Annotated in this window: 58 protein-coding genes, 1 tRNA gene and 1 other RNA gene (1 of these 60 only partly in view); 25 read left to right on the forward strand and 35 right to left on the reverse strand. The window is 62.5% G+C overall.

The window, feature by feature from the left end; genetic code table 11:
- Positions 1-131 precede the first annotated feature (131 nt).
- A complete protein-coding gene (murA, locus tag NIM87_RS16995; RefSeq protein WP_254675905.1) occupies positions 132-1,421 on the reverse strand; it encodes a UDP-N-acetylglucosamine 1-carboxyvinyltransferase in 1,290 nt (429 codons plus the stop codon).
- Positions 1,422-1,591: 170 nt separating this feature from the next.
- Complete coding sequence (locus tag NIM87_RS18635; protein WP_269468094.1) at positions 1,592-1,720, reverse strand: hypothetical protein; 129 nt, start codon at positions 1,718-1,720, stop codon at positions 1,592-1,594.
- A 220-nt stretch (positions 1,721-1,940) separates the two neighbouring features.
- On the opposite strand from NIM87_RS18635, the gene NIM87_RS17000 reads away from it, so the two are divergent.
- Positions 1,941-2,015: transfer RNA gene (locus tag NIM87_RS17000), tRNA-Thr, on the forward strand.
- Positions 2,016-2,118: 103 nt separating this feature from the next.
- Entirely contained in the window at positions 2,119-3,039 is a 921-nt protein-coding gene (locus tag NIM87_RS17005) for an SMP-30/gluconolactonase/LRE family protein (RefSeq protein ID WP_254675906.1), read from the forward strand.
- Here the strand turns inward: NIM87_RS17005 and NIM87_RS17010 are convergent.
- The 6 genes from NIM87_RS17010 to NIM87_RS17035 all read right to left on the reverse strand — a co-directional run bounded on the left by NIM87_RS17010 (position 3,011) and on the right by NIM87_RS17035 (position 7,747).
- Positions 3,011-3,514, reverse strand: a complete 504-nt coding sequence (locus NIM87_RS17010; protein WP_254675907.1) for a DoxX family protein — start codon at positions 3,512-3,514, stop codon at positions 3,011-3,013. The genes NIM87_RS17005 and NIM87_RS17010 overlap by 29 nt on opposite strands.
- A complete protein-coding gene (locus tag NIM87_RS17015; protein WP_254675908.1) occupies positions 3,511-4,272 on the reverse strand; it encodes an HvfC/BufC N-terminal domain-containing protein in 762 nt (253 codons plus the stop codon). Before NIM87_RS17015 ends, NIM87_RS17010 begins: the two co-directional genes overlap by 4 nt.
- Positions 4,269-5,126 carry an MNIO family bufferin maturase gene (gene bufB, locus NIM87_RS17020; RefSeq protein ID WP_254675909.1) on the reverse strand — a complete coding sequence of 286 codons (858 nt, stop codon included), beginning with the start codon at positions 5,124-5,126 and terminating at the stop codon, positions 4,269-4,271. Before bufB ends, NIM87_RS17015 begins: the two co-directional genes overlap by 4 nt.
- Before the next feature lie 54 nt (positions 5,127-5,180).
- Positions 5,181-5,489 (reverse strand): BufA1 family periplasmic bufferin-type metallophore, encoded by a 309-nt coding sequence (locus NIM87_RS17025; protein ID WP_254675910.1) that lies wholly within the window; start codon positions 5,487-5,489, stop codon positions 5,181-5,183.
- A gap of 179 nt (positions 5,490-5,668) precedes the next feature.
- Positions 5,669-6,058: a PRC-barrel domain-containing protein gene (locus NIM87_RS17030; protein WP_254675911.1), complete on the reverse strand. Its 390-nt coding sequence runs from the start codon at positions 6,056-6,058 to the stop codon at positions 5,669-5,671.
- 75 nt (positions 6,059-6,133) lie between these two features.
- Positions 6,134-7,747 carry an EAL domain-containing protein gene (locus NIM87_RS17035; RefSeq protein ID WP_254675912.1) on the reverse strand — a complete coding sequence of 538 codons (1,614 nt, stop codon included), beginning with the start codon at positions 7,745-7,747 and terminating at the stop codon, positions 6,134-6,136.
- Between the two features lie 159 nt (positions 7,748-7,906).
- On the opposite strand from NIM87_RS17035, the gene NIM87_RS17040 reads away from it, so the two are divergent.
- Positions 7,907-8,164, forward strand: coding sequence for a hypothetical protein (locus tag NIM87_RS17040; RefSeq protein WP_254675913.1), 258 nt, complete (start codon positions 7,907-7,909; stop codon positions 8,162-8,164).
- Positions 8,164-8,457 (forward strand): hypothetical protein, encoded by a 294-nt coding sequence (locus NIM87_RS17045; protein WP_254675914.1) that lies wholly within the window; start codon positions 8,164-8,166, stop codon positions 8,455-8,457. Before NIM87_RS17040 ends, NIM87_RS17045 begins: the two co-directional genes overlap by 1 nt.
- 48 nt (positions 8,458-8,505) lie before the next feature.
- Here NIM87_RS17045 and NIM87_RS17050 read toward each other — a convergent pair whose 3' ends face one another.
- From NIM87_RS17050 to NIM87_RS17060, 3 genes are all read right to left on the reverse strand, one after another.
- Positions 8,506-9,171 carry an OmpA family protein gene (locus NIM87_RS17050; RefSeq protein ID WP_254675915.1) on the reverse strand — a complete coding sequence of 222 codons (666 nt, stop codon included), beginning with the start codon at positions 9,169-9,171 and terminating at the stop codon, positions 8,506-8,508.
- 100 nt (positions 9,172-9,271) lie between these two features.
- Complete coding sequence (locus tag NIM87_RS17055) at positions 9,272-10,042, reverse strand: SDR family NAD(P)-dependent oxidoreductase (protein ID WP_254675916.1); 771 nt, start codon at positions 10,040-10,042, stop codon at positions 9,272-9,274.
- 152 nt (positions 10,043-10,194) lie between these two features.
- Positions 10,195-11,520, reverse strand: a complete 1,326-nt coding sequence (locus tag NIM87_RS17060) for a hypothetical protein (protein WP_254675917.1) — start codon at positions 11,518-11,520, stop codon at positions 10,195-10,197.
- Positions 11,521-11,908: 388 nt separating this feature from the next.
- On the opposite strand from NIM87_RS17060, the gene hemA reads away from it, so the two are divergent.
- The 3 genes from hemA (at position 11,909) to NIM87_RS17075 (ending at position 15,341) form a co-directional block, all read left to right on the forward strand.
- Positions 11,909-13,189 (forward strand): 5-aminolevulinate synthase, encoded by a 1,281-nt coding sequence (gene hemA / locus NIM87_RS17065; RefSeq protein WP_254675918.1) that lies wholly within the window; start codon positions 11,909-11,911, stop codon positions 13,187-13,189.
- Positions 13,190-13,376: 187 nt separating this feature from the next.
- Positions 13,377-13,856 carry a flavodoxin family protein gene (locus NIM87_RS17070; RefSeq protein ID WP_254675919.1) on the forward strand — a complete coding sequence of 160 codons (480 nt, stop codon included), beginning with the start codon at positions 13,377-13,379 and terminating at the stop codon, positions 13,854-13,856.
- 69 nt (positions 13,857-13,925) lie between these two features.
- The gene (locus NIM87_RS17075; protein ID WP_254675920.1) at positions 13,926-15,341 is read left to right on the forward strand and encodes a hypothetical protein; all 1,416 of its coding nucleotides are present in this window, start codon (positions 13,926-13,928) and stop codon (positions 15,339-15,341) included.
- Between the two features lie 563 nt (positions 15,342-15,904).
- Here NIM87_RS17075 and NIM87_RS17080 read toward each other — a convergent pair.
- Together NIM87_RS17080 and mscL are read right to left on the reverse strand one after the other, a co-directional pair.
- Positions 15,905-16,540 carry a response regulator transcription factor gene (locus tag NIM87_RS17080; RefSeq protein ID WP_254675921.1) on the reverse strand — a complete coding sequence of 212 codons (636 nt, stop codon included), beginning with the start codon at positions 16,538-16,540 and terminating at the stop codon, positions 15,905-15,907.
- Between the two features lie 282 nt (positions 16,541-16,822).
- The gene (mscL, locus tag NIM87_RS17085; protein WP_254675922.1) at positions 16,823-17,263 is read right to left on the reverse strand and encodes a large conductance mechanosensitive channel protein MscL; all 441 of its coding nucleotides are present in this window, start codon (positions 17,261-17,263) and stop codon (positions 16,823-16,825) included.
- A gap of 173 nt (positions 17,264-17,436) precedes the next feature.
- On the opposite strand from mscL, the gene NIM87_RS17090 reads away from it, so the two are divergent.
- Positions 17,437-19,056 carry an ATP-binding response regulator gene (locus tag NIM87_RS17090; protein WP_254675923.1) on the forward strand — a complete coding sequence of 540 codons (1,620 nt, stop codon included), beginning with the start codon at positions 17,437-17,439 and terminating at the stop codon, positions 19,054-19,056.
- Positions 19,057-19,060: 4 nt separating this feature from the next.
- Here the strand turns inward: NIM87_RS17090 and sthA are convergent, their stop codons facing one another.
- Both sthA and NIM87_RS17100 read right to left on the reverse strand, forming a co-directional pair.
- The gene (gene sthA / locus NIM87_RS17095) at positions 19,061-20,530 is read right to left on the reverse strand and encodes a Si-specific NAD(P)(+) transhydrogenase (protein ID WP_254675924.1); all 1,470 of its coding nucleotides are present in this window, start codon (positions 20,528-20,530) and stop codon (positions 19,061-19,063) included.
- 98 nt (positions 20,531-20,628) lie between these two features.
- Entirely contained in the window at positions 20,629-21,495 is an 867-nt protein-coding gene (locus NIM87_RS17100) for an LOG family protein (RefSeq protein ID WP_254675925.1), read from the reverse strand.
- A 141-nt stretch (positions 21,496-21,636) separates the two neighbouring features.
- Between NIM87_RS17100 and NIM87_RS17105 the strand changes: the two genes are divergently transcribed.
- From NIM87_RS17105 to recR, 6 genes are all read left to right on the forward strand, one after another.
- Positions 21,637-22,494, forward strand: a complete 858-nt coding sequence (locus NIM87_RS17105) for a DUF817 domain-containing protein (RefSeq protein WP_254675926.1) — start codon at positions 21,637-21,639, stop codon at positions 22,492-22,494.
- Between the two features lie 62 nt (positions 22,495-22,556).
- Entirely contained in the window at positions 22,557-22,868 is a 312-nt protein-coding gene (locus tag NIM87_RS17110) for a hypothetical protein (RefSeq protein ID WP_254675927.1), read from the forward strand.
- A 46-nt stretch (positions 22,869-22,914) separates the two neighbouring features.
- Positions 22,915-23,010: signal recognition particle sRNA small type (gene ffs / locus NIM87_RS17115), an RNA gene on the forward strand.
- A 129-nt stretch (positions 23,011-23,139) separates the two neighbouring features.
- Entirely contained in the window at positions 23,140-24,894 is a 1,755-nt protein-coding gene (locus tag NIM87_RS17120) for a DNA polymerase III subunit gamma/tau (protein WP_254675928.1), read from the forward strand.
- Positions 24,891-25,214, forward strand: coding sequence for a YbaB/EbfC family nucleoid-associated protein (locus NIM87_RS17125; RefSeq protein ID WP_254675929.1), 324 nt, complete (start codon positions 24,891-24,893; stop codon positions 25,212-25,214). Before NIM87_RS17120 ends, NIM87_RS17125 begins: the two co-directional genes overlap by 4 nt.
- Before the next feature lie 12 nt (positions 25,215-25,226).
- Positions 25,227-25,823 (forward strand): recombination mediator RecR, encoded by a 597-nt coding sequence (recR, locus tag NIM87_RS17130; RefSeq protein ID WP_254675930.1) that lies wholly within the window; start codon positions 25,227-25,229, stop codon positions 25,821-25,823.
- Between the two features lie 128 nt (positions 25,824-25,951).
- Here the strand turns inward: recR and NIM87_RS17135 are convergent, their stop codons facing one another.
- The gene (locus NIM87_RS17135; protein WP_254675931.1) at positions 25,952-26,428 is read right to left on the reverse strand and encodes a hypothetical protein; all 477 of its coding nucleotides are present in this window, start codon (positions 26,426-26,428) and stop codon (positions 25,952-25,954) included.
- A gap of 89 nt (positions 26,429-26,517) precedes the next feature.
- Positions 26,518-27,942, reverse strand: coding sequence for a DNA recombination protein RmuC (locus tag NIM87_RS17140; protein ID WP_254675932.1), 1,425 nt, complete (start codon positions 27,940-27,942; stop codon positions 26,518-26,520).
- Positions 27,943-28,075: 133 nt separating this feature from the next.
- On the opposite strand from NIM87_RS17140, the gene def reads away from it, so the two are divergent.
- From def to truA, 3 genes are all read left to right on the forward strand, one after another.
- Complete coding sequence (def, locus tag NIM87_RS17145; protein ID WP_254675933.1) at positions 28,076-28,591, forward strand: peptide deformylase; 516 nt, start codon at positions 28,076-28,078, stop codon at positions 28,589-28,591.
- Between the two features lie 178 nt (positions 28,592-28,769).
- The gene (fmt, locus tag NIM87_RS17150) at positions 28,770-29,693 is read left to right on the forward strand and encodes a methionyl-tRNA formyltransferase (protein ID WP_254675934.1); all 924 of its coding nucleotides are present in this window, start codon (positions 28,770-28,772) and stop codon (positions 29,691-29,693) included.
- Positions 29,693-30,433, forward strand: coding sequence for a tRNA pseudouridine(38-40) synthase TruA (gene truA / locus NIM87_RS17155; protein WP_254675935.1), 741 nt, complete (start codon positions 29,693-29,695; stop codon positions 30,431-30,433). Before fmt ends, truA begins: the two co-directional genes overlap by 1 nt.
- 17 nt (positions 30,434-30,450) lie before the next feature.
- Here the strand turns inward: truA and NIM87_RS17160 are convergent, their stop codons facing one another.
- The 5 genes from NIM87_RS17160 to NIM87_RS17180 all read right to left on the reverse strand — a co-directional run bounded on the left by NIM87_RS17160 (position 30,451) and on the right by NIM87_RS17180 (position 35,002).
- On the reverse strand, positions 30,451-31,011 hold the full coding sequence (locus tag NIM87_RS17160) for a hypothetical protein (RefSeq protein WP_254675936.1): 561 nt from the start codon (positions 31,009-31,011) through the stop codon (positions 30,451-30,453).
- Positions 31,012-31,025: 14 nt separating this feature from the next.
- Positions 31,026-31,565 carry a hypothetical protein gene (locus NIM87_RS17165; RefSeq protein WP_254675937.1) on the reverse strand — a complete coding sequence of 180 codons (540 nt, stop codon included), beginning with the start codon at positions 31,563-31,565 and terminating at the stop codon, positions 31,026-31,028.
- A complete protein-coding gene (gene dapE, locus NIM87_RS17170) occupies positions 31,562-32,716 on the reverse strand; it encodes a succinyl-diaminopimelate desuccinylase (RefSeq protein WP_254675938.1) in 1,155 nt (384 codons plus the stop codon). The genes NIM87_RS17165 and dapE overlap by 4 nt, the downstream gene beginning before the upstream one ends.
- Before the next feature lie 9 nt (positions 32,717-32,725).
- A complete protein-coding gene (gene dapD, locus NIM87_RS17175) occupies positions 32,726-33,568 on the reverse strand; it encodes a 2,3,4,5-tetrahydropyridine-2,6-dicarboxylate N-succinyltransferase (RefSeq protein WP_254675939.1) in 843 nt (280 codons plus the stop codon).
- 612 nt (positions 33,569-34,180) lie between these two features.
- Positions 34,181-35,002 carry a prephenate dehydratase gene (locus tag NIM87_RS17180; protein ID WP_254675940.1) on the reverse strand — a complete coding sequence of 274 codons (822 nt, stop codon included), beginning with the start codon at positions 35,000-35,002 and terminating at the stop codon, positions 34,181-34,183.
- A 285-nt stretch (positions 35,003-35,287) separates the two neighbouring features.
- Here NIM87_RS17180 and NIM87_RS17185 point away from each other — a divergent pair, with 285 nt between their 5' ends.
- The 3 genes from NIM87_RS17185 (at position 35,288) to NIM87_RS17195 (ending at position 37,867) form a co-directional block, all read left to right on the forward strand.
- Positions 35,288-36,058, forward strand: a complete 771-nt coding sequence (locus NIM87_RS17185; RefSeq protein WP_254675941.1) for a c-type cytochrome — start codon at positions 35,288-35,290, stop codon at positions 36,056-36,058.
- Between the two features lie 74 nt (positions 36,059-36,132).
- Entirely contained in the window at positions 36,133-37,071 is a 939-nt protein-coding gene (locus NIM87_RS17190) for a 2-hydroxyacid dehydrogenase (RefSeq protein WP_254675942.1), read from the forward strand.
- Positions 37,072-37,153: 82 nt separating this feature from the next.
- Positions 37,154-37,867: a YqaA family protein gene (locus tag NIM87_RS17195; RefSeq protein ID WP_254675943.1), complete on the forward strand. Its 714-nt coding sequence runs from the start codon at positions 37,154-37,156 to the stop codon at positions 37,865-37,867.
- Here the strand turns inward: NIM87_RS17195 and NIM87_RS17200 are convergent.
- A complete protein-coding gene (locus tag NIM87_RS17200; RefSeq protein WP_254675944.1) occupies positions 37,855-39,204 on the reverse strand; it encodes a leucyl aminopeptidase family protein in 1,350 nt (449 codons plus the stop codon). The two genes, NIM87_RS17195 and NIM87_RS17200, sit on opposite strands and share 13 nt — an antisense overlap.
- Positions 39,205-39,352: 148 nt before the next feature.
- Between NIM87_RS17200 and NIM87_RS17205 the strand changes: the two genes are divergently transcribed.
- Positions 39,353-40,123 (forward strand): tetratricopeptide repeat protein, encoded by a 771-nt coding sequence (locus NIM87_RS17205; protein WP_254675945.1) that lies wholly within the window; start codon positions 39,353-39,355, stop codon positions 40,121-40,123.
- Positions 40,124-40,319: 196 nt separating this feature from the next.
- On the opposite strand, the gene NIM87_RS17210 is transcribed toward NIM87_RS17205, so the two are convergent.
- The 8 genes from NIM87_RS17210 to NIM87_RS17245 all read right to left on the reverse strand — a co-directional run bounded on the left by NIM87_RS17210 (position 40,320) and on the right by NIM87_RS17245 (position 48,629).
- On the reverse strand, positions 40,320-41,333 hold the full coding sequence (locus tag NIM87_RS17210) for a type II secretion system F family protein (protein ID WP_254675946.1): 1,014 nt from the start codon (positions 41,331-41,333) through the stop codon (positions 40,320-40,322).
- A gap of 12 nt (positions 41,334-41,345) precedes the next feature.
- Positions 41,346-42,320: a type II secretion system F family protein gene (locus NIM87_RS17215; protein WP_254675947.1), complete on the reverse strand. Its 975-nt coding sequence runs from the start codon at positions 42,318-42,320 to the stop codon at positions 41,346-41,348.
- A gap of 2 nt (positions 42,321-42,322) precedes the next feature.
- Entirely contained in the window at positions 42,323-43,810 is a 1,488-nt protein-coding gene (locus NIM87_RS17220; RefSeq protein ID WP_254675948.1) for a CpaF family protein, read from the reverse strand.
- 38 nt (positions 43,811-43,848) lie between these two features.
- A complete protein-coding gene (locus NIM87_RS17225) occupies positions 43,849-45,123 on the reverse strand; it encodes an AAA family ATPase (RefSeq protein ID WP_254675949.1) in 1,275 nt (424 codons plus the stop codon).
- 25 nt (positions 45,124-45,148) lie between these two features.
- The gene (locus tag NIM87_RS17230) at positions 45,149-46,567 is read right to left on the reverse strand and encodes a type II and III secretion system protein family protein (protein WP_254675950.1); all 1,419 of its coding nucleotides are present in this window, start codon (positions 46,565-46,567) and stop codon (positions 45,149-45,151) included.
- A gap of 10 nt (positions 46,568-46,577) precedes the next feature.
- On the reverse strand, positions 46,578-47,495 hold the full coding sequence (cpaB, locus tag NIM87_RS17235) for a Flp pilus assembly protein CpaB (RefSeq protein ID WP_254675951.1): 918 nt from the start codon (positions 47,493-47,495) through the stop codon (positions 46,578-46,580).
- A gap of 311 nt (positions 47,496-47,806) precedes the next feature.
- Positions 47,807-48,307: an A24 family peptidase gene (locus NIM87_RS17240; protein ID WP_254675952.1), complete on the reverse strand. Its 501-nt coding sequence runs from the start codon at positions 48,305-48,307 to the stop codon at positions 47,807-47,809.
- A gap of 148 nt (positions 48,308-48,455) precedes the next feature.
- The gene (locus NIM87_RS17245) at positions 48,456-48,629 is read right to left on the reverse strand and encodes a Flp family type IVb pilin (RefSeq protein WP_254675953.1); all 174 of its coding nucleotides are present in this window, start codon (positions 48,627-48,629) and stop codon (positions 48,456-48,458) included.
- 381 nt (positions 48,630-49,010) lie between these two features.
- Between NIM87_RS17245 and NIM87_RS17250 the strand changes: the two genes are divergently transcribed.
- The 4 genes from NIM87_RS17250 to NIM87_RS17265 all read left to right on the forward strand — a co-directional run bounded on the left by NIM87_RS17250 (position 49,011) and on the right by NIM87_RS17265 (position 51,529).
- The gene (locus tag NIM87_RS17250; RefSeq protein ID WP_254675954.1) at positions 49,011-49,457 is read left to right on the forward strand and encodes a pilus assembly protein N-terminal domain-containing protein; all 447 of its coding nucleotides are present in this window, start codon (positions 49,011-49,013) and stop codon (positions 49,455-49,457) included.
- Positions 49,458-49,581: 124 nt separating this feature from the next.
- Positions 49,582-50,136 (forward strand): TadE/TadG family type IV pilus assembly protein, encoded by a 555-nt coding sequence (locus tag NIM87_RS17255; protein WP_254675955.1) that lies wholly within the window; start codon positions 49,582-49,584, stop codon positions 50,134-50,136.
- Positions 50,133-50,708: a TadE/TadG family type IV pilus assembly protein gene (locus NIM87_RS17260; protein WP_254675956.1), complete on the forward strand. Its 576-nt coding sequence runs from the start codon at positions 50,133-50,135 to the stop codon at positions 50,706-50,708. The genes NIM87_RS17255 and NIM87_RS17260 overlap by 4 nt, the downstream gene beginning before the upstream one ends.
- Before the next feature lie 194 nt (positions 50,709-50,902).
- Positions 50,903-51,529: an HAD family hydrolase gene (locus NIM87_RS17265; protein WP_254675957.1), complete on the forward strand. Its 627-nt coding sequence runs from the start codon at positions 50,903-50,905 to the stop codon at positions 51,527-51,529.
- A 172-nt stretch (positions 51,530-51,701) separates the two neighbouring features.
- On the opposite strand, the gene upp is transcribed toward NIM87_RS17265, so the two are convergent.
- From upp to NIM87_RS17285, 4 genes are all read right to left on the reverse strand, one after another.
- Entirely contained in the window at positions 51,702-52,343 is a 642-nt protein-coding gene (gene upp / locus NIM87_RS17270; RefSeq protein ID WP_254675958.1) for a uracil phosphoribosyltransferase, read from the reverse strand.
- A 78-nt stretch (positions 52,344-52,421) separates the two neighbouring features.
- Positions 52,422-53,639, reverse strand: a complete 1,218-nt coding sequence (locus tag NIM87_RS17275; protein WP_254675959.1) for a phosphopentomutase — start codon at positions 53,637-53,639, stop codon at positions 52,422-52,424.
- A gap of 4 nt (positions 53,640-53,643) precedes the next feature.
- Positions 53,644-54,966, reverse strand: coding sequence for a thymidine phosphorylase (gene deoA, locus NIM87_RS17280; RefSeq protein WP_254675960.1), 1,323 nt, complete (start codon positions 54,964-54,966; stop codon positions 53,644-53,646).
- Positions 54,967-54,972: 6 nt separating this feature from the next.
- Positions 54,973-54,984: the end of a DUF6958 family protein gene (locus NIM87_RS17285; protein WP_254675962.1), read on the reverse strand. 279 nt of this gene lie beyond the right edge of the window; only the last 12 of its 291 coding nucleotides appear in the window; its start codon lies beyond the right edge, outside the window; it ends in the stop codon at positions 54,973-54,975.

The raw sequence follows: 54,984 nt of genomic DNA on the forward strand, positions 1-54,984 counted from the left end.
GCCTAGCACGCTAAAATCGCCCCACCGGGGCGATTTTGCCGAAGGGACGGAACCCCGCCATGCGAGCGTAGCTCTCATGGCCTAGCACGCTAAAATCGCCCCACCGGGGCGATTTTGCCGAAGGCCGCGTGCTAGCCCGCAACTCTTTCAATTTCGGCGCCGCAGCGGGAGAGTTTGTCTTCCAGCCGCTCGAAGCCGCGATCAAGGTGATAGATGCGATTGACCACCGTCTCGCCCTTGGCGGCGAGGCCGGCGATGACCAGCGACACCGAGGCACGCAGATCGGTCGCCATGACCTGGGCACCCTTGAGCTGGGACTTGCCGGTGATGGTGGCCAATTGGCCGTTGACCGCAATATCGGCGCCGAAGCGAACCAGTTCGGCCACATGCATGTAGCGGTTTTCGAAAATGGTCTCGCGGATATGGCTGACGCCGTCGCTCATGGTCATCAGGGCCATGAACTGAGCCTGCAGATCGGTGGGGAAGCCAGGGAAGGGATCGGTATCGACATCGACGGGGCGAATACCATTGCCATTGCGGCGCACCCGGATGCCTTCGGCTTCCTCGGTCAGTTCCACGCCGGTCTGGGCGAGAATATCAAGGGCAGACTGCAAATGCCCGGGGCGCGCGCCCTTGAGCAGCACATCGCCGCCAGTCATGGCCGCTGCCATGGCGAAAGTGCCGGTTTCAATGCGATCAGGGATCACTTCCACAGTGGCGCCGTGGAGCTTTTCCACACCCTCAATTGTGAGGGTCCGTGTGCCAATGCCCGAAATCTTCGCGCCCATGGCGACGAGGCATTCGGCAACATTGGTGATCTCGGGTTCCTGGGCCGCATTCTCGATAATCGTGGTGCCACGGGCGAGCGTGGCGGCCATCAGAATGGTGTGGGTGGCGCCGACCGAGACTTTGGGGAAGCTGATGGTGGCGCCCACAAGGCCACCCTTGGGCGCCTTGGCAACCACATAGCCTTCGTCGATGTCGATCTCGGCGCCCAGCGCCTTGAGGCCGTAAAGGAAGAGGTCTACCGGCCTTGTGCCGATAGCGCAGCCGCCGGGCAAGGAGACGCGGGCCTCGTGGCAGCGGGCCAGCAGCGGGCCAATGACCCAGAAGCTGGCGCGCATCTTGGAAACAAGATCATAGGGCGCGGTGGTGTCGACGATGTCGGCGGCATGGAAGGTCATGCGCTGGCCAACGTCTTCCTCGCCGCGGCGCCGGCCATGCACGGCGATATCGACGCCATGATTTTCCATGATGCGCTCGAGCTGCTTGACGTCAGCCAGGCGCGGCACATTGTGCAGCACCAGCGGCTCGTCGGTGAGCAGCGAGGCAATCATCAGCGGCAAAGCGGCGTTCTTGGCGCCCGAAATCGGGATTTCGCCCCGAAGTTCATTACCGCCAACCAAACGAATACGATCCATTAGAAGTCCTCAGAATTGGCCCGATGGGCCTACGACCTGGTGGGGAGGCAGGACGAGGTCTTCTTTGCCACTTGAGCCAGACCAGCCGTTCTCTATGAAAAATGTCGGGACCGGCGGTCACGACACATGCGCAGCTTGCGCCGCTAGAATCGCCTGAAAATGGTTTACGGTTAGTTGTCCGTGTCCATTTCAGGGGCCTCCGGCCCGGGGTCGGGTTCGGGCCCGGGATTGTGGTCCTGGGCGCGCGCCTTGGCCTGGTCCTTGCGGCGCTTCAGGTTCTCACGCAGCTTTGCGGCCAATCTTTGCTCTCGCTGCGCTGTTTGTTCCGATTTGCCCATGGCTCCGGCCTATCGATTCCGTCGCGGCGGTTGATAGGCTGTTTTTGGTCTTGCGTCGAGGGAGGCGCTATGGCAAAGGAGCCCCCGTCGCCGCGTCGGTCCTGACCCGCGCCCCCCGACTTCATAGCGGTCGCGTTCTCGCACCAAAAGTGGATCCCACTTTCCTGAGAACGCTCCAGATGCTGCCGTAGCTCAGTGGTAGAGCACTCCCTTGGTAAGGGAGAGGCCGACAGTTCAATCCTGTCCGGCAGCACCAGTTTTCCCTTGATGATCTCAATGCGCTGTTCGTTGCCAGTCGGCGTGCTGGTTGCTCGTGATCGTTTGGCGCTTTATGCCTCAGTTGTTCACGGGAGGACATTATGGCGGCCGACACACTTTACGACATCGTGGATCCGCGCTTTGCGCGCAAAGTTCTGGGCAGTGCGCGGCTGGAGGAGCTGCATACGGGGTGTCGCTGGACGGAGGGGCCGGTTTGGTTCTCCGACCATGACTGTCTCTATTTTTCCGATATTCCGAACCAGCGGGTGCTGCGGTATGTGGCGGCGGATAATTCGGTCTCGACCTATCTGTCGCCGTCCAATTTCGCCAATGGGCATACACGTGACCGCCAGGGGCGGTTGATTTCGTGTGAGCACGGGACGCGGCGGGTGACGCGCACGGAGGCCGATGGGTCGATCACCGTGCTGGCCGACCGTTTCGAGGGCAAAAAGCTCAATTCGCCCAATGACGTGGTGGTGACGTCGGATGGCTCCATCTGGTTCACCGATCCGAGCTATGGGATCATTTCGGACTATGAGGGTTTTGCATCGCCGCAGGAACAACCAGTCCATGGCGTCTATCGCATTGATGGCCAGAGCGGCGTAATCACCCTGATGGTCGGGGACTTCGTGCAACCCAATGGCCTGGCCTTTTCCCCTGACGAAAGCCGCCTCTATATCGCCGATTCAGGGGCCAGCCACGATGCGGACGTGCCCCGGCATATCCGCGCCTTCGAAGTGGTGGACGGCGGCGAGGGTTTGAAGGACGCGGGGCCGTTTGCCGTGATCGACAATGGCATCCCCGACGGGTTCCGCGTCGACAGCGATGGCTGGGTCTGGTGCTCGGCAGGCGATGGGGTGCAGGTATTTGACCCGGAAGGGACGTTGGCGGGCAGGATTTTGGTGCCGCAGCGCGTTTCGAACCTGACCTTTGGTGGGCCGCGGCGGAACCGGCTGTTCATCACCGCCACGACCTCGCTCTATGCCATTTACGTCAATGCGCGGGGTGCGCAGACTCCTTGAGGCGGCTGGCGAACAGAGCGCCGAGCAGGCGATCGGCGGAGAGCGTCCCGCCGCCATAGACCAGCAACGTCAGTGCCATGGCGAACCAGGGCAGGTGGAAGTTGACGAAACCATCGGGGATGGTGAGCTGGATGATGATGGTCATGGCGAAGATGCCCAAGGCGGCAAAGCGGGTGCCAAGGCCCAGTACCAAGAGGATCGGCAGGACGATCTCGCCCATGCCGGCGAGGAACGCCATGGCCAGTGGCGCTGGATAGGCGAAGGCCTGGCCAAAGATATGCAGACGGAACTCCTGCTCAAAGAGATAGCGGGCGCCTGAGGAGAGGTTGAGAAAGCCATCCCACTTGGTCAGCCCGGAGCGCCAGAAGGGAATGGCCAGTGCCACGCGCAGGGCCAATAGCGGCACGGCGCTGGGGACGGCGGCAAGCAGGCGGTCGGCACGGTCGACAAGACCGACAAGGCGCTCGGTGATCATCGGGAAAGCTCCTGTTGCGGCGCGGCAAAGGCGCCGAGGCCGGCAAGGCCAACCAGCGCCGAGCCGGGGTCAAAATCGGGATGGGTGGCAAATACGGCGTCGGCAGCCGCGCCCAGTGTCAGGCCGTCTGCCAGGGCGCGCAGCAGTGCAGCGGCCGCGGGCGGGATAATGGTGAGGCGCACATCGGCCTGGGGCCGGGTCAGAAGCACATGTTCGGTGCCCGATTGTTTTGGTGGGACAAAGGGGACTTGCTGATGCGCCGACCAGATCGAGCCGACCGGATAGGCAGAGCTGATCAGCCGGGCCGCCGGGGCCAGAGCCAGGCTCAGGTCAGCCAGCGTCTCCGGGGCCATGGCGGCGAGACCGGTCGGGGACAGGCCCCCGATGTCGGCGGCGTTGTAGCTGTCGGACCAGGCGGCCTCGAGGCGGGCCAGGTCGGGCAGATAGGGGAGCTCGGATGCGGGCGGAAAGCCGGCGATGAAATCGGCAAAGCTGTCGCCATAGTGCAGAAGCACCGGGGTCGTGGGCTTGGTCTGGCCCACATGGAGCCTTGCCATGCCCGCAAAGAAATCGTCGCCCACGACCATGCGGGTCACGGGGAAACGGGCGGCGAGCGCGGCGGTCAGGCTGACATGGACATTGTTGCGATAGACCGCGAAGCGTTTGGCGTCGGTTGTGCCGCGCGGCGACACCAGCCCGGCCGGCACTGCGCGGGTGGGGTCGGTGAGGGCGGCGACGAATTGCGCCTCGTCAGTCATGATGCCAACCGCTGCGCCGGAGCCGCGTCGAGCACGGCGTCGACCAGCCGCACTTCATCCATGAGCACGTCGAACGCGGGCACGTCATTGTCCCATTCGATCAGGGTCGGCAGCGGACCAGTGCGGGCAATGGTGTGGCGATAGAGCGCGAACACATCGGGCCGAACGCGGCTGCCATGAGCGTCGATCAGCAGACGATCACCGGCATCGTCAGTGGTTTCATCATAACCGGCGAGATGGATTTCGCCGACATGGTGCATGGGGAAGCGGTCGATATAGGCGACGGGGTCAAGCCGGTGATTGACCGCCGAAACCATGACATTGTTGACGTCGAGCAGCAGGCCGCAGCCGGTGCGGGTGGCGATGGCGTCGAGGAAATCGACCTCGTCGATGGTGCTTTGCGCGAACAGCACATAGGTGGAGGGGTTTTCGAGCAGCATCGGGCGCCCAAGCGCCTGCTGGACCTGATCGACATGCGCGACGACGCGATCCAGCGTCTGCGGTGTGTAGGGCACCGGCAGCAAGTCGTTGAGGTAGCCTTCATCGTGGCTGGACCAGGCAAGGTGTTCGGAGAAGGAGGCAGGCTGGTAGCGGTCGTTGAGCGCGCGCAGGCGTTCGAGATGATCCCGATCGAGCGGGCCTTGACCACCAATGGAGAGACCGACGCCGTGGAGGGACAGGGGGTAATTTTCGCAGATGGCCTCGAGGTAGCGGTGCGGCGGACCGCCCTCACCCATGTAGTTTTCCGCATGCACTTCAAAAAAGCCCAGGTCGGGTTGATCGGCAATGATCTGGGCATAGTGCTGGGGCTTGAGACCAAGGCCCGGGCGGGCCGGCAGCGCTGGAAACGACATGGAAACCTCCCAAGTTGGAAAGACGGGAGGCCCGTGAGCCTCCCGTTGGAGCGGTCAGCTAGCCATGGGCAGATCACGGTCGAGCGCGACGAGCGAACCCATGCGATCGCCATCGAGCATCATGGTTTCACAGGTGCCGGCGGGAACGGCTTTCCAGGCATTGCCCTGGTAGTCGATGGTGGAGGTTCCGGCGCAGGTGGTGCCGGGGCCGGCGGCGCAGTCGTTGGCGCCGGCAAGAGCCACGCCAAAGCACTTTTCAGTGGCGGCCATGGCGTCGCCGCCCATGGCATCCTGTGCGATGGCAACGCCACCCAGAGCAGCAGTGAGCGAGGCGGCAAGGGCGAAGGTGGTCAGGCGGTTCATTGAATTCTCCTCATGTTGGGAACGCTCCAGGTTCCGACATGAGGCCATTCGCCAGGCTGGGCCCAATGTTACAGGGGCGCGCTCAATTCACGGACACGTGATCGAGAATAACAAAAGGACCGACACCCCGGAGGGCATCGGCCTGCAATGATTTGGTCATTGAAAATGCTTGGGCTGGATCAGATCCAGTAAGGCGGAACACCGTAATAATCGTAGACGCGCTGGCCGTTTTCGGCGTTCCAGAAGCTTTCGTCTTCCTTCTCATAGCGCGGTGCGCCTTCGAGCTGGTCCTTGCTGATATCGACACGATAGCCGCCCAATTCGGGGTCGTAGTCGAGCTTGGACCAGGGCAATGGATAGTGATCATGGCCAATGCCAAGGAAGCCGCCGAAGCTGAGCACGGCGTAGGATACCTGCCCGCCGCGCTTTTCGACGAGAATGCGCTCGATAGAGCCGATATGGTCGCCGTTAAGGTCGTAGACCTTGGTGCCTTCAACCTTGTCGGAGGCGATCAGATCGTGCGTTTCCTTGACGTCGGCTGTAGCGACGCGATTGTCATCATAGGCCATTTGGTCCTCCTTGCTTGGGGTGTGCAAGGGCAACGCGGCGGCCCCGAACAGGTTTCGACAAATCAGAAAATGTGATCAGGCCACCAGGCGCGGGCGGCTTTGCGGCCGGGGGCCATGCTCGCCCAGATAGGCCACGAAGGCGTCGATCAGCAATGGCCTTGAAATGCCATAGCCCTGGGCGAAATCAACAACGCCGGTCGCCTTGAGCGCTTCGAGGCGCTCATTGGTTTCCACACCTTCGACGACCAGTGATCGCCCGGACGCCTGCACCAGATCGATGGCGTGATCGAGCATGCGCGCCATCACGGAATGATTGGGCGCCATGGCGAAGGAGCGATCCAGCTTCACCCCATCAATGGAGAGGGCCGCCAGATTGTGCATGGACGAATAGCCGGCGCCGAAATCGTCGATATAGACCTTGAGACCTGCAGCGCGGAGGCGTTCGATTTCCACCTGGGCGGTTTCGGGGCTGATTTCAGCCGTCTCGACGATCTCCACCACCACATCGAAGGGCGAGCCATCGGTGAGAAAGGGCGCAAAGATGGGCACGAGTTGCTCGGCGTCCAGGTCTTGCGGGAAGATGTTGAAATTGATCTGGAGCCGCATGTCCCGGGGAAGCCGGGCCACGAGATCAGCATAGGCATAGGCGACCACCAGGGCGGTGAACCGCACGGTCATGCCATGCCGCTCAATAATGGGGAGGAACCTATCGGGCGGCACGATGGTGCCATCGACATCCTTCCAGCGGGCGAGGACTTCGCAGCCTGTTACAACGCCGGTCTTGAGATTGAGCACAGGCTGGTAGGCACAGACTACCGAACCCTTTTCAAGGCGGCGCAGGAAGCGGGCCTCGAATGACCAATAGCGTTCAATCAGCAGCTGCAATTGCTGGGCGACCCAGGCGGCGAGGACGGCGGCGACAAGCAGGATAACGCCGACCGTTGCCCAGCCGAGGCCGAACAATTGTGTCAGATAGCTGCGCCCGGCAATGCAATGGATGCCGCCGCTGTCGCAGGAGAGCTGATAGAAGACGCCTTTGAACACCGAGGCCAGGGCCGGCCCTGTCGTCTTGAGGGCCTCGGCGTACAGTCCGGCTTCGCCGTTACGATGCATCCACAGCTCATCATTGAAGCGGAACACCAGTTCCTGATCCATCCAGCGCGGGCCAGTGTCTGGCAGCGGTTGGGGCGGCACGATCAAGGCAACATTGCCCCGTTGGGCCAATGTGCCGGTCATTCCCTCAAGACCGAGAAATTTCAGGTCAAGATCGATCCAGAACGCCATGGCGAAAGGATTGTCGGGCACAATATCAGGGTTGCCCAGCATGATGGGCTGGACCAGGCGGCCAGAATTGACCGAGCACAGCACGACGCCATTGGGCGCATAAAGCAGTTCGTTGATGCCATCGGGGAGGAAGGCAATGCGGCGCAGCTCATCGAGATATTCGGGCGAGCAGGCCGGTTGAGTCAGGCGCCGGTCCATCTCGTCGAAAGTGGACAGGACATTGGTGCGCAGGCGCTCGTAACCCGCCAGACTGCGTTGCGTCTCGGTGCGCATATTGATGGAAACCTGCTCGGCAACCACCCAGGTGGCGACAGACAGCATGGCAGCAAATGCGAGGACCCAGAGGGCCAGTCTCAGACCACGATCATGTGTGCCAGCGATCAGGAGGCCGACAATCCGGCTCATGAGGAGTTCCTCCGCGTAGCTTCATATATCGGACAAGACCTCAAGACCGGGTTAAATCCGCCGCTCCCATTGCGCCCTTGCAACCGGAACCCCCGGGGCGGTGCCGCATTGAGTTCAATGAGTGGCCCTCGTGGCCTTGCAAAACCAAGGGAGACAATCATGGTCTTTGACAGTCTCAAGCAACGCGCGGGCGGCGACGACCAGCTGAACCCGATGCAGATTGCCCATCACACCCTGTTCACCGCCCGCGAAAAACTCGAACTGCTGCACCAGCTCAAGGCCGAGACAACGGGCGATGAGGTTGAAGGCGCCGAGGTGGCTTTTGAACCCGAGGAAATCGACCAGGCCATTGCCGAGGTGCGCCGGGGCGTTGAAAGCGGCGTGGGCGCGGATACGGTTCTCAAGGGAGATTTCTGATGGCCGAACCCAAGGAAGTGCATTCGCCCCAGGTCGCCAAAATCGACTATATGGTCGATGAGAACGCCGCCAAACTCGATGTGCCCGATGGTTCTGGGCTCAAGGTCGCCGGGGAACATGACGAGACTGTCGGATCGACCGGCCCGACCAATTGGTGGCTCTATGGGCTTGGGGCCCTCGCCATCATCATTGCCATTTTGTTGGTGATGCAGATTTTCTCGGGCGCCCCCGGCACTGACATGCAGCCGGGCACGCCTACATCGGCCCCGGTAACGGAAACCCCGGCGCAATAAAAAGGCGCGACCCGTGGGCCGCGCCTTGGTGCATTGATCGGGCCAGACTTAGCCGCGGATTGGCGAAAGCTGGATTTCGACGCGGCGGTTCTGCGCGCGACCGGCCTCAGTGGCATTGGAGGCGACCGGGGCGGTTTCACCCTTGCCTTCAATATAGAAGCGGCGCTGGTCGATGCCCTGATTAGCAAGGATCGTGGCGACGGACACGGCGCGACGCTGGCTGAGCGAGAGGTTGTAGGCGTCATCGCCCTGGCTGTCGGTGTGGCCATAGACGTCGACAATGGTCTTGTCGAACTTCTTGAGCACCAGGGCGACCGAGACCAGGGTCTGGTTGAACTGGGGCTGCACCGTCGACTGGTCGGTGGCGAAGGTGATGTTGGACGGCATGTTGAGAATGATCTGATCGCCAACGCGGGTGACCGAAACGCCGGTACCCTGAAGCTGGGCGCGCAGCTCGGCTTCCTGCTGGTCCATGTAATTGCCAATCGCCGCGCCGGTAAGGCCGCCAACGCCCGCGCCAATCAAGGCGCCAACGCGCGGGTCCCCGCCCACAGCAGCGCCGACAATGGCACCGGCAATGGCGCCGCCACCAGCACCAATCAAGCCGCCGCCAGCAGTGTTGGAGAGCTGGGACTGGCCCGTGTACGGGTTGGTGGTGGTGCAGGCGCTGAGCGCCAGCGTCGCGGCAAGGGCGACGAGAACCTTGGACTTCATGAGCTTCCCCCAAAAGGATTCGTGGTTGGTGGCCTTGTGTTGCCCTTGAATAAGGCAGGAGCGTGATGAGGGGAAGAGGATGAACCGGGGATGAATGAGGCTAGCTATTGGCCCAGCCGGCGTCGACCAGGAACTGCTGACCGGTGATCATGGCGCTGTCATCAGCCGCCAGGAACAAGGCCATGCGAGCGCAATCATCGGGCGAAAGCGTTTGCGGCAGGGCCTGGATGCGTTTGACTTCGGCGATAGCCTTGGCATCGACCCACAGGTCCAGCTGGCGCTGCGTCATGATGGCGCCGGGCACCAGGGTGTTGACGCGAATGCCCGAGGCACCGAGTTCGCGCGCCATGGCCCGGGTCAGGCCATGCGCCGCCGCCTTGGCGGTTTCGTACACCGGCAGGCTCGGCGTCATGATCATCCAGCTGATCGAACCATAATTGATGATCGACCCCCTGCCCGCCTTGACCATGCCCGGCGCTACGGACTGGATGGCAAAGAACGCGTGCTTGAGATTGACGGCCATGCGCTCGTCCCACTCGTCGGGGGTCACGTCGGCCCATTGGTGACGCTGGTCGTGGGCGGCATTGTTGACAAGCACCAGGGCATCGCCGTGGAGGCGGGCAAATTCGGCAATGGCCGACTGGTAGGACGAAATATCGGTGACATCGCAGGGGATGAAATGCACGGAATTGCCGGTGTGCCTGAGTTCAGACACCAGCGCCGCGCCGGCCTCCTGGGCAATATCGACAAAGCCCACCTTTGCCCCCTGCGCGGCAAAGGCCCGAACCATGGCCTCGCCAATGCCGGAAGCGCCACCAGAGATGACGACGGGACAATCCTTGAGGCTGGGATAGGCGGCAAAGCGGGTCATGAGTGGGGGCGTCCAGGGCGGAGAAATACGATGCGCTCAGTTAAACCAACGGGAGTCCGTCCGGCAAGGCCAAAGACGTACGTACCTCAAATTGATCTGGAGATGGAATGCTCTTTATGGCGGGGGACGTTCACGTCCGCCCTTTTCTGTTCTTAATGCAAGCGCTCGACGGCGGGCGCCATGGTATGCGGGGTCACGTCACGGCGCTCGACTTGTTCGAGCAAGGACATGACCTTATCGACATTGTCGAGATGGCGCTGCTCCATGGAGAAGTTGAGCGTGACGTATTCGCGACCGGGACAGAAGGTGCAGATATTCACCTCGGTATGCCAGGCGCCGCAATAGAGCGGCTCGACCATGCCATGGGTCATGGGGCCATAGGTGCGGTGGGGCGGCACGAGGGTCAGCACGATGTGGGTGCCACCGTTGAAGCGCCAGAAGCGCTTGTTGGGCAGGAAGGGGAAGACGCGGTTGACCGCGCGCATGGCCTTGAACATCGAGTTGATAACGACCTGGAAGGACGTGATGTCTTTCTGCTCGATGCCCGCCACAGTATTGTCGACGGCGCGCACATAATCGACGAAGTCTTCCATGACGGTAAACTTCGCCTCAAGGGCGCGGACGCGGAAGAAGTCGTCGTCGGTATTGTTTCGCTTGGTGTCGAGCATGGTGTAATTGGCGCCGATCACCTTTTTACTCATCGATTTTTCGGCGCCCTCGCCGTTGAGTGCGTGCGTAACCAAGGCGAACATCAGCGAGCGCTGGCGCACGCCGAGCTTGTTGGCCAGCTGGCGCAGGCGATGACGCTCGATGGCGAGGGTCCGAAAGCCCCAGGGCTGTTCCTTGGGCGCCAGTATATTGGCCAGGACCAGATAGATGAACGTGGTGAGACCGCCGCGCAGCGCGCTTTTGAGGCGATCAGACCAGGGGAGCTTATTGCCCTTGTCGGACTGCACGCCATGACTGGCGGAAGCCGAACGGGTGAGGAGGGCTGAATCAGAGCCCTCGAGCAGGGCATGGCTGGAGCGTACCTGCAGGATGGCCGCGCGCCCCTGGGCATCGGGACCGTCGCGCCGTACGGCAGCCATGACGCGGAACAGCGGCAGGTCCTTGCTCTCGAAAATGTCGGAGGACTTGCTCAGCCATTTGTCGGGATAGCCGTCGAAATCATCGACCACCTCCACCGAGGTGATCGCATCGAGCATATGCTTTGGAAAGGGCTGGCCGGGCTGGGCGCCAACAAAGCCATGGGTCAGCTGCGGCGCCAGGGCGATCATTTCGGCGACCATATTGCCCAGGCGGTCCTTGTCATAACTTTGGGTGGAGAAGGCGGTGAAGAACACCGTGTCCCGACCCTCGTAGAGGAACCACTGAAAATCGGTGAACAGGGCCTGCGGATTGCGTTCAACGGCCGCATGGGCCAGCGCCAGAGCATCGGTCTGCTCACCGGCGAAACTGGAAGACGAAAAACTCTTCACAACACAACTCCCCCCAAATTCCCTCGCGCTCCCCCCGGAACCAGTCAATCTAAGCGCAGTATTGGCAGCCTCGCAACAGATTGGCGAAGGACCGGTTAATCTTGGGAAAAGCGGGGTTCAGGCCAACTGTGTCTACTTGAGCGCCCCTGGCCGGCCCGGTCGCCGTTCTAGGTCCAAGTGCGGATGGGACCTTTGCCCATTGGCGAATACGCCGACGCACATTAGAATAGCTCTCAAAGATCAGACCCGACCCTATGCAAACCAATGGGTTAGGCAAAAGCACGCGTCGAATTGACCTATATCAATGCCGCGCCGCAGGGATTAGTTAGAGCCAATTGAGCCAGGATCAGCGGCTGTGCCGATCCAGCGCGCGCAAAGGAACGGCCCAATGGACTACCGTGGAATTTTCGAGGATGCAGTGGACACGCTGCGCTCAGAAAAGCGCTATCGCGTCTTCGCAGACCTCGAACGCATTGCGGGCCGCTTTCCCCGCGCGCTCTACCGCGATGACGCCGACAATGCGCGCGAAATTACCATCTGGTGTTCCAACGACTATCTGGGCATGGGCCAGCACGAAAAGGTCGTGCAGGCGATGCAGCAGACCGCCGGAGCCATGGGCGTGGGCGCCGGTGGCACCCGCAATATTTCGGGCACCAACCGTCCGCTGGTCGAGCTGGAGCGTTCGCTTGCCGATCTGCACCGCAAGGAAGCGGCGCTGGTGTTCACCTCCGGCTTTGTTTCCAACGAGGCGGGAATTTCCACCATCGCGCGGCTGTTGCCCGATTGCGTGATCTTTTCCGACCAGCTCAACCATGCCTCGATGATCCAGGGCGTGCGCCAGAGCGGCATGGAAAAGAAGATCTTCCGGCACAATGACGTGGCGCATTTGCGCGAACTCCTGAGCCAGGTGGACCGCAAGCGGCCCAAGCTGATCACTTTTGAAAGCGTCTATTCGATGGATGGCGATATCGCCCCCATCAAGGAAATCTGTGACCTGGCCGAAGAGTTCGGCGCGCTGACCTATATCGATGAAGTCCACGCAGTGGGCATGTACGGCCCGCGCGGCGGCGGCATTGCCGAGCGCGAAGGGCTGATGGAGCGCATCGACGTCATCGAGGGCACGCTGGCCAAGGGCTTTGGCGTGATGGGCGGTTATATCGCGGCCAATCGCGCTGTCATCGACGCGGTTCGGTCCTATGCGCCCGAATTCATCTTCACCACCGCCCTGCCCCCGGCGCTATGCGCAGCAGCGCGCGCCTCAATCGAGCATCTGAAGGGCAATGGCGAAGAGCGGTTGATGCACCAGCGCCAGGCGCGGCTGACCAAGGCTATCCTGGCCGATGCCGGCCTGCCGGTGATGGATACCCAGACCCATATCGTGCCGCTGATCGTGGGCGATGCCCGCGCCGTCAAGGCAGCAAGCGACATGCTGCTCGACAAGCACAATATCTATATCCAGCCGATCAATTACCCGACCGTGCCAAAGGGCACGGAGCGGCTGCGCATCACCCCGACGCCGCTGCATACCGACGAGATGATCTTTGAATTGCGCCACGCACTGGTGAGCGTCTGGACCAGCCTGGAGCTGCCGCGCGAGGCGATCAATCCGGCGATAACGGCGAGCAAGCTGACCTCGGGCGACCTGACGCTGCCCAGCCTGGGCGGCTGAGGGCAATTCGACTCGACATGCTTTTGGTCTCTTGGGTCTTGGGTCTTGGGTCTTGGGTCTTGGGTCTTGGGTCTTCGGGCAAACCTAGGCGGCGTTCCCAAAACTATCCCGGACTGATTTGACCGATATCAAGACGGGCGAGGCAATCTGGGACTATCATGCTTCCAAAGCGTAGGGAGCATGCGCCATGTCCATACTCATCGTCTACGACAGCATTTTCGGCAATACCGGCCAGATCGCCCGCGCCATGGCAGAGGCCCTGGCGCAAACCGGCCCGGTAAAACTTGCCTCGGTGCAGGAGGCAAGGGACCTCGATCCGTCGCGTTACAATCTGCTGATCATCGGGTCGCCGACCCGTGGCTTCCGGCCAACGCCTGAAATCCAGGAATTTGCCTGTCGGTCCGACCTGCCCAAAACTGCCGCTGTCTTTGACACTCGCATCAACCTCGACACCATTAACCCAGCACCCCTGCGCTGGGTGGTCCAGGCCGGGGGCTACGCAGCTGAACGCCTGCACAGGGAACTGGCCGACCAGGGCTGCACGGTTATCGGGCCCCCGGGAGAGTTCGTTGTCGAGGGTCAGGAAGGGCCGCTGCGCGAGGGTGAACTTGAGCGCGCCGCTGACTGGGCGAGAGGCATTGCGGCCCAGGCCAAAACGGCAGACTGAACGCACGCGAGATAATTGTGCCTTCGCCCGACCGCGCTATAGTGGTCACCTCGACGCGCGGAGGTGGACATGGTCCGATCTGTAGTTGCGATAGGCGGCCTGCTGCTGGCAGGGCTGGCGACAATAGCGGCAATGCCGCCCGCGCTGGCGCAAGACGCCTGCGGGTTTCCCATCCGGTCCCTGGCACTGGCCGTCGCCCGTGACCGATTGGAGCTTCCACCTATCCAGGCGCGCCGCTTCGGCGCACGGGCGCTCTATCTCGGTCTGCAATATGGCACTCAACCCGACGACGAGCTTGATCGCTTATTGGCCGAGGCGGTCGAAGGTCGCGTGCATGGCGCGGCGGATCTCGATTTTGCCTGGCGTGTCCAACGCGACGGGCTGGAAGACGCGATAGCTACGCTGGGTGATGACGCGCTGAAACAAGCGATCGACACCGGTCGGCCGTCATCGATCCGGGCCCTTATTGCTGCGGGAGAGGCCGACGCCGTAATGGCGGCCATTGCCACCCTGCCCCAGGGCAACCAATTTGGCCTCGGGCAAACGGCGGTGACGGTGACATTCGACCTGCCCGACGAGAAAAAGGCCGAGCTGGCAGCGTTGGCGGCCGCGCACGACCTGTCCTGGCTTGCGGCGGGTTTTGTCGCTGCCCAGGACAATCCCGAGGCATGGTCGGACCATATCGATGGCATGAGCACCGAGGACCTGGACGAATTGGCTTCGGTCTGGAGCCGACTCCCGGCATTTAACGGCAATCCCATTCTCACCCGCAGTACGGCGCTGCAGGGCCCCGAGGACCAGGTCGTGCGCGAGGCCATCCGCATGGTGTCGCACGCCGCAGCGCTGCAGCCGGAAATCTCGTTTCTCATGACCTTTCTCGAGCAGACAGGCGCCAGCCAAGAAGCGGCCGAAGTCGCCAAGACGCTGATCAAGCGGTTCGAGAATGGCGATCTGGCGGCAACCGGCCCGCTCGACGCCGGCTGGCTGGCCACACTCGAACTGTTCAACAAAGTCGGTTTCGATGCTGATCGCTTGCGCCCGCTATTCGGGCCTGCCGATTATGGTCTCAACCGTGCCGGTCGCGACACCGCCGGTGACATTCTCGATTGGATCGTCGCCGTTGACGCGCTCACGCCTTACCTCAACGATGGCGCGGATCTGCCAGCAAGCGCACCGAGCCACCTGTCCTCCGCCTTTACGGAGTGGGACCGATGGCTGACACTGGCGCAGGCGGTGAATTCGGACCCGACGACGGCCGTCTCAACGGCCACGGATGCAGATCGAGCGATCTTGGCCGAGCTATTGCTTGCTGCCGACGACTATGACCTGCTTGTCCAATTGCTTGAAAGCGCCCCCGTGACGCTGGAAAGTGTGCGCATGGCTGACGATCTCGCGGCCCGACTCGACCGCCTTTACTCCGCCCACCTCTGGCACGAGGGCGAGGCCCCCCTTCTTGCAGGGCAGGCCCTGTTCAAGTTCGATTGAGTGTGGTTTCCGGCCAACACCGGTGGAAACAGGCGCTGATCGAGGAGAACAATCCCCGTGGGCCCATCATGGGGATGACGTCGTCAAGTGAAGTGCCCCGGGGCAAGCCCAAGGTGATGCGCCGTGAGTGTCGGCAAGCCGTGTTGCAGCGGGTCTTGAAGACAAATGCTGCTGGAGTTGAGTTGCTGCTCGCGCGCCAGCTCGCCATTCGACCGCCACGCCACCCCAGGTCTCGTGGCCTCCTCGCCTCCGATCACGCCACTGGCGTGCACGGCCCTGCGGGACGGGTCGGAGTCTCATGGCCTTCTTCGCTAAAATCGCTCCACTGGAGCGATTTCTTTACGCTACCTCGCCCTTCGACCCTAGGTCCCATGGCCTGCTTCGCTAAAATCGCTCCACGGGAGCGATTTCTTTACGCTACCTCGCCCTTCGACCCTAGGTCCCATGGCCTTCTTCGCTAAAATCGCTCCACTGGAGCGATTTCTTTACGCTACCTCGCCATTCGACCCTAGGTCCCATGGCCTTCTTCGCTAAAATCGCTCCACTGGAGCGATTTCTTTACGCTACGAAGTCAGTACGATGCGCAGTAGGTCGGCGGTGTTGCGGGCGCCGAGTTTTTCCATAACGCGGGCGCGGTGGACTTCGATGGTGCGAGGGGAGATGCCCAGTTCGCGGCCCGCTTCCTTGTTGGACTGGCCATTGGTGATCAATTGGAGCACTTCGCGCTCACGTGGTGTGAGTTGGGCGAAGCCGCGCACTTCGACCGGGCGGGTGCCGGCCTGCATGGCGCCCAGGTGCACATCCTTGCGCAGCGCGTCGCGGACGACAGTGAGCAGGAGTTCGCTATTGATCGGCTTGGCCAGCACATCGGTAGCGCCCAGCTTCATGGCTGTGACGGCGGCGGTGACCTCGGGCATATTGGCCAGCATGACCACGGGCGTACCCACCCGCAGGGCCTTGACGCGCCGCAGGATCGCCAGGCCGCTTTCCTGGCCCTGATCGAGATTGGCCACCACCACATCGGGCCGGCGCCGTTCCATGGCCACCACGAAATGGGCCGGCTCAAGCGAGAAAGCGGTCTGAAAGCCTTCAAGACGGAACAGCACGCTGAGCGCCTCGCAGGTTCCCGGATCGGGATCGACGATATGGACCAGACGGTCGCGATTGAGAAAGGCGTGGTAATAGGTGTGCGTGTTCATGCCAAGAGCCCCTTCCGGCAAGTTCATCCCCGAACGGGACCAGCCTAAACATGCAACGGCCCGCTCGGCGGGACATGACATCGCGCCGCCGCCGCACCTCTGCCCAGGTGGTCCGCAAGTGTAGTTTGATCTAAGTGGTCGCGCCGTCCGATACGCAGAACTACGTGGAATCCGTAGGATGCACTACCTACATTTAAGGTATATTTTCTTCTACATCGTCCGTCAATGACTATATTCCTACAGACGGCGTACAAGAAAGCCGGCATTGCTGCCGGCCTTTTGTCAGCTTTTGCTAACGCGAAGTGCGTCGCGGATTTCGGTCAGCAGCACTTCTTCTCGCGAAGGCGCCGGAGTGGTTTCCACCGGCTCCTTGGCGGCTTCGCGCTTCATGGAATTGATGCCCTTGACCACCATGAACAGCACAAAGGCAATAATGGTGAACTTGACCACCGCATTGATGAACAGGCCGATGTTGAGCGTGGCGACGCCCGCCTCGCTGGCGGCGGCGACCGAAGCAACCGGGATGTTGTTGGGGTTGGACAGCACGATAAACAGATTGGAGAAATCAATCCCGCCGATGAGCAGGCCAATCAGCGGCATGAAGATGTCGTCGACGACCGAGGACACAATGGCCCCGAAGGCGGCGCCGATGATCACACCGATCGCCAGATCGATCATATTCCCCTTGATCGCAAAATCCCGAAATTCCTTGAAGACGCTCATTTTGACCCTCACGTCATGCCCCGCGGCCTGGTCTGGCGGCCGGGACGGTTAACCCAAGGTAACGATTGCCGAGGTTTGCTGGCAAATGCAATGGGTCCAATGGTGATCTTGCGCTGCCACCGCCCGAGGCCGATAAGAGCGCCAGTGCCGCACAAACCTTGGCGCAAAGCGATATGACACTGATCGACCATGACCCCATCCGGGCCATTACCCTGGCCATGGACCATATTCCGCAAGGCGTCGCCGTGTTCGATGCCGGACTGCGGCTGGTTGCGTCCAACCAGGGTTACGATCGCCTGCTGGCGCTGCCGCCGGACCTCGTCCGGCCCGGTTCGGCGCTGTTCGACATTGCCCTGTTCATGGCCGAACGTGGCGACCTGGGCACGGGCGACGCCGCGCAACTGGCCATCGAGCGAATAAAGGTGCTTACCGGCGCGCCCACGACGGTCACGCAGCGCCTGGGGGACGATGGACAAACGCTGGAGTTTTATTCCAGCAGGTTGCCCAATGGAGGCCTGGTGGTCAGCTTTTCCGATGTGACGGCACGGGTGCGCGCGGAAAGACAGCTGGCGCAAGTCAACCAGACGCTTGAACATCGCGTGGAGGAGCGCACGTCCGCGCTCAAGCAGGTCAATCAGGAGCTTGAAGCGGCGCGCGCCAAGGCAGACGCATCCAACCATGACAAGACGCGGTTTCTGGCCGCAGCCAGCCACGACCTGCTGCAGCCGCTCAATGCGGCGCGGCTCTATACCTCGACGCTGATCGAGCGCGCCAAATCCACCGCCTTTGCCGAATTGGCCAATTCCATCGAGGCCTCGCTGACGGCCGTCGAAGATATCATGTCGGCGCTGCTCGACATTTCGCGGATCGACAGCGGAGCGCTCAAGCCAGCGCCAACGCCGATCCAGGCACAGGACCTGCTCAAGAAAACCGAGGTCGAATTTGCGCCCATGGCGCGCGAGCGCTCTATCTCGCTGCGGATCGTTGCCACCACGGCCAATGTGCTGGCCGACCGTTCGCTGGTGGGGCGGATCGTCCAGAACCTGGTCTCGAATGCGATCAAATATACGCCGGTGGGTGGCAAGGTGCTGGTGGGCCTGCGCCGACGCGGCAATCGCTGGCGGCTCGATGTGGTGGACACCGGGATCGGGTTCAACAAGGATCAGCACCGGCTGGTGTTTGCCGAGTTTTCGCGGCTCGAACGCGGTGCGCGCATGGCGCAGGGGCTGGGGCTGGGGCTATCCATCGTGCAGCGGCTGGTGGCGGCGCTGGGATTGACGCTGGAACTGGACAGCCGCGAAGGCGCAGGCTCGCGTTTCTCGCTCTATCTGCCGGCGGCACGCAATGTTCGCCCGACCAGCGAGACACAGACAGCATCGGCCGAGCCCGGGTTCGGCACGCTCAATCACAAGGTGCTGTGCGTCGATAATGAACGCGCCATCCTCGAGGCGATGGAGGGCCTACTGACCCATTGGGGTTGCGACGTGCGCACGGCGCTCTCGCTCAAGCAGATCGACCGCGAGCGGCTGCTGGAAGGCTGGTACCCCGACCTCGTGCTGATGGATTATCACCTCGACCAGACGTCGGGGCTCGATGCCATTGAATGGCTGCGGCACAATCTGGGCGGACACCTGCCGGCAGCGCTGGTGACGGCAGACCGCAGCCCGGCGGTGCGGGCGCTGGCCGAAGATCGCGGCATTGCCGTGGTGACCAAGCCAGTCAAGCCGGCGGCCCTGCGCGCCACGATCAGCGGGCTGGCCAACCAGAGCGCGGTCGGCTCCCGGGGGACCTGATTGGCTAGTCCCTGGTTGGCGCCGGGGCTTTCTTGCGGATCGGGGCGGTTTCGACCTCGTCGGCGACGGGAGCCACCGGAGTGACACGGGGCATGCGGTTCCAGGCGTCGAGAGCGGCGATCTTGTAGGCTTCGGCAAGGGTTGGATAGTTGAAGGTGTTCTCGACGAAATAGTCGAGCGTGGCGCCCAGGTTGAGCACGGCCTGACCGATATGGATCAGCTCGGTGGCGCCCTCACCCACGATATGCACGCCGAGCAGGCGCCGGGTTTCGAGCGAAACGATCATTTTCATCATGCCCGACTGCAGGCCCATGATGTGCCCGCGCGAGGTTTCGCGGAAACGGGCAACGCCGCATTCATAGGGAATATACTGCGCCCGCACCTGCTGTTCCGTGAGGCCGACGGTGGAAATCTCGGGCACGGCATAGATGCCATATGGGAAAAACTCAGGCGCAGGCGGCATGCTGGCGCCAAAGGCGTGCAGCGCGGCAATGCGCCCCTGTTCCATGGAGGTTGAGGCGAGCGAGGGGAAACCGATGACATCGCCCGCGGCATAGATGTGCGGGATCTGGGTCTGGAAGGTGGCCGGATCGACCTTGAGACGGCCGCGCTCGTCGGGCACGACCCCGCAATGTTCCAGCCCGAGGTCGGTGGTGGCGCCGACACGTCCGGCCGCGTAAAGCAGCATGTCGGAGCGGATTTGCCGCCCGTCGGTCAGATGGGCAATGGCCCAGCCCTGGGCGTCTTTTTCGACCCTGTCGACCTTGGCGCCGAGGCGAATGGTCACGCCACGCTGGCGCAGATCATGAGTGAATTCCTCGATGATCTCGCGGTCGATGAATTCGAGGAAGGTTTCGCGCGGCTCGATGATGGTGACCGGAACATCGAGAGCCGAAAAGATCGTCGCATATTCGATGCCGATGACGCCGGCGCCAACCACAGTGAGGCTACGCGGCACGCGCAATTCACCCACGAGGCTATCGCTGTCCATCACCGCATGGTCATCAAACGGGATATTGGCGGGACGGAAGGGCGCGGTGCCAACGGCAATGACAGCATTGTCGAAGGCGAAATTGTGCTCGTCGCCGGTATGGTCGGTAACGACCAGATGGTGTTCGTCGCGAAAGCGGGCCATGCCGCCGAAGGTGCGCACGCCATTGCGGGCAAACTGGTGTTCGAGCACCTCGATTTCATAGTCGAGTGTCTTGCGCAGGCGCGCGCCGAGGTCCTTGCCCTCGATGTCCTTCTTGACGCGATAAGAGAGGCCATAAAAGCCCCGCTCGCGCCAACCGGAGAGATTGAGCACCGTTTCGCGCAGGGTTTTTGAAGGAATGGTGCCGGTGTGGACGGAGACGCCGCCCAGGCGCAGGCGGTTTTCCACCACCAGCACCGACTTGCCCAGCTTGGCAGCCTGAATGGCGGCGCGGCGCCCGGCGGGCCCCGAACCGATGACGACGAGATTGAACCGTTCCACGCAATTGCCCCCTGCAGCCAGCACCCCACCCTATCGGCGCAGTGTGACACCGGGGTTAAGAGCGGACGAGGGCTGATGCCGCAGGGCTGGTTTGCGGCTCAGTCGCCCCGGATAAGCGCGGCACCGATGCTGGGCAGATTGTAAAACTGGCGCACGACGTCCCAGCCCTCCTCGGCCGTGTCCACAACGGTGAACAGATCCGGGTCGTCCGGGGAAATCGTACCGGCTTCGGCCAGGGCTTCGAGATTGATCACCTTGGTCCAAAATTCCTTGCCGAACAGCAGCATGGGGATGCGGTCCATGCGCCCGGTCTGGATCAGCGTCAACGACTCGAAAAACTCGTCGAGCGTGCCGAAGCCGCCGGGGAAGACTGCCACGGCCTTGGCGCGCATCAGGAAGTGAATCTTGCGGGTGGCAAAATAGTGGAAGTTGAAAGAGAGATCGGGCGTTACGTAGAGATTGGGCGCCTGTTCGTGCGGCAGAACGATATTGAGGCCGATGGAGGGCGCGCCCACATCGGCCGCGCCACGATTGCCCGCTTCCATGACGCCCGGACCGCCGCCGGTGGTGACGACAAATTCCTTGTAGTCCATGGACGCCGAGGTCTGCGACGCCAGCTGGGCGAATTTGCGGGCTTCGTCATAGTAGCGCGAGGCGGCTTCGAGATTGCGGCGCTGAACCTCGTTCTTGGCGGCCCAGGCCGGCTTGCCGGGTTCGGGGATGCGCGCACCGCCAAAAAGAACCACGGTGGAATTGATGCCATGTTCGCGCAGGCGAAATTCGGGTTTGAGATATTCGAGCTGGAAGCGCACGCCGCGGGTGTCTTCCGAGGTCATGAATTCGTCATCGGCAAAGGCGAGGCGATAGGCGGCGCTGCGCGTCTGCGGGGTGTCGGGGGCCTTGCGCGAAAAGGCGATGTCTTCGCCCGAAGTGCGCAATGATGTCGGATGGCGGCGTTTGGCCAAGGCGAGCTCCCTGATAGATCGGCCGCCATAATTCGGCGCCGAGCTTGTGTTGACGCTGCCCAGCGACAAAGTGGTGCCCACTTTTCTGGTAACGCCTATGAACGGCATAACCAGCCGGGCTGGTTCGGGCAAGGGCGGGGCATGGCCAATCGGTTCACGAGTGTGGAAGCAGGCATCGATCACGCTGCACATGGCGTGCTCGCGCGCATGCCGCGTGGACGGCTGGCCGACGGGCTGATCGAATTCCTGGTCTTCGGACTGAAACAGGCCTGGGCATGCCTGTTTGGCGGACTGATGCTGGGGATGATCCTCGTCACGCGGTTGTGGTGGCCCGAATTCGGGCTTCTTCGCTACGACTTCTGGTTCCTGGCGGCCCTTGCCATCCAGGCGGGCATGATCCTGTTGCGGCTCGAAACGCTGGAGGAGGCACGGGTCATCCTGATCTTCCACCTGGTCGGAACGGGCATGGAGCTGTTCAAAACCGCCGCCGGATCATGGATATACCCCGACGAGGCGGTGTTCCGAATTGGCGGCGTACCGCTGTTTTCAGGCTTCATGTATGCCTGTGTCGGCAGCTACATGGCGCGCATCCAACGCATATTCGACATCAGTTTCAGCCGCTATCCGCCGATCTGGATGACCGCGGTGCTGGCGGTGGCGATCTATGTGAACTTCTTCTCGCATCACTATATTTTTGATTTCCGCTGGGTGCTGCTGGGGAGCATCGGGCTGCTTTATGGGCGCAGCTGGCTCCATTACCGGGTGTTCCGCTTTTCCCACCGCATGCCCATGCTGCTGGCGTTCCTGCTGGTGGCGCTGTTCATCTGGGTGGCGGAAAATATCGGCACCTGGAGTCGCGCCTGGATCTACCCTGACCAGGCCAATGGCTGGTCGATGGTGAGCTGGAGCAAGCTGGTCTCGTGGTACCTGCTGATGCTGATCTCGGTGGTGCTGGTGACCCTGGTGCATCCGCCCAGAGAACATATCAACTCTGGCTAAAACCGGAACCCGCAGTGGTGCGGCGCGGTTTCCCTGCGACATGCACTTCCCAGGAGATGACCATGAAATTGGCTTCCGCCGCCGCACTAACGCTTTTGCTTGCCTCGTCCGGTGCGGCGAATGCGCACCACAAGACCTGGCACCAAATTCCGCCGGGACACCTCAAGAAGATCTATTCGGCCGACGCGGTAATCCCGGCTAGTGTCGAATTCGTCTGCCTCGTCGCCACGCAAGTCGTCGGCGATCCATATTCGCCGGTCATCAGCTCAAGCTGGCTTCCGCGCAGCGAAGCGGAAGCCCGCGCCAATGATGGCGATGGTTTTGTGATTTTCCACCCCTCCGTCAATACCGAGCGTGGCTGCATCGACTTCTGATCCCCGCCCCCTTGCATCCTCGGCCCAAAATTCGCATATAGGCGCCGGGAGGTTGGCGCGGACGTGTTCCTCGCCAACCGGGTCAGGTCCGGAAGGAAGCAGCCCCAACGAGATCCTCACGGGTCGATGCCAGCCTCCTACTCTTCTGTTCAAACATGGCCATTCGGCGCCGCATTTCGCCTCGAGGCTTTTGCGGTCGGGGGGCCATTGCCCTATGGTCGGCCCATGATGCAAGGCAGATTCCCTTTGGAGCAAGATTTGGACCGGCAGGATGGCTGAACCCCAGACATCGCCCTATCTGGTGCTGGCGCGCAAATACCGCCCGCGCGACTTCTCGACCCTGGTGGGTCAGGACGCCATGGTACAGACGCTGGGCAATGCCTTTGCGCAGAACCGCATCCACCATGCCTTCATCCTCACGGGCGTGCGCGGCGTAGGCAAGACGACCACGGCCCGCATCCTGGCGCGCGCCTTCAACTATGAAGATGAGAGCGGCCGGCATCCGACACTAGAGCTTGAAACCGAGGGCACGCATTGCCGCGCCATTATCGAGGGCCGGCATGTCGACGTGGTGGAAATGGACGCCGCGTCCAATACCGGCATTGGCGACATTCGCGAGATCATCGACTCGGTCAAATACGGCCCGGTTTCGGCGCCCTACAAGGTCTATGTGATCGACGAGGTGCATATGCTCTCGACGGCGGCCTTTAATGGGCTGCTCAAGACACTCGAAGAGCCGCCGCCCTATGTGAAGTTCATCTTCGCGACGACGGAAATCCGCAAGGTCCCAATTACCATCCTGTCGCGCTGCCAGCGCTTTGACCTGCGGCGCATTCCGGCCGAGGTGATGTCGGCCTATCTCGAAAAAATCCTCGGGCACGAAGGCATCGGCTTTGAACCCGATGCGCTGGCGATGATCGTGCGGGCCGGCGAGGGCTCGGCGCGCGACTCGCTGAGCCTGCTCGACCAAGCGATTGCCCATGGCAATGGCACGGTGAGTGCGGCAACCGTCAAGGTCATGCTGGGGCTGGGCGACCGGGCGCGGATCATCGACCTGTTCGAAGACCTGATGGGCGGTCGTATCGCGGAGGCGCTGACGGCGCTGCGCGAACTTTATGACCTGGGCGCGGACCCGCAGACCCTCCTGGCGGACCTTGCCGAATTCACTCATCTGGTGACCCGCATCAAGGTGGTTCCAGCGGCCGCAGACGACGCATCGCTGACGCCGGACGAGCGGACGCGCGGGGCTGACCTGGCGCAACGCCTGCCGATGCGGGCGCTGACACGAGCCTGGCAAATCCTGTTCAAGGGCAATGAGGAAACCGCGCGCGCGGGCAATGGCCTGCAAGCGGCTGAAATGACGCTGATCCGGCTGGCCTATGCCGCCGATCTGCCAAGCCCCGATGAAGTTATCACGAAGCTGACGCAGCAGGGTACGCTGCCCACCGGATCGAGCAACCCATCGCTGCCGCCGCGCGGACCTTCCGGCGGTGCATCGGGCGGCGCTTCGGCCATGCGGGTCGAGGCCATGCAACCGGCGCCGATGGTCGAGGCCGCGCCTGCCGTGCCGGCATCGCGGCCACAGGCCATGGTGCAGCCGGCGCTGGCGACTGTGGCCAGCTACAAGGACCTGATTGCGCTGGCCGCGGCCAAGCGCGACGTGCTGGTGAAGCTGGCGCTGGAAAGCCAGATGCGGCCGGTGTCGTTCGAGCAGGGCCGGATTGAAGTGGCGCTGGCCGAAGGCGCTGACCCCGGCATGATCGCCACCCTCTCGGCCCGCTTGCAGGCCTGGACGGGCGCACGCTGGCTGGTGATGGTCTCCACCAAGGCCCCCGAAGGCCTGACAATTCGCCAGGAGGCCGAGCAGCGCAAGCAGGCGGCCACCGAAGCGGCGCATGATGACCCGCTGGTGAAAGCCATATTGGAAACATTTCCGGGCGCGAAACTTGTGAATGTGACGGTGAAGGAAGAGGCGGCCGTGCTGCCCGACCTTCCCCCGCCCCCAATGGAAGAGGACGACGAATGAAAGACATCATGGGCATGATGAAGGCCGCCGGTGAAATGAAGGCCAAGATGGAAACCATGCAGGCCGAACTGGCCGAGCTGGTGGTCGAAGGCCGTTCCGGCGGGGGCATGGTGGTGGTCTCGCTTTCGGGCAAGGGCGACATGCGCGGCATCAAGATCGATCCGGCGCTCCTGAAGCCCGAGGACGCCGAGGTGGTCGAGGACCTGATCATTGCCGCCGTCAACGATGCCAAGGCCAAGAGCGAAGCCGAGGCCCAGCGCAAGATGGCCGAAGTGACCGCCGGCCTGCCCATCCCGCCGGGAATGAAGCTGCCGTTTTAGGCGGCTTCCACCATGGCCAATGGCGGACCTGAGATTGAGCAGCTGATCCAGCTGCTGGCGCGGCTGCCGGGGCTGGGACCGCGGTCGGCAAGGCGTGCGGTGCTGCATCTGATCAAGAAAAAAGAGCAACTGATGCTGCCGCTGTCGGCAGCGTTGGACCGGGCCGTGGTGGCGGTGAAGAGCTGCGAAGTGTGCGGCAATGTCGATACCATCAGTCCCTGCTCGATCTGCTCGGATGCGCGGCGCGGCGAAAGCGGCATTCTGATCGTGGTCGAGGACGTGGCCGATCTTTGGGCGCTGGAGCGGGCCGGGGTGGGTCAGGTGCGCTACCATGTGCTGGGTGGCGTGCTCTCGCCGCTCGATGGCGTGGGCCCGGACGATCTCAACCTCGATGGGCTAATCGGGCGCGCGCACGGCTATTCCGAAATCGTGCTGGCGATGAACGCAACGGTCGAGGGCCAGACCACCGCGCATTACATCACCGACCGGCTGGCGGGGACAGGCATCAAGGTCACGCGCCTTGCCCATGGCGTGCCTGTGGGCGGGGAGCTGGATTATCTTGATGAAGGCACGCTGAGCCAGGCCCTCAAGGCGCGTACGGAGATTTAGGCCAAGGCCGCGTCGGGCCAATCGCGCCGCGAATTACCCCCACCCTGGCTTTGCCACGGGCCCGATGGGCCCAGCGTCGCCGCCCTCCCCACAGGGGGGAGGGAGGAGATCGTCGCCGGGTCCAGGCATCAGTGCAGGTCTGGATTGAACTCTTCGCTGCCGTGCCACTTGGTCTCGTCATCGACCGGGCCGTCTTCGTCCTCCTCGTAGAATTCATCCTCGCCGATCAAGGCCTCGCGGGCCTCGATATCGTCGGGGGAGAGGGCGTCGAGGTGGTCGGCTGGGTCGTTGGACATATCGGCACTGGCATCGCCGGTTTCCGCAGCGTTATCGCTGTCGCCCTGCAACTCCTCGATGGCGCGGTCGAGCGCTTCGATCATGGATGCGGGGTCCTCGTCACCGAAATCGCCGCTTTCGCGGGCGCTCGCTTCGGCTCGGATCTCTCGCAAGCGTTCGAGCCGCTCGCGCACCGGCCGGTCCTCGCCATAGAGCAGATCTTCGATTTCGGCCTGACTGAAGGGCTGGGAAATGCCCGGGGTGTCAGCGTTGTCGAAATTGGTTTCCTGCGGCACCAAGCTGCCTGGATGGTGGTGATTTTGCGCCATGATCGGTCTCCCTGATGCAATTGCACAGCAGGGAAACGCGCGGCGCCCGGCAGGGTTCGATCACAGCCGATATTTGTTTGCCAGAAGGGTCAGTTGAGGTCGCCGGGTTCGTCCTTGACCAGGCGCAGGCTGGGCCCCTCGTCGGAACCGCCGTCCCATTTGGCAGGGATGGGCTTGCTGGATTTGGCGCCCAGTTCGCGCAGCATTTCGACCTGGCGAACGACATTGCCGCGCCCCGATGAGAGCTGATTGCGCGCCTCGTCGAAACTGGTGCGCGCCTTCTCGAGATGACCGTCGAGCCGGTCCATGGAAGTGAGGAAGCCGGCGACCTTGTCGTAGAGCTGGCCGGCGCGCTCGGCGATTTCCTCGGCGTTCTGGTGGCGCTTTTCGATGTCCCATACATTGCGCACGGTGCGCAACACAGTCATCAGCGTCGTCGGCGTGGTCAGCATGACGCCTTTACCCATGCCGAATTCGACCAGCTTGGCATCATGCTGGATGGCGGTCGCCAGCGCGCTTTCGATAGGCACGAACATCATCACATAGTCGAGGCTGGATTTTGCGGCGCGGTTGTAGCCCTTGTCGCCCAGGGTGGTGATATGGCCACGCACCGAGGTGATGTGCGCGCGCAGGTGCTGGTCGCGGTCGTCCTCGTGGCTGTTGACGAAGGCCTCGAAGGCCGTCAGCGAGACCTTGGAGTCGATCACCAGCCGGTCGCCATTGGGCATGAGGATTTCGACATCGGTACGCAATCGCTGGCCGTCGTCGCCGGTGTGGCTCTGCTGGGTGAAATATTGCTCGCCTTCGCGCAGGCCCGATTGTTCGAGAATAGTGGCGAGGATCATTTCGCCCCAGGCGCCCTGAGTCTGCGAATTGCCCTTCAATGCCCGGGTCAGGTTCTGCGCCTCGGTGGTAATCTGCAGATTGCTTTCGGCCAAGGCGCGGATGCGCTCGCCCATGGCAGAGCGGTCCTCGACGAGGTTCTTGTGGAACTCGGTGATCTTGTCGTTGAGGGGCTTCAAGAGAACATCGACCTGCTCGCGGTTCTGCTTGGTGAAGGTCTCGCTGTGGGTGCGCAGCACGTCGCCGGCGATGGCCTTGAACTCGTCGGTCATCTGCTGGCGGGCTTCGGTGAAGCGCTTCAGATTCGCCTCGTTCTGCCGGGCCTGTTCGTCGAGGCGGGTCCGCATGGCAGACAGTTCGGACAGCAGGCCAGTGGATTTGTCGCGCTCGGTGTCGAGCAGGTCGGCGGCACGGTCGCGGTCCCGCTCCAATTGCGCTTCGAGATCGCGGATGCGGGCGTCGCGCCCGGCGATCTGTTCGAGGAAATTGGCACGCAGCCCGTCGCTGGCGTCGCGCGCGGCCTGTTCGGCGCGATAGGCATTGGCACGTGCTGACAGGACAAGCCAGACCACCAACAGGATGAGCAGCAGGGCGCCCCCGGCGATGAGTGCCATGGCGGTGGTGACAGGGACTTCGCCCAGAGTGAAGACAATCGTATCGAGTTCGCGCATGGCTCCACTCTAGTCCGATTCTTCTGTTCGCAAAATGTTCTCCTCGCGCTACGGATTGACCCGCGCCGGTGTTGACCGCCGCGCCGGAAATGGCCATATCGGGGGCAATCCACTCCTCGCCGGACTTTTTGACATGGCTATCCGCCCTATTCTGATCATTCCCGATGCGCGACTGCGCGCTGTTGCCGACCCGATCATCGAGGTTGATGATGAGATCAAGGCGTTGGCCAAGGACATGCTGGACACCATGTATGACGCGCCGGGCATTGGCCTGGCTGCGCCCCAGATCGGGGTGATGAAGCGCATCGTGGTGATGGACCTGGCCGGGGAGGGCGAAACCCCTGACCCGCTGGTGATGATCAACCCCGAAATCACCCATTTCGGCGAGCAGATCCAGGTGACCGAAGAGGGATGCCTTTCCATCCCCGAGCTTTACTACGAGGTCGAGCGGCCCAATGACGTGACGGTGAGCTACACCGATCTCGAGGGCAAGCAGGTGACCAAGGAGGCCGAGGGCAAGCTGGCCGTGTGTATCCAGCACGAACTCGATCACCTCGATGGCGTGCTCTATATCGATTACCTGAGCCGGCTGAAGCGCGACCGGGTGATCAAAAAATTCGACAAGGCCGCCAAGCGGGCCGCTGGGTAATTCCTCTCGCCATCGGGGATAAGGTGGCGCCCCGGGATCGCGAGGCGCCCGAGAACAAGCTACGCACCGGATGAAGGGGCAGGTGCCGCGCCCTTTGCGTGGAGGAGAGTCCCCCTCACCGACTTGGCTGCGCCGAGCCACCTCTCCCCGAGGGGGAGAGGAATAAAAGGAACCCACCATGCGCGTCGTCTTTATGGGTACGCCCGATTTTTCCGTGCCTACCCTGTCGGAGATCGTTTCGTCCGGGCATGAGGTGGTGGCGGTTTATACGCGGGCGCCCAAGCCGGCTGGCCGTGGGCAGGCCGAGCGGAAAAGCCCGGTGCATGAAACCGCGGAGGCCTTCGGCATTCCGGTGTTTACGCCCCGCTCGCTCAAGGGCGAGGCCGAGCAGGCCCAATTTGCGGCACTGGGCGCCGAGGTTGCGGTGGTGGTGGCCTATGGGCTGATCCTGCCAAAGCCGGTGCTTGAGGCGCCGGAATATGGCTGTCTGAACCTACATGGGTCGCTCTTGCCACGCTGGCGTGGCGCCGCACCGATCCAGCGCGCCATCATGGCGGGCGACAAGCAGACCGGCATTGTCGTGATGCAAATGGACGAGGGGCTGGACACCGGCGCCATGGGCCCCACCGAAATCATTCCCATTGCGCCCGACATGACAGCGGGCGAGTTGCACGACCAGATGATGCGGCTGGGCGCCGACTTGATGGGGCGGGCACTGGCGGCCCTGGAGCGGGGCAGCCTCGACTTCACCCCGCAGCCGGGGATTGGCGAGACCTATGCCGCCAAGATCGACAAGGCCGAGGCGCGGCTGGATTTTTCCGAGAGTGCCGAGGCAGTGCACAACCTCATTCGCGGGTTGTCGCCGTTTCCGGGCGCGTGGTTCGAGCTGGAGCTTGGCGGCAGGCCGGTTCGGATCAAGGCCCTGCGCTCGAGCGTGGTCGACGGTTCGGGCGCGCCGGGCACGCTGATGGGCGACGGGCTGACCATCGCCTGCGGTTCTGGCGCCGTGCGCCTCACCCAGGTGCAGCGCGAGGGCAAGGGCGCCATGGATGTGCAGACCTTCCTGAGGGGCGCCGGGACACTGCCGGCCAAAGTCAGCTGATGCCGCGCTATAAGCTCACCATTGAGTATGACGGAACCCCCTTCTGCGGCTGGCAGCGGCAGGCGGATCGGATGAGCGTGCAGCAGGCGCTGGAAGAGGCCGTTGAACGGTTCTCCGGCGAGGTGGTGACGAGCCAGGCAGCGGGGCGGACCGACGCCGGCGTGCATGCGCTGGGCCAGGTGGCGCATATCGATCTTTCCAAGGATTGGGACCCGTTCCGCATTCGCGAGGCGATGAATTATCACCTGCGGGCCTTTCCCGTGGTGATCGTCGAATGCGAGGCCGTGGGGACAGAATTCGAAGCGCGGTTCTCGGCCATTGCCAGACACTATGAATATCGCATCCTGACGCGGCGGGCGCCGCCGGCGCTGGAGCGCAACCAGGTGTGGCATGTCCCCAAGCCGCTGGACGTGGACGCAATGCACGCGGCGGCGCAGCGCATTCTGGGCCGGCATGACTTCACCACGTTCCGCAGCTCGGAATGCCAGGCGAAATCACCGATCCGCACCTTAGACGTGTTCGAGGTGACCGGGGATAATGAGGTGATCGCCGTCACCGCCAGCGCCCGCAGTTTCCTCCATCATCAGGTGCGCTCGATGGTGGGAGCGCTCAAGCTGGTGGGTGAAGGCAAGTGGAGCCCGGATGATTTTCGCGCGGCGCTGGATGCAGCAGACCGCAGCCGCTGTGGCGGCATGGCGCCATCGAGTGGTCTTTACCTGACAGGCGTCGACTATCCCTAGGAGCGTTCAGAAGCGTTTCAGGCCGCCGCTTGCATGATCAGGCCGCCCAGCACCATCAGGCCGACGAACTGCGCGGCGATCTGCGCGGCGATGAAGATGACAATCTGCATGGGCGCCAGGGTGACGATGCGGCGGGCGATATTGACCTCGACCACGATGCTGACGAGGCCCACGGCCAGAAGAATGAAGTCGCTGCCGCCGAACAGAACGATGCCCAGAGCACCGACCAGCGACACATAGAAATTCACCCAATTGTCCGCAACCAGATAGGGCAAAATGCCATCCAGGCGCCCCATGGTCTGCAGCACGATATAGGCCGCCCCGATCTGCAGGGCAAAGAGCAGCACCGAAAGCAGCGCCATGCCACCGGCCATGCCCGAGGGCGTCGGCACGCCGAACAATTGCGGGCCAAAGACGCTGACAGCGACAGCCAGCACAAGCGCGATGAAACTGCCAATGACGCCGCGCGGCGAAAAATCAAAATGGCGTGCTGCGTCCTGCCGACCCAGAACGAGCGCCCAGGCGCCCAGGGCTGCGTCGCGGGCTTCTTCAACAAAGGTCGAGTTGGGCTGGGGCAAGGAACAGACTCGGCTCAGGCGGCGGGAGTGGGCGCCGGAATGATGTAGAGCGCATAGGGCAGGCCGACAAGGAGCAGAACGGTCAATATTGCGAATGCAAAGGACACGCCGATGGTCCAGCCGCCGCCAAGGCGGCCAAGGCGGAACAGCATCCAGACCAGCGCCAGCCAGAGCAAAGGCAGAAGGAAACCCAGAACCAGGGAAACCAGCGCGCCCACGACGAGATAGAAAACCAAGGCATAAACGCCCGGCACGAGGATGGGCAGGATCGGCGATTTGTCGCGCACCGCGAACCGGGTGCCGTAGAGACCGGCCACGAGCGCCACCAGCCAGAGCGACTGGAGCACCATGGTCGCCACAAATTCCTGCGGCCCGGGCACGCCATAGTCGAGTGAGGCCAGCACCACGGCGAGGAAGGCGAAGAGATAGAACAGCACCAGCGCGGTGACGAGGCCCGATGCGGTGAAGCGGAAACGCTCCTGCCAGCCGGGTTCGCTCCGCAGCAGCATGATCCAGCCATAAATGGCCTGGCGCAAGGCCGTGAAAATCTTCATGCCGCGACTCCTGCGAAATAGCGGCGCATGAAGTCCGCATAGATTTCCGTGAGGCCGGTGAGATCGGAGAGCGCGATATGCTCATCGGCCTTGTGCATCGAGGGACCGACAAGGCCGCATTCAACCACCGGGCCATATTGGGCGATGAAGCGCGCATCGGACGTGCCGCCGCCCGTTGAATACTCCGGCGCCTTGCCGGTGATCGCGGCGATGGTGGCAGAGAGTGTTTCGATGTCCGTGCCGAGCGGCGAGAGGAAGGCGCGCGAGGGGGCGCCGGACACTTCAAAAGCGATGTCGGTGCCATTGGCTTCAACGCTGCCGATGCGGGCGCGGACCCAGTCGGCCAGGCTTTCAGGGGTCCAGCGGTCGTTGTAGCGGATGTTGAAGCGCAGGGTGCCGCTCATGGGGATGACGTTGGACACCGGATTGCCCACGTCCATGGTGGTCAATTCGAGATTGCTCGCCGGGAAATGGTCGGTGCCGGTGTCGAGACGCTCCGACGAGAGAGCGGTGGCGACGGCGGCCAGCACCGGCAGGGGATTATTGGCCTTGTGCGGATAGGCAACATGGCCCTGCGTGCCGGTGACGGTGACCTTGCCCGAGAATGAGCCGCGGCGGCCGATCTTGATGCTGTCGCCCAGGGTTTCGGCGGAACTGGGTTCGCCGACGATGGCGAAATCGAAGTGGTGGCCGTTGTCGGCCATCCAGCGCACGAGCTTTTCGGTGCCATTGATGGCGTCGGCTTCCTCGTCATTGGTGATGGCGAGCTGGATGGTACCGGCCTCGGGCGGAATGGCGGCGCAGGCGGCCACGAAAGCGGCAATGCCCGACTTCATGTCGGCGGCGCCGCGGCCATAGAGCTTGCCATCGGCTATCCGTGGCGTGAACGGATCGCTGGTCCAGTGCGCTGTATCGCCGGGTGGGACCACATCGGTGTGACCGGCAAACAGCAGGCGACGACCGCCCTCTCCCCGCGTGGCGAAAAGATTGTCGACCGGATAGGAGCCGTCGCCCTCAAAGCGCAGGCGGGTCACTGCGAAGCCGATGGCTGTCAGTTCGGTTTCGAGCAGGTCGAGCGCGCCCGCCTCTTCGGGGGTAACCGAGGGGCAGGCGATGAGGCGGGTGAGCAGGTCGACCGGATCGAGGGCCACGATGGTTATCTAGTCCCGCAGCAATTCGTTGATGCCGGTCTTGGAGCGGGTCTGGGCGTCGACGGTCTTGACGATGACGGCGCAGTAGAGGCCCGGGCCGGGCGAACCATCGGGCAGCGCCTTGCCGGGCAGAGAACCGGAGACGACCACGGAATAGGGCGGGACATGGCCAATATGGATTTCGCCGGTCTGGCGATTGATCACCTTGGTGGAGCTGCCGATGAAGACGCCCATGGAGATGACCGAGCCCTCCCCCACGATGACGCCTTCAACGATTTCGGAGCGCGCACCGATGAAGCAATTGTCTTCGATGATGGTGGGATTGGCCTGCATGGGTTCGAGCACGCCGCCAATGCCGACGCCGCCGGAGAGATGCACATGCTTGCCGATCTGCGCGCAGGAGCCGACGCCGACCCAGGTGTCGACCATGGTGCCCTCATCGACATAGGCGCCGACATTGACGAAGCTGGGCATGAGGATGGCGTTTTTGGCGATATAGGCCGACTTGCGGACAATGGCGCCGGGCACGGCGCGGAAGCCGGCCTCGCGCCAGGTGTTCTCGCTCCAGCCCTCGAACTTGGTCGGCACCTTGTCCCACCAGGTGGAATTATCGGCGCCACCGATCATGGGCCGATTGTCATTGAGGCGGAACGAGAGCAGCACGGCCTTCTTCAGCCACTGATTGACCTGCCACTGGCCATCGACCTTTTCAGCGACGCGGGCCTGGCCGCGATCGAGCAGGTTCAGCGCTTCGGTGACGGCGTCGCGGATCTCGCCCTTTGTATTGAGATTGACCTCGGCCCGGTTGTCGAAGGCGGTGTCGATGATCTGGGCGAGCTGGGCGTGCGACATGGATAGTCCTGAACGATTTGATCGGGTTGGGCGGACCATAGCCGGGGCGACCCGCAAGTCAACGGATATGAGGAGGCGCCGGGCATAACCAGACGCCGGTCAGCCTGACGGCTTCCGGTGACACGGTGAAAAGCGGCTTTCGCCTCGAAGGTATTAGTAAAGAAGAGGCGAAAGCCGCTTCCCACGACCGGGATTTCTTGCGCATGCATCGAGCGGCCCCGTTTTGCGGTTGCCCATCCCCTTGGCAGTCGGCGCAGACCTTTGGCCCGGATGCAAAACATCCGTCGCCGCCTGTCGCCAGTCGCTTCGGTTGAGCGGCCGGTGGTCAGCATACACGCATCCGGCTAGGCGACCCCAACCAGCCCGTCTCCCCACCCGATGCTTCGTCGGCACCGCGTGTTGCCGGTGGGGATGAGCGGAGTATGCAGGGTAGTTTGGGGCCGGGGATAAGATTTATCTCCGGGTGCGTTTTGTTAAAGAGGATACCCCCACCCAGTTTCGCTATGGCCTAAAGGCCAAGCTTCACTGCCACCCCCTGATTAGGGGGAGGAGCGCAGGGTGCTTGCTCCAGGCTCTATTGAGCCTCCGCTGACCCGTAAAGCGCATGCGCCGTCAGTCTGCGGCTGGGTAGACCCCCAGGATGCGGAAATAGTCGGTGAAGAAGCCCAGTTCCTCAAAGGCGTGCTGGACGCCCACATCGTCGGGGTGGCCTTCGATGTCGGCGTAGAACTGGGTGGCGGTGAAGGCGCCGCCGACCATATAGCTTTCGAGCTTGGTCATGTTGATGCCATTGGTGGCAAAGCCCCCCATGGCTTTATAAAGCGCCGCCGGGACGTTGCGGACGCGGAAGACAAAGGTGGTCTTGACCTTGCCGCCCTGAGGCGCGTGCTTTTCAGTGGGCGAGAGCACAAGGAAGCGGGTGGTGTTGTGGTCGGCGTCCTCGATATTGGAGGCCAGGACCTCAAGGCCGTAGATTTCGCCGGCAAAGCGCGAGGCGATGGCGGCCACCGACTTGTCGGCCTTTTGCGCAACTTCGCGGGCCGAGCCGGCGGTATCGACCGCATTGATGGTGCGCAGGCCATGCTGGGTGATGAACTTGCGGCACTGGCCGAGGGCGACCGAAAGGGACTGGACGGCCTTGATGTCCTCGAGCTTGGCCCCCGGCACACCCAGGAGGGTCATCTCGACGCGCAGGAAGGTCTCGCCAATGATATTGAGACCACTTTCGGGCAGCAGGTGGTGAATGTCGGTGATGCGGCCATAGAGCGAGTTTTCGACCGGCACCACGGCAAAATCGGCCTTGCCGGTTTGCACGGCATTGAGCGTTTCCTCGAAGGTGACGCAACCCAGAAACTCTTCGCCGGGGAAGAAATTGGCGGATGCAGCATGGCTGAAGGCGCCGGGTTCACCCTGGAAGGCGATTTTCTTGGTCATGGCAGGCATCCGTGAAACAAACTTGAGGCTGGCGGGTTGTGGCGCGCGCGACAGGGAGAGTCAATCTGGCGACAGGGCTGGAACCTTGGGTCAAAATCGCCTTGCCGGACTATTTTCCACTGCATGGGGGGCGCCGCGGCGGTTTGACCGGTTGCGCCCCAGATGGCTTGATACTATCTTCCGCGCGCGTTGAACCGGCCGGTTGAGGCGGATATTCCTATTGGATATCTAAAGTTGGGCCGGTACAGGTAATTGTCCACGGGGATGGACCGGCAGAGAGACCAAATGGATTCGTTTGAGCTAAACAAGATCATCGGCGCCGTGCTCGGCACCCTGTTGTTCGTCATGGGTGTGGGATTCCTCGCCGAAGCGATCTACCACCCGATCGAAAACCGCGGTCCGGGCTATGCCCTGCCGGAGCCGGACGTGGCTGAAGCTGGCGCCGTCGTCGAAGAAGCGGTTGCCGTGCCGCTTGGGGTGCTGCTGGCCAGTGCCAGCGCCGAGCGTGGCGCATCGGCCGTACGCAAGTGCCAGTCCTGCCATACCTTTGCTGAGGGCGAAGGCAACAAGCAGGGCCCGAACCTTTACGGTATCGTGGGCAATGCGCAGGCGCACCTGGAAGACTTCGCCTATTCGGACATTTTCGTTCAGCACCACAATGAGGGGCTGACCTGGACCTATGAAAACCTCGACGCCTTCCTGACCAATCCCAAGGGCTATGCGCCCGGCACCAAGATGGGTTTTGCCGGCGTCCGTTCGCCCGAAGAGCGCGCCGATATCCTGGCCTATCTGCAGACCCTGTCAGCAAGCCCGGTGCCGTTCCCCGCTGCCGATGTGGCGCCGCCCGCCGCAGAAGCCGCGCCGGCTGAAGCCGAAGCAGCTCCGGTTGCCGGTGAGGAAGTGACCGCCCCCGCGTCGGACACCACCGAGACCACGGCGCCGGAAGCGGCTGTCGAGACCCCGACCACCACCCAGGACGAAACGCCTGTGGAAGGGACACCGGTGCAGGAAACCACTCCGGCGGCCCCGGCTTCGGGCACCACGACCAGCCAGTAAGGGCGGTCGGGCGTAACATCCAGAATTGCGAGCCGCGCCCCATGGGTGCGGCTTTTTTCTTGAGGGACATATCAATGCTGCTGCTGCATCTATCAGACGTCGACGAGGCGAGCTGGGCCAGGGCCTTTGCCGAAGCGCTGGCGCCCTACCCCGTGGTGCGACGCGGCGATGATTTCGACCCTAAGGACATCCGCTATATCTTCGTGTGGAAACCCAAGCCGGATGCCTTTGACGGGCTGACCAATCTCAAGGCGGTGCTGTCGCTGGGGGCGGGCGTGGATGCGCTGCTCAAGCATCCCAAGCTGCCGGACGCACCCATCGTGCGCTTTGTCGATGCCGATCTCAGCCAGCGCATGAGCGATTATGTGGTGGCGCATGTGACCATGCACCATCGCCAGTTCAGCCGGTTCCGCGATGACCAGAAGGCGCGCCGCTGGAGCCAGTACTATCCGCCTGCCGCCGGAGAAACGACGGTGGGCATCATGGGCATGGGCGTGCTGGGGCAGGATGCGGTGACGCGGCTCAGGCCTCTGGGGTTTGACCTGAGGAGTTGGAGCCGGACGCCAAAGGCCATGGAGGGGGTGGAGGGGTTTGCCGGGGATCAGCAGTTCGATGCGTTCCTTGCCGGCACTGACATCCTGGTCAATCTCCTGCCCCTGACACCCCAGACCACGGGCATTCTCAACCGCAAAACCTTTGCAAAGCTGCGGCGGGACCGGCTGGCGGGCGGGCCGGTAATCATCAATGCCGCGCGGGGCGGGCATCAGCGCGAGGCCGATATTGTTGCGGCGCTGAGCGATGGCACACTGGGCGCGGCAAGCCTTGATGTCTTCGAGGTCGAACCCCTACCCCCCGACAGCCCGCTGTGGGACCAGAATAATTGCTACATCACGCCCCATATTGCGGCGATTTCCAATGAAGCCAGCGGGGTGCGGTATTTTTCGCGGGCGCTGATGCGCCATGAGGCGGGCGAAGCCCTGCCCAACGTAGTAGACCGGAGCCGCGGATATTAGAGTGACACGCAAAATTCACTGGTCAGCGTGCAGGTTAGCGTTCAAAGCAGCAGGTGCGTCATAGACAAACGGGTCGGGGTGCATGACCGATACAGCGCAGCCGGGTAAACCCGGCCTCTACGAACGGCTCAAGTCCGCCACCGGCCACCCGATGGCCGAACCCATTCTGGCGCTGATCTGCTTTCTCGAAGCCATGATCGTGCCGGTGTTTCCCGAAGTGATGCTGGCGCCCATGATCCTGGCGGATCGGACGCGAGCCTGGCGGCTGGCGACCATATGCACCGTGTTTTCGGTGCTTGGCGGCGTCTTCGGTTATGCCATCGGCTATTTCCTGTTCGACAGCATCGGCAAGGGCATTGTCGAATTCTATGGCGCTGGCTCGGGCTTTGAACAGCTGCGCGAAAGTTTTGTCGCCAATGGCCCGTTCATGATCATGATCGGGGCGGTCACCCCCATTCCGTTCAAGATCATCACCATCACCAGCGGCGTGGCCGGGGTGGACATCTGGACCTTCATCCTGTTCAGCCTGGTTGGACGGGGCCTGCGGTTCTTCTTTCCCTGTGGGCTGTTCTACTTCTTCGGGCCGGTGGCGAGCGCGTTCATCGAGAAACACAAGAAATGGGCCGGCTGGGTGATGCTGGCAGCAGTGATCGGGGGCTTTGCCGCTGCACCACTGCTGTTCCCCAAGCACGGTACCGAAGTCACCGACAAGGTGATCGAACAGACAATCGGCACCGACATCATCCCCGGCAAGCTTTCAACGCTTGAGCAACCGTCGCCGGATCAGCGCGGATAGCGCTGACGCAGCAGGCCATAGACGGCGCGAATACCCTGATCGGTGGCGCCGACCGGACGGCCGGGACGGGCATCGGGCGCCCAGCCGAAGATATCGAGATGCACCCAGGCAGCAGCGTGCTTGACGAAGCGCCGGAGGAACAGGGCCGCAGTGACCGAGCCGGCATGGCCGCCAGTCGCCGCATTGTTGATATCAGCGATCTTTGAGGCCAACAGACTGTCGTAGCTGGACCAGAGCGGCATGCGCCACAGCGGGTCCTCGGCGGCCATGCCGGCGGTGAGAAGCCTGGCAGCGACGCCGTCATCGGTGGCATAAAGAGCCGGAAGGTCAGGCCCAAGCGCCACGCGGGCTGCGCCGGTCAGGGTCGCCATATCAACCAGCAGGTCCGGTGCCTCCTCGTCGGCCAAGGCCAGGGCATCGGCCAGAATCAAGCGGCCTTCGGCATCGGTATTGCCGATTTCGACACTGAGGCCAGCGCGCGAGCGGAGCACATCGCCGGGCCGGAAGGCATTGGAGGCGATGGAATTTTCCACCACCGGCAGCAGTACGCGCAGGCGCACCGGCAGCTGGGCCGACATGATGACATGGGCCAGCCCCAACACATTGGCGGCGCCACCCATATCCTTTTTCATCGACAGCATGCCGGCGGCGGTCTTGATATCGAGGCCGCCGGTGTCGAAGGTGACGCCCTTGCCCACAAGCGTGACCTTGGGATGGCCGGCATTGCCCCAGGTGAGATCGATGAGGCGCGGCGCCTGGGCGCTGGCGCGGCCAACGGCGTGGATCATCGGGAAATTGGCGCTCAACAAGTCGTCGCCCTTGGTGACCGTGATCGACATGGCATGGCGCCGGGCAAAATCGCGGGTGGTCTGTTCCAGCGCATCGGGGCCAAGATCATTGGCCGGGGTGTTGATGAGATCGCGCGCCAGCGTGGCTGCCTCGACCTGGCGCTCAACCTCGGCCGCATCGGCGGCGTCGGGCAGGCTGAGCGTGGGCATGGCCCGCTGTTCGCGGTAGCGATCAAAGCGATAGGCTCCCAGCCGGAAGGCAATTGCCGACAAGGTCGGGTCGCCAAACTCGCCTGCAAGGCGAAAGGCGCCTTCGGGGAGACCGGCACCGGCCAGGCCGGCAACAAAGGGAGAGCGGCCCTCAGCCGCCCCCACCCCGAACAGCCAGAGGTCGATGGCGCCTTCGGCCCCGGGCACGGCCAGCAGGCGGCCGCGCTGGCCAGTAAAGCCATTGGACCGGGCCCAGGCCTTATGCGCGGGCGCGATATCCGCCGCATCAAGACCCCCATCCGAGACGAAATGCAGGGTGGTAATGGACGTGGTGGACATGGGGCGGGCTCCGTTGATTCTTCGTCACTTCTAGCCGCCGCAAGGGAACGGGGCAACGCCGGCCGGGGCGCTTAACCGGGCGTTAGGGTTAATGATCTATTGCTCAGAGCATGATTTAAGCGGCCAATCCATTGGCCGGGAGTGCGACGTGTTCAACGCCAATCGGATCGCCAAGTCCTTGCGCCCGCTGCTGCTGGCGGGCGTCGCAGCGCTGGCGCTGTCGGCCTGCGCCTCCAATCGCGGGCAGATGGGCGCAGCAGACTATTCAGGCATGAGCGCGGCGCAAAGCCGGGCGAGCCTGGGCGAATTGACCGCACGCTATCGCGCCAATCCGCGTGACAGGGGCGTGGTGATCAATTACGCAGCCGCCCTTCGCGCCGCCGGGCAGCCCGATCAGGCCGCAGCGGCGCTCGAACAGGCTATTGCCCACAACCCCGACGACGTGGCGATTTCGGTTGCCTATGCCAAGGCACTGACCGCATCCGGCCGGTTCGACCAGTCGCTGCAGGTGCTGCAGAATGTCATTCGGCCCGACGCACCGGACTGGAATGCGCTCCTCGTGATGGGCGCCACGCTCGACCAGATGGGCCGGCACGACCAGGCTCGCACCATCTATGTGCAGGCGGCGGTGATTGCGCCGGGCGAAGCCTCCATCGAGACAAACCTGGGCCTCTCCTTTGCCATGACCAACGAGCTGACCACGGCCGAGACGCATCTGCGGCGGGCCGTGCAGATGCGCGGCGCCTCGACCCAGACACGGCAGAACCTGGCGCTGGTGGTGGGGCTGCAAGGCCGGTTCGACGAAGCCCGGGCCATCTACGGCGCCGAACTGCCGCCCGAACAGGTCGAGGCCAATATGGCCTATGTGCGGGCACTGCTGACCCAGCAGAACCGATGGGATCTGATCGATAAGGGGTGAAGGTTTCCGCACACCTCACCGACAAACAACTGTGTCTTTGGCTCCACCCCACCCTCAATCCCTCCCCCTCAAAGGGAGGGAGGCGCAAGCACGACACGCCGAGTTCATCGTCTCCCTTCCCCCGGTGAGGAGGGATCAGGGGTGTGGGTTCCTTAAGGCAGAGGCCAGGCAGACCAAGTGGAGATCGCGCGGCCGATTAGCCGCCGCCCATGGTGCGCGAGACCGAGCCCGTAAACACCTGGATCATGGCGGGCGACAGGATGACGATGAAGAGCACCGGCAGGAAGAAGATGATCAGCGGCACGGTGAGCTTGGGCGGAAGGGCCGCGGCTTTCTTTTCGGCTTCCATCATGCGGGCTTCGCGGCCTTCTTCGGCCATGACGCGGAGCGCCTGACCCACCGACGTGCCATAGCGGTCGGCCTGGATGAGGGCGGTCATTACTGATTTGACGTTGTCGAGGCCGGTGCGGCGGCCAAGATTGTCATAGGCGCGGCCGCGATCTTCGAGAAAGGACAGCTCGGCGGTGGTGAGCGTCAGCTCTTCGGCCAGTTCGACCGACTGGCCGCCGATTTCCTTGGCGACGCGCTTGAACGCATGTTCCATCGACATGCCCGCCTCAACGCAGAGCAGCAGCAGATCGAGACAATCGGGCCAGGAGCGGCGAATGGAAGTCTGGCGCTTCTGGATCTTGTTGCTGAGCAGAATGACCGGCAGGTAGGCGCCAAGCAGACCAGCGCCAATGGCATAGACCAGGTTGAGATAGAGCGGGCGTTCACCGGGCGACAGGATAAGCAGATAGAAGGCCGCTACGGCGAAAATGGCCAGCGGATAGACCAGGCGCTGGAACAGGAACTTGGTCAGCTCCCCCTGCCCGCGCAGTCCGGCCATGGCCAGCTTGTCGATGGTGTTATCGTCCTGAAAGGCCTTTTTGAGATCGAAGCGCTCCACGGCCCGCTTCATATAGGACTTGGCCTCGGTGCCACGCCGGATCGAGGTCCGTCCATCGGCATTGAGGTTGCCGCCGCGCAGCCGCGCCATTTCCTCGGCGCGCATCTTGTCGCGCTCGACGGCGACGCGCTTGATGCGGCCCCGCATTTCCTGGCGGCCGATCATGGAAGAGCCGAAGGTGAAGACCACCGCTGCAGCCGACACCGCCGCCAGAACAGCAATGAGGAAATCCCGTTGGGTGAGCAGTTCGACGATATTCATCCTGGCGCGCCCCTAGACCTCGAACTGAACCATGCGATTCATGACGAATATGCCGGTGGCCAGCATGACAACGCCGACACCCAGGCAGACATTGCCGATGGGCGTGGTGAAAAGCGGCACCAGATAGCTCGGTGAAACCAGCGACACCAGAATCGCCACGACGATGGGCAGCGAGCCGATAATGCCTGCCGAAGCCTTGGCTTCGGAGGACATGGCCTTGACCTTCTGTTTCATCTTCTTGCGATTGCGCAGCACGCGGGCAAGGTTTCCCAGCGCTTCGGAGAGATTGCCGCCGGCCTGCTGCTGAACGGAAATCACCACGACGAAGAAATTCACTTCCGGCAAGGGCACGCGTTCGAGCAGCACCTGCACCGCCTCGGTCATGGAAAAGCCGAAGCTCTGCTGATCGAGCACGCGGGCGAATTCGCTTCGCACCGGCTCCTTGGTATCCTTGGCCACCACGCGCATGGAATCGTTGAGCGGCAGGCCGGTCTTGACGCCGCGCACAATGGCCTCGATGGCATTGGGCAGTTCGTCAAGGAAGCGGTTCTGATAGCGCTTGCGCCGGTGCGACACATACATGCGCGGCAAGAGATAGGCGCCGGCGACGGCAAAGATCGCCGCGAAGTAGAACGGCACCTGGGCGATGAACAGCACCACGAACAGGCCAGCGCCGAAAATGACGCTGTTGCGAATGAAGGTGGCCGGCTTGATGGTCATGCCGGCCTGGAAGATCAGGTCGGACAGGCGCAGGCGCTTTCTGGCATTGAGCTCGTCGGTCTGGGACTTGAGCGCCTGCTGCACGTTTTTGCGGCGGTTTTCCTTGGTGCGATTGGCATCGATGTCGCGGCGATTGGTGCGAATATCGCCCTGGAAGGCTTTCATGCGCTGCTGGGCGCGCTTGTTGCCGAGGGCAGACGGCACCAGCGCAAATCCGGCGGCGCCGATGGTCAGTGCAAAAAGGGCAATCAGCACGAGCATGGTCATGGTCAGTGCCCCAGGATCTCGTGCTGTTCGGTATTGGCTTTTTCGAGCGCCTCGACCAGGTTGGCTTCTTCGTTGAAGTAGCGGGCGCGCTCGGTGAACTGGGGCTTGGTAATGCCGGTGGAGCGGTGCTTGCCGACCAGCATGCCATTGGCGTCTTCGCCCAGGATGTCATAGACAAAAACGTCCTGGGTCACGATGACATCGCCTTCCATGCCCAGCACTTCGGTGATGTGGGTGATACGGCGTGAACCGTCGCGCAGGCGGGCGGCCTGGACGATGACGTCGATGGACGACACCACCATTTCGCGGATGGTGCGGCTGGGCAGAGAGTAACCGCCCATGGTGATCATGGATTCCAGGCGGCTGAGAGCTTCGCGCGGGGAGTTGGCGTGCAATGTGCCCATGGAGCCGTCGTGGCCGGTGTTCATGGCCTGAAGCAAGTCGAAGCTTTCGGGGCCACGCACCTCGCCCACGATGATGCGTTCGGGGCGCATACGCAGGCAGTTCTTGATGAGATCGCGCATGGTGATCTCGCCTTCGCCCTCAAGGTTGGGCGGGCGGGTTTCAAGACGCACCACATGGGGCTGCTGGAGCTGAAGCTCGGCCGAGTCTTCGCAGGTGATGACGCGCTCGTCCTTCTCGATGAAGGCGGTGAGGCAGTTGAGCAGCGTGGTCTTGCCCGAACCGGTACCGCCCGAAATCAGCACATTGGCACGGACGCGCCCGAGGATGCGCAGCACCTCGGCGCCTTCAGGGGAGATGGAATTGTATTTGACCAGCTGCTGGAGGGTCAGCTTGTCCTTCTTGAACTTACGAATGGTGAGCGCGGCGCCATCGATGGCCAGCGGCGGGGCAATGACATTGACGCGGGAGCCGTCGGGGAGGCGGGCGTCGCAGATGGGCGAGCCTTCATCAACGCGGCGACCAACCTGGCTGACGATGCGCTGGCAGACGTTCATCAGGTGCGCGTCGTCGCGGAAGCGCACATTGGTCAGGCGCACCTTGCCGCCCACTTCGATGTAGCACTTCTGCGAGCCGTTCACCATGATGTCGGCGATGTCGTCGCGCGCCAGCAGGGGCTCGAGCGGACCATAGCCGAGCACGTCATTGCAAATGTCCTCGAGCAGGTCTTCCTGCTCGGAGATGGACATGACGATGGATTTGAGCGCGATGATTTCGGCGACGATGTCGCGGATTTCCTCGCGCGCCGCCTGGGTCTCCATGGTCGCGAGCTGGCTCAGATCGATTGAATCGATCAGGGCGTTGAAGATGGCGGACTTGGTCTGGAAATATTCCTTGGCGCGCTGCGCGTCGGCGGGGGCGCGAACATCCAGCACCTCGTCGGTGGTGCGCATGCGGGCGGCCATGGTGTCGCCATCGCTGGCACGGCGCTGCACCGGCGCGGCGGCCGGCGGCGGGCTGGCAATGGGGCGCGGTGCCTCGCTCAGTCCGGGTGTGTTGCCGCCGAATGTGGTGCGCTTGCCAAACATTTATGCCCTACTGTCCCTGGTCCCTCGTCCTGCCTGCACTAGGCCCGCTTCTTGAACATCGCGGGGAGCTTGAGCAGGCTGCCGGACTTGCCGCCACCGTGGCTGACCTGCCGGCCGGTGACCTGCATGCCGATGGCGCGGTAAATTTCATTGACCTTGTTGTTCGCCGAGACCTCGGCAATCATCTGGCCGTTGTTGGCCGCGGTGCCGAACAGCGCCGCATCAAAGCCGATCTGACCGATCAGGCTGCATTCCACCGACGAAGCAAATTCGCTGGCGCCGATCTCGGGGCGGCGCGGCACGCCCTGCTTGTTGATGACCAGCTTGGGCGCACTGTCCGTCAGGCGCATGGCCTTGATCGCATCGGCCATGTTCTTGGCATTGCGCAGATTGGCCAGGTCGGGCTCGGCAACGATGACGACATCATCGATGGAAGCCAGGGTCTGGCGCGTCCAGGCATTCCAGGCGTGGGGAATATCGAGGACGATGACCGGCACGCTTCTCTGGCAGATCTCGATGATCCCCTCGAACTCGCGTTCCTCGAAATCCCAGGTGCGCTCGAGGGTCGCCGGGGCGGTCAGCAGATTAATGTGATTGGCCGCCTTGCTCATCAACCGGTCCAGCATGGTCTGATCGACCTTCTGGTTGGCCAGCACCGCGTCCGCAAGGCCGTGGGGCGGGTCCTGATTGAAGTTGAGACCGGCGGTGCCAAAGGGCAGGTCCATGTCAAGGATCAGGCAATCCTGCCGAAGACTGGTGGCGATGGCCCAGGCGACATTGTGCGAAATGGTGGAGCTGCCTGCTCCGCCCTTGGCCGAGATAAAGCCAACCGTACGACCAATGGGGGCGGCGCCTTCGGCGGCATAGAGCTCGGTGATGGAGGTGACCAGCTCGGCAGAGGTCGCGGGGAGCACGACATATTCGGAAATGCCCGAGCGGATCAGCTCGCGATAGAGCAGCACGTCATTGACATGGCCTAGCACGATCACCCGGGTCGAGGCGTCGCAGACCTCGGCAAGCCGGCTGAGACTGCCGGGGATTTCCTGGGGCGAAAGCACCGTTTCGACAATGATCAGATTGGGAGTCGGATTGGACTTGTAGGTCTCGACCGCACCGTCGATGCCGCCATTATGGGTGGTGAGCGCCACCTTGGACATGCGCCTGTCGTGCATGGCGCTTTCGACCAATTGGGCCGTCTGGGAATGTTCGCAGAAGGCCTGGATGGTGATGCGTGGCACCAGCCGGGCGCCGGAGGCGATCTCGGCGGCCGCGTCTTCAACCTGCGGGGGCTGCTCAGGGGTAAGAAAACTCATTGGAAAAGCTGCTCCTCGTCCGCAATCAATCCAGCACGAAGCCGACCGAGCCGGAGAACCCGGCCCGGAACTCGCCCGTCGCACCAACGCCGTACATATTTTCAAGTCGTCCGAGGAAAATGCCCTCCGCATCGCTGGCCATGGCCGAGGTATCGGTGGGCACAGGGATGGAATTGGCCGGACTCGGGGCCACGAGATAGGGGGTCACCAGAATGACCAGTTCGGTCTGCTGGGTCTGATAGTCACGCGAGCGGAACAGCGCCCCCAGGATCGGGATATCGCCCAGCACCGGGAACTGTTCGATGTTCTGGCGGGAGGACTCCTGCAGCAAGCCGCCGATGGCCAAGGTCATGCCGCTGGGGACCTCGATGGAGGTGGCGGCCTGACGCTTGGTGATCGAGAAGTCGGCCTGCGGTTCGGACACTGATGTGTCGACCTTAAGGCCTATATTGCCATTGGACTTGACCGTGGGAACGAAGGAGAGTTCCACGCCATAGGGCTTGAACAGCACCGTGCGCGTATTCTCGTCCTCGTCATAGGTGTAATATGGCAGCTCGCCGCCAGCGAGGAACTTGGCTTGCTCTCCCGAGATGGCAGTAAGCGTCGGCTGGGCCAGAACCCTGAGCGCGCCGCGGCCTTCGAGCGCTCGCACGGCGGCTGCCACCGCATTGCCATTGCCGTCGCCAAATTGAACGTCGAGACCATCGACGGGGAAGGCATCGGTGAGCAGGCGGTTGGTGAACTGCAGCAGATTGGTGGTGCCAACGTTGAGTAGAGCGCCAAAATTGATGCCGAACTGGCGGGCGACGTCGCGCTTCACCTCGGAGACGGTCACCTGCAGCATGACCTGCTGGGCGCCCGCAACATCGATGATGCTGGCAACATTGTCCGCGCCGCCGGCGAACTGGGTGGCCACGGCGATGGCGCGGTCGCGATCTTCGGAAGACAATACCGTGCCACTGAGCACGACGCGATTGGTCTCGCCACCAAGGGTCACCGACTCGACCCGGATATGTGAGCCGGGGATGACGCGGGCCAGCGCCGATTCCAGCGCATTGCCAACCTGGGAGGGCTGCTCCATGACGCGCAGGTCCAGCACCTGGATGGTGCGCCCATTGTCGTCGAGGAAGAACACATTGGTATCGCCACCCGTGACGCCCTGAATGATAGCGCGGGTGCGGGTGCGCATGATCGCCGCTGCCACATTGGGCTGGGAGACAATCACCTCGGCCACGCCCGCCGGCAGATCGACGATCATCGACTTGTTCAGTTCGATTTCGAGCGTGCGGACCGCGCCATAGGCGCTGCCGGCGATGGTGACATGGGCCTGCGCCTGGGCAAAGCCCGGCGCCGTGGCGGCAGAGGTCAACATCAGCGCGGCGAGGCCAGCGGCCAGAAGTGCCCTGGGGCGGCGGGACATGAGCGGGTTCGCTTTGTGCATCATCATATCGCCCCTATTGCGGCAGGACCTGCAGCGTTTCGGGCGCCGCCTGGGTCTGGGTGTTGTCGGGCATGGTCACGTTCTGGGCTTCGGAATAATCGGTGTTTCCAGACGCCTGAGAGCTGCCGGCCATGACGCTCTGTTCCTTGCCATAACGAATGAGGCGCACGGCCTGATTGGCGGTTGCCGGGCCGGCCTCCTCACGATTGAAGTCTGCCACCGAACGCAGGGTCAGGCTGAGCTGACCGCGCGTGGAGGCATTGACCAGGGTTTCGGCCTGCGCGGGATCGAGCTCCAGCGTTGCAATGGTGGAATTGTCAAAGGTCGTGGGCGTGGGGCTGGCTTCGGCACCGCTCTCGTCGCCGCCGCTGACGCCCATTTCCCCAAGCCGCTTGCCAAGGGCCAGAACGCGCACATTGGAAAGGATGACCTCGGAGCGCTGGCCGACCGCCGAAGAGGTGGTGAGCAGTACATCGACGTGATCATTGGGCACGACGAAACCGCCGGCGCTGGAGGCCGCGGTGACCGTGACCGAGACACCGCGCTTGCCTGGCAGAAGGACCGCCGAGAGATACCCCTGATCGGCCCGCACCAGCTTGGCCTCACGGATCGGTTCGCCGGGGAAGAATTCAAATCGCGCCACGGCGCCGTCCAACTGAACCGGCGCATCAGGCATGGTGGCAATGGTGACATATTCGGGACGTAGCGCGCCCTGGGGCCAATCCTGCCACTCGACCCGTTCAGCACTGAGGCGCTCTCCGACGCCGATCGGGGCCTTGGCCACCAGGATCTGGGTCTTGGCTTCCTCGACAACCTGAGTGACGACCTGGGTATCTGGCGCAGGCGCACGCCCCCCTCGGGTGACCAGAAAGGCCGCAAGCGACCCCGCCACCAAGGCTACCAACAACAGGATAATACGCGCCGGTCTCATGACCTACTCCGGTTGTACGAGCGCCGCCTGCGTCCACGTGGACACGGAGAGCCGCGCTATCCATTTCTGCGACACCGTTGATGCGGAAAAACGCTACAGAATTTTCCGCACGATGCACTGGACGGGCCAATTGCGCCCATTTCCACCGGCTGAACTATGGAACCAAAGGGTCAAGTTTTAGTTAATCAGAACTTTGCGAAAGGCGTTAACAAGTTATGAATGCTTGCTTTTTGCAAATGAGCAGCACCAAAGACGACAAAGGCACCCGCAGTATTTTGCGGATGCCTCTTGCAAGGAGTTGTCGGAAGGGATCAGGCGGCGAGGCGCTCGAAGATCGCCGTATTGGAATAGGTCAGCAGACCCGCCACCGCCATGGCAACGCCATAGGGAATGCCCTGTTTGTGATCGCGCAGGCGCTTGAGCCAGGGCATTGAGTCGACAACGTCGGGCATGGGCACGCGCCGCAGTACCAGAATGGCGAGGGTCAGCACACCGCCCAGGAGAGCGGTATAGGCCAGATAGGGCAAGGTCAGCCCAAAGCCGAGCCAAAGCGTGGTGGCTGCGGCCAGCTTGGCATCGCCGCCGCCAATCCAGCGCAGCGCGAACATGGTGAAGGCCACGACCAGAACCACAAAGGCGCAGAGCAGGTGCATGGCAAATTGCTGCAGCGGCATTTCAACCAGCAGCGCAACAACCATGAAACCGGCGACCAACAGGAGCACGAGCTTGTTGGAAATCCGCATGGTCAACAAATCGGACGACGCCGCAAACGCCATGGCGAGGGGAAAGAACATGAGGGCAATGGTTGACATAGGCGCGCTACCCCGGAGGAACCAACGTCGAACCAGTCTGGCAGACGGGACTTAAAAAAGCGGAAAGGGAAGGCCAAAGACCTTCCCTTTCCAATTCGCGCTTGTCTCCAGAGCAGACGCCGGCAGGCGCATGCTCCTGGACAACAGCTTACGGCATGTTGTTGGTCAGCGTGCCGGCGATACCGTTGAAGAGGTTACCCAGGCTGTCACCGAGAGCGGTCGCAGCGAGGATGATACCAACGGAGATAAGAGCGGCGATAAGGCCGTACTCAATAGCAGTCGCGCCCGACTCATCCTGCGCGAAACGTGCGAAAATTTTCATTCCCAGGCTCCTTTTTACACGTCCTCAGTGACGGCAGTGTCGGACCACGTCACACATCGAACATGAGCCAACGCTATCCATGACAGGTTGAAATAGCGTTAACCGGAGCCCGGCCCGCTTTACGACGCGCCAGCAAATTTTTCTTGATGATCAACACCTTACACAAATATATAAAAGTTTATCAATGTGAAAAGGTCCTAGTAGAGGGCCTTAGCCAGCCTCCGTATTACTACAGTGCGAGGATTAGGACCGCCCAGGCGTCAAACTCTAGTGACACTGTAAATGACAGGCTCGGCCGGGCACCAATCTGCCGGACGTTTGCCAAGTATTTACCATTCCGGAGGATCGTAGAGGTGTAGTACCAGTACCCGGGTTTCAGCCATGTTCCGTTTTGCCGCCATTGCCCTGTTGCTCAGCGCAACCCTTGCCGGGCCAATGCCTGCGCTGGCTCAGGACGGCGCGCCGATCAGCGTCAACGTCAACATGGCGCGCGTGCTTCGCATCAGCGCCCCGGCGGCAACGGTGATCGTAGGCAATCCCGGCATTGCCGATGTTACCATCCAGGACCCGCAGACACTGATCCTGACCGGCAGAAGCTACGGCCAGACCAATCTGATCGTGCTCGACAGCCGCGGTGAGCCTGTGGCCGATACGCTGGTGGAGGTGGTGCAAATGAGCGCTGGCGTGATGACGGTCTACCAGGGGCAGAGCCGCACGACGCTCGCCTGTGCGCCGGTTTGCCAGCCTGTGGTCATGATGGGTGACGACGCCGGGTTCTCGGGGCAAACACTGGCATCGTCGCAACTGGTGCAATCTGCCGCCAACTGAACCGCGTTCAGCCTTTATTTACCAAACTCAACCCCAGTCCCGATTGCGACGCACATCCTAACCATTGGGTTAGGGTATCCGCATAGTTTGGCCTCCTAGGCAATGCGCAGGGGTCAACGAGACCGTGTTCGGCAATTGGGGAAAAGCTCTGCAGCGGCAGGTGCGGCGACTGGGGCGTGACGAGCGCGCGGTCACGGCCGTGGAATTCGGCATGCTCGCCCTGCCCTTCTTCTCCGTTATCGGGGCCATCATGCAAACATCGGTGGTGTTTCTGACCGCACAGGTGCTGGAAAGCGCGGTGAACGATGCGTCGCGCGCCATTCGCACCGGACAGAGCCAGGCCGGAAATGTCACCATGGAGCAGTTCCGCAGCGATGTCTGCAGCCGCACCTATGGGCTCATTCCCGACTGCGCCGGCCTGCATGTGCGGGTCAATGTCATCACCAATTTCCAGGCGGCGAGCGCAGCGCCACCGCTTGCGAACGATTGCACCGCACCCTGCGACTGGACGGAAACCGAGACCTGGGGACCGGGCGGGGGCAAATCAGTGGTGCTGGTACAAGTCTACTATCGCTATCCGATCTTCGTGCAGCTTGGACCGCTCGGGATGTCGAACATGGGCGATGGGCGGCGGTTGATCGGGTCGGCCACCGTGTTCCAGAACGAGCCCTTTTCATGAGCGGGCGGATGGGAAACACCATGGCCCGCCTGCTGCGGTGGCTGCGTGCCGATGACGGCGTGGCCGCAGTGGAATTTGCACTGGTGCTGCCGATCATGCTGATGGTTTATGTGGGCACGCTGGAGGCCAGCACCCTGATCACCATGGACCGCAAGGTGCAATCGGTGGCCGGCGCCGTGGGTGACCTGGTGGCGCGAGCCGACGAAGAAATCAGTTCCAGCCTGATGCAGGACTATTTTGGCGCCGCCAGCGGGATCATGACGCCCTATTCGTCGGCCAATGTGCTCCAGGTGGTGACGGCCATAGACGTAGCCGACGACGGCACGACCGAAGTAATCTGGACGCGGCAATATCAAAACGGGGTCTATTCCGACGCCACGCCCCATACGGTGGGCGGGACTTTTCCTCTCCCCACGGAAATGACCAATATTTCCAAGGGTAGCATGGTGATTGCCGCTGAGGCTTCGTATTCCTACACGCCGCTTTTGGGCATTGTCATCAACACGCCGATCAATCTCTATCGCTCCAGCTTTTTCATGCCGCGCTTTGGGGGCGACATCGAGTTGAACTAGAGCAAGCGCGACGCCGTGATCGCTTTGGCCCAGGCGCTTCTTGACCAATCGCGTTTCGACGGATGCTCGCCTGCAAATGGCAGTTTTCGGCTGAGCCTGAGCTGAATAGCGATTGGTCCCAGGGCTGGCTTGCCCGGTCCGCCGCGCCATGCCACAAGCCGGGCACCTTTGACCCGATTGGCCCGGAATTGAGCATGCACGAGAGCGACACCATCATCCCCGTATTCGACCTGGGCGGCGTCTTTGTCGACTGGAACCCGATGTATCTGTTCCGCAAGCTGTTCGAGAGCGAGGAAGATGCGCTGTGGTTTCACCAGAGCATCTGCACCGGGGATTGGAACCTCGAATTTGACGCCGGCGAAATCTATGCCGAGGGCGTGGCCAAGCTGATCACCCGCTTTCCCAAATACTGGCGGGAAATCCAGGCGTTCGACACGCGCTGGAAGGAAACCGTCGGCGGGTTCATCCAAGGCACGGTCGACATCCACAACGAGCTGATCGAACAGGACATTCCGACCTTTGCGATCACCAATTTTTCCTGGGAGAAATGGGTGAGTTGCCTGGGCGAATGGCCGTTTCTTGAGAAATTCGATGGGGTGGTGGTGTCCGGCCTGGAAGGGTTGGTCAAGCCTGACCCGCGGCTTTATCGCGTGTTCTGCGAGCGCTATGGCCTGGCACCGGACGCCTGCGTATTCATCGACGACAGCGAGCCCAATATCGTGGCGGCACGAAAGTTCGGCATGAAGGGCGTGCATTTCAAGGAGCCGGGGCACCTGCGGGCAGACTTGATCGCACTGGGGCTGCCGCTCAAGGCGAAGTAGGGGCCTTTTCCCTTTCTTTCTTCTCCCCCTTGGGGAGAAGGTGGCGCGTAGCGCCGGATGAGGGGGATGCTGCCAGTGGAGTGGAATCGCGCCTTCTACGCTGCGGAGATATCCCCCTCACCGACTCGGCTGCGCCGAGCCACCTCTCCCCGAGGGGGAGAGGAACAAGGCGTCACTTGGTCCCGTACATGCGGTCGCCGGCATCGCCGAGACCTGGGACGATATAACCCTTCTCGTTGAGATGGCTGTCGATGGCGGCGGTAAAGACCGGCACATCAGGATGTGCCTCGGTGAAGTGCTTGATGCCTTCAGGTGCGGCCAGGAGGCACAAAAAGCGGATATTGTTGGCGCCGCGTTCCTTGAGCTTTTCGATAGCCGCGGTGGCCGAATTGGCCGTGGCCAGCATTGGGTCGACGACGATGATGAGACGATCTTCAAGGCTGGAGGGCGCCTTGAAGTAATATTCCACCGGCTCGAGCGTTTCATGATCGCGATACATGCCGATATGGGCGACGCGGGCGGCGGGAACCAGGTCCAGCATGCCGTCCAGCAGGCCATTGCCAGCGCGCAGGATCGAGGCGAAGACCAGCTTCTTGCCCTTGATCGCCGGTGACTTCATCGAGGCCATCGGCGTTTCGATGTCGATCAGTTCCAGCTCCAGATCGCGGGTGACCTCGTAGCACATCAAATGTGCAATCTCGCGCAGGAGACGCCGGAACCCGGCGATGGAGGTCTCCTTGTTGCGCATGATGGTCAGCTTGTGCTGGATCATGGGGTGATCGATGACCGTCACTTTGCCTTCGGTTCTGCTCATCTTTGTCACCTTGTTTCGTGTTGGTCGGGTTTCCGAACCGCAAACCGGCGGCCACTTCTGCTGGAAACGCTTCGAGGACTAAAGAAAGGATTTGCCGTGGCGGCCGGGAGGAAGACCCAGCCAGGCGGCGATGCTTTCACCTATATCAGCGAAGCTGGAGCGAATGCCAATCTCTCCGGGTGGCAGGGCTGGGGAAAAGACCAGGATCGGCACCTGTTCGCGGGTGTGATCGGTGCCCGGCCAGGTCGGGTCGTTGCCATGATCGGCAGTGAGAATGAGCAAATCGTCGTGGCGGAGTTTTGCGATCAGCTCGGGCAGGCGCGCGTCGAACAGTTCCAGCGCCGCCGCATAGCCGGGGACGTCGCGGCGATGGCCGTATTCAGAGTCGAAATCGACGAAATTGGTCATGATGAAGGCCCGGTCGGCGGCCATTTCCATGACGTCGAGGGTCTTGTCGAAGAGCTGGGGGATGCCGGTGCCCTTCAATTTGTGGGTGACGCCGGAGCCGGCATAAATGTCGGAGATCTTGCCGATGGCGTAGACCTGGTTGCCGGCGCCGGCATTGCGATCGAGCAGGGTCGGCTCAGGCGGGGCGATGGCGAAGTCACGGCGATTGCCGGTACGCCTGAAGGTGTCGGGCGTCTCGCCCACAAAGGGCCGGGCGATGACGCGGCCGATATTGAGCGGTTCGGTCAGCTCAAAGGCGATCTTGCAGATGTCATAGAGCCGTTCGAGACCGAAATGGGTTTCGTGGGCCGCAATCTGGAAGACGCTATCGATGGAGGTGTAGCAGATCGGCTTGCCGGAGTGGATACTCTGCGTGCCCAGCTCTGCAATGACGGTGGTGCCCGAGGCATGCTTGTCGCCCAGAATGCCGGGCAGTTCGGCGCGGCGGATAAATTCGGCAATCAGATCGGGCGGAAAGGTTGGTTCAGATTGCGGAAAATAACCCCACTCGAAGGGCACCGGCACGCCAGCAATTTCCCAATGGCCCGACGGCGTGTCCTTGCCTTTCGACACTTCGCGGCCAACGCCGAAGCGGCCACCCTTGGGCGTGGCGGAGAGATTGGGCGGGAGAGTGCCGGTCGAGAGTTTTATCGCCGCGCCGAGCCCCATGGCGTCCATATTGGGCACGTTGAGCGGGCCGGAGCGAAGACCCTCGCGGTCGGCTTTTCCGGCTGCGGCCCATTCGGCGATATGGCCGACAGTGTTGGAGCCTGCATCGCCATAATCGGCAGCGTCAGGCGCGCCGCCGATACCGACGCTGTCGAGCAGGCAGACAATGGCGCGGGGCATGGGATTACTCCTTTGGCACGATGCGATCCGCAATCAGCGGATTTTGCGAGGCGGCATCGCCAAGGCTGTAGGCCCGCTTGAGCCGCGCTTCGGCATCTCGGGCGCTGGCTTCGTCGGCAGCATGGATGCGGGCAATGGGGGTGGCCTTGTCGGCTGGAGCGCCGAGGGGGGCAAGACGGTCGAAGCCGACGCGGTGATCGATGGCATCGGTGGGCGTGGCGCGGCCACCGCCAAGGGCGACAACGGCCATGCCGACTGCGCGGGTGTCGATGGCGCTGACACTCCCCTGCCCGTCCGCAAAGACGTCGCGGATGATGGGCGCCGCGGCGAGGTGGGTGTCCATATGGTCGATGAAATCTTTGGGTCCGCCAAGGGCGGCCACCATTCTGGCAAAATGCTCGGTGGCGCGACCGCTGTCCAGGGCAGCATCGACCATGGCACGCGCCTGGTTGAGCGTGCTCGCCTTGCCGGTCATCAGGGCGATTTCGGCGCAGAGCGCCAATGTCACTTCGCGCAGCCGCGGGTCCTGATGGGTGCCGGTGAGAAAGTCGACTGCGTTGCGCACTTCAAGGCCATTGCCGGCGGCCGAGGCCAGCGGCTCGTTCATATCGGTGATCAGCGCCCCGGTCTTGAGGCCTGCGCCATTGGCGACGGTGACGAGGCTTTCGGCCAGCGCCTGCGATTTTTCCAATGTCGGCATGAAGGCGCCGGAGCCGGTTTTGACGTCGAGGACAAGCGCCCCAAGGCCGGCCGCGAGCTTTTTCGAGAGGATGGAGGCGGTAATCAGTGCGATGGATTCGACCGTGCCGGTGACATCGCGGATCGAATAGAGGGTCTTATCGGCGGGAGCCAGATCAGCGGTCTGGCCGATGATGGCGCAACGGGTCTCCTTCACGACCTTTCGGAAAAGGGCGTTGTCGGGGCTGGTGGCATAGCCGGGAATAGCATCGAATTTGTCGAGCGTGCCGCCGGTGTGGCCCAAGCCCCGGCCGGAAATCATCGGCACATAAATGCCAATGGCAGCCAGGATCGGCGCCAGCATGAGGCTGACATTATCGCCGACGCCCCCGGTCGAATGTTTGTCGGCCACCGGGCCATCGAGATCAGACCAATCGAGCACGGCGCCAGAGTCGCGCATGGCCAGGGTCAAGGCCACCCGCTCATCCATGGTCATGTCCTGGAAATAGACCGCCATGGCAAAGGCAGCTGCCTGCGCATAAGAGACCGTGCCATTGGCAAAGCCTGCAATGAACTGGGCTATGTCGTTCTTGGCGAGGGTTTCGCCGTTGCGCTTCTTGAGGATGACTTCTTGGGGGAGGAAGACCATGGGGCTCTATCGTTTGTA

This window comes from Devosia ureilytica (genome assembly GCF_024273195.1).
GTDB lineage: Bacteria > Pseudomonadota > Alphaproteobacteria > Rhizobiales > Devosiaceae > Devosia > Devosia ureilytica.

What these genes read in the sequence shown, in the direction of transcription:
- murA (WP_254675905.1), bottom strand. Translation starts at nt 1,421, where the DNA reads ATGGATCGTATTCGTTTGGTTGGCGGTAATGAACTTCGGGGCGAAATC.
- NIM87_RS17005 (WP_254675906.1), top strand. Translation starts at nt 2,119, where the DNA reads ATGGCGGCCGACACACTTTACGACATCGTGGATCCGCGCTTTGCGCGC.
- NIM87_RS17010 (WP_254675907.1), bottom strand. Translation starts at nt 3,514, where the DNA reads ATGATCACCGAGCGCCTTGTCGGTCTTGTCGACCGTGCCGACCGCCTG.
- NIM87_RS17015 (WP_254675908.1), bottom strand. Translation starts at nt 4,272, where the DNA reads ATGACTGACGAGGCGCAATTCGTCGCCGCCCTCACCGACCCCACCCGC.
- bufB (WP_254675909.1), bottom strand. Translation starts at nt 5,126, where the DNA reads ATGTCGTTTCCAGCGCTGCCGGCCCGCCCGGGCCTTGGTCTCAAGCCC.
- NIM87_RS17025 (WP_254675910.1), bottom strand. Translation starts at nt 5,489, where the DNA reads ATGAACCGCCTGACCACCTTCGCCCTTGCCGCCTCGCTCACTGCTGCT.
- NIM87_RS17030 (WP_254675911.1), bottom strand. Translation starts at nt 6,058, where the DNA reads ATGGCCTATGATGACAATCGCGTCGCTACAGCCGACGTCAAGGAAACG.
- NIM87_RS17035 (WP_254675912.1), bottom strand. Translation starts at nt 7,747, where the DNA reads ATGAGCCGGATTGTCGGCCTCCTGATCGCTGGCACACATGATCGTGGT.
- NIM87_RS17040 (WP_254675913.1), top strand. Translation starts at nt 7,907, where the DNA reads ATGGTCTTTGACAGTCTCAAGCAACGCGCGGGCGGCGACGACCAGCTG.
- NIM87_RS17045 (WP_254675914.1), top strand. Translation starts at nt 8,164, where the DNA reads ATGGCCGAACCCAAGGAAGTGCATTCGCCCCAGGTCGCCAAAATCGAC.
- NIM87_RS17050 (WP_254675915.1), bottom strand. Translation starts at nt 9,171, where the DNA reads ATGAAGTCCAAGGTTCTCGTCGCCCTTGCCGCGACGCTGGCGCTCAGC.
- NIM87_RS17055 (WP_254675916.1), bottom strand. Translation starts at nt 10,042, where the DNA reads ATGACCCGCTTTGCCGCCTATCCCAGCCTCAAGGATTGTCCCGTCGTC.
- hemA (WP_254675918.1), top strand. Translation starts at nt 11,909, where the DNA reads ATGGACTACCGTGGAATTTTCGAGGATGCAGTGGACACGCTGCGCTCA.
- NIM87_RS17070 (WP_254675919.1), top strand. Translation starts at nt 13,377, where the DNA reads ATGTCCATACTCATCGTCTACGACAGCATTTTCGGCAATACCGGCCAG.
- NIM87_RS17075 (WP_254675920.1), top strand. Translation starts at nt 13,926, where the DNA reads ATGGTCCGATCTGTAGTTGCGATAGGCGGCCTGCTGCTGGCAGGGCTG.
- NIM87_RS17080 (WP_254675921.1), bottom strand. Translation starts at nt 16,540, where the DNA reads ATGAACACGCACACCTATTACCACGCCTTTCTCAATCGCGACCGTCTG.
- mscL (WP_254675922.1), bottom strand. Translation starts at nt 17,263, where the DNA reads ATGAGCGTCTTCAAGGAATTTCGGGATTTTGCGATCAAGGGGAATATG.
- NIM87_RS17090 (WP_254675923.1), top strand. Translation starts at nt 17,437, where the DNA reads ATGACACTGATCGACCATGACCCCATCCGGGCCATTACCCTGGCCATG.
- NIM87_RS17105 (WP_254675926.1), top strand. Translation starts at nt 21,637, where the DNA reads ATGGCCAATCGGTTCACGAGTGTGGAAGCAGGCATCGATCACGCTGCA.
- NIM87_RS17110 (WP_254675927.1), top strand. Translation starts at nt 22,557, where the DNA reads ATGAAATTGGCTTCCGCCGCCGCACTAACGCTTTTGCTTGCCTCGTCC.
- NIM87_RS17120 (WP_254675928.1), top strand. Translation starts at nt 23,140, where the DNA reads ATGGCTGAACCCCAGACATCGCCCTATCTGGTGCTGGCGCGCAAATAC.
- NIM87_RS17125 (WP_254675929.1), top strand. Translation starts at nt 24,891, where the DNA reads ATGAAAGACATCATGGGCATGATGAAGGCCGCCGGTGAAATGAAGGCC.
- recR (WP_254675930.1), top strand. Translation starts at nt 25,227, where the DNA reads ATGGCCAATGGCGGACCTGAGATTGAGCAGCTGATCCAGCTGCTGGCG.
- NIM87_RS17135 (WP_254675931.1), bottom strand. Translation starts at nt 26,428, where the DNA reads ATGGCGCAAAATCACCACCATCCAGGCAGCTTGGTGCCGCAGGAAACC.
- NIM87_RS17140 (WP_254675932.1), bottom strand. Translation starts at nt 27,942, where the DNA reads ATGCGCGAACTCGATACGATTGTCTTCACTCTGGGCGAAGTCCCTGTC.
- def (WP_254675933.1), top strand. Translation starts at nt 28,076, where the DNA reads ATGGCTATCCGCCCTATTCTGATCATTCCCGATGCGCGACTGCGCGCT.
- fmt (WP_254675934.1), top strand. Translation starts at nt 28,770, where the DNA reads ATGCGCGTCGTCTTTATGGGTACGCCCGATTTTTCCGTGCCTACCCTG.
- truA (WP_254675935.1), top strand. Translation starts at nt 29,693, where the DNA reads ATGCCGCGCTATAAGCTCACCATTGAGTATGACGGAACCCCCTTCTGC.
- NIM87_RS17165 (WP_254675937.1), bottom strand. Translation starts at nt 31,565, where the DNA reads ATGAAGATTTTCACGGCCTTGCGCCAGGCCATTTATGGCTGGATCATG.
- dapD (WP_254675939.1), bottom strand. Translation starts at nt 33,568, where the DNA reads ATGTCGCACGCCCAGCTCGCCCAGATCATCGACACCGCCTTCGACAAC.
- NIM87_RS17180 (WP_254675940.1), bottom strand. Translation starts at nt 35,002, where the DNA reads ATGACCAAGAAAATCGCCTTCCAGGGTGAACCCGGCGCCTTCAGCCAT.
- NIM87_RS17185 (WP_254675941.1), top strand. Translation starts at nt 35,288, where the DNA reads ATGGATTCGTTTGAGCTAAACAAGATCATCGGCGCCGTGCTCGGCACC.
- NIM87_RS17190 (WP_254675942.1), top strand. Translation starts at nt 36,133, where the DNA reads ATGCTGCTGCTGCATCTATCAGACGTCGACGAGGCGAGCTGGGCCAGG.
- NIM87_RS17195 (WP_254675943.1), top strand. Translation starts at nt 37,154, where the DNA reads ATGACCGATACAGCGCAGCCGGGTAAACCCGGCCTCTACGAACGGCTC.
- NIM87_RS17200 (WP_254675944.1), bottom strand. Translation starts at nt 39,204, where the DNA reads ATGTCCACCACGTCCATTACCACCCTGCATTTCGTCTCGGATGGGGGT.
- NIM87_RS17210 (WP_254675946.1), bottom strand. Translation starts at nt 41,333, where the DNA reads ATGAATATCGTCGAACTGCTCACCCAACGGGATTTCCTCATTGCTGTT.
- NIM87_RS17215 (WP_254675947.1), bottom strand. Translation starts at nt 42,320, where the DNA reads ATGACCATGCTCGTGCTGATTGCCCTTTTTGCACTGACCATCGGCGCC.
- NIM87_RS17220 (WP_254675948.1), bottom strand. Translation starts at nt 43,810, where the DNA reads ATGTTTGGCAAGCGCACCACATTCGGCGGCAACACACCCGGACTGAGC.
- NIM87_RS17225 (WP_254675949.1), bottom strand. Translation starts at nt 45,123, where the DNA reads ATGAGTTTTCTTACCCCTGAGCAGCCCCCGCAGGTTGAAGACGCGGCC.
- NIM87_RS17230 (WP_254675950.1), bottom strand. Translation starts at nt 46,567, where the DNA reads ATGATGCACAAAGCGAACCCGCTCATGTCCCGCCGCCCCAGGGCACTT.
- cpaB (WP_254675951.1), bottom strand. Translation starts at nt 47,495, where the DNA reads ATGAGACCGGCGCGTATTATCCTGTTGTTGGTAGCCTTGGTGGCGGGG.
- NIM87_RS17240 (WP_254675952.1), bottom strand. Translation starts at nt 48,307, where the DNA reads ATGTCAACCATTGCCCTCATGTTCTTTCCCCTCGCCATGGCGTTTGCG.
- NIM87_RS17245 (WP_254675953.1), bottom strand. Translation starts at nt 48,629, where the DNA reads ATGAAAATTTTCGCACGTTTCGCGCAGGATGAGTCGGGCGCGACTGCT.
- NIM87_RS17250 (WP_254675954.1), top strand. Translation starts at nt 49,011, where the DNA reads ATGTTCCGTTTTGCCGCCATTGCCCTGTTGCTCAGCGCAACCCTTGCC.
- NIM87_RS17260 (WP_254675956.1), top strand. Translation starts at nt 50,133, where the DNA reads ATGAGCGGGCGGATGGGAAACACCATGGCCCGCCTGCTGCGGTGGCTG.
- NIM87_RS17265 (WP_254675957.1), top strand. Translation starts at nt 50,903, where the DNA reads ATGCACGAGAGCGACACCATCATCCCCGTATTCGACCTGGGCGGCGTC.
- upp (WP_254675958.1), bottom strand. Translation starts at nt 52,343, where the DNA reads ATGAGCAGAACCGAAGGCAAAGTGACGGTCATCGATCACCCCATGATC.
- NIM87_RS17275 (WP_254675959.1), bottom strand. Translation starts at nt 53,639, where the DNA reads ATGCCCCGCGCCATTGTCTGCCTGCTCGACAGCGTCGGTATCGGCGGC.
- deoA (WP_254675960.1), bottom strand. Translation starts at nt 54,966, where the DNA reads ATGGTCTTCCTCCCCCAAGAAGTCATCCTCAAGAAGCGCAACGGCGAA.